Here is a 56,939-nt window from a genome sequence, read left to right on the forward strand (position 1 = left end):
CTGGCCTTGTCCTGGCGGCCCTTGCGGACCAGCTGGTTGATGGTAGGCAACCTGGTTACTCCATAACGTTGCTCGTTGTCAGTCGACCGGGAGGACGACTCCTTGGCTGTTCGGTCCGGCGACCCCCGAGGTCGGGCGTGTCGGGTCCGGTTCTCCCCCCTGCACTCCCCAGCCGTCTCGGTGCCGTGTGGCGTCCGGTCTGGTTGGGTTGCCCGGCGGGAGGTGTGCTCTGGACCGCAGTGATGTCGTGCCCGCCGGAGCGGGCTGACAGGGCACCGTGGCCGTCATCGCGCATGACTGAGGACGTGCCTCAGACACAGTGTTCAAGCGTACCGGGGCGCGGCACGCCCACCAAATCGGTTGAACGGGCCCCATCAGCCCAGACTCGCCAGTCTCACCCCGGCTGAGTCGGCGGTCAGCCGAGGCGCCAGTCGCCGGCGTACATGTGCAGCACCGGGACGCCCAGGGACTCACGCGCCCGGGAGGCCCAGTCCCGGTGGAAGGTGTCCTCGACCGCGTGCGGCTCGGTGACGACGACGACCTCACGCGCGCCGAGCCGCGAGACCTCGTCGACCAGCGCGGGCATGGGGTCATCGGCGGTGATCTCGCCCGTCGCGACCACCTCGTGGCGCTCGAACTGCGCGAGCGTCGTCGTCAAGGCGGTGTCCGCATCGCTGCGCGCGGTCACGCGGTCGACCGGGCGCAGCGACTCGAGGGCCTCGCGCATCTCGAAGAGGCTGAGGTGGTTGAGGAAGGAGCTGAGCAGGTTGCGCCGGGTGTCGGCCGGGACGAGCACGCGGTACGTCGGCTGCTCGTCCTCGTGCAGTCCGACGATCTTGTCGACGTCGACCGACCTGAGGGCCTCTTCGGTGAGGACGATGATCGTCGGCGTCGGACCGCCCTCGACCGCGCCGTCCTGCCCCGTGGCCGTGGTGGGGGAAGGCGTGCCGAACGTGGTGCCGGCCTGGGCGTGGTCGTCGGGGTCGGGCGCGTTCGGCACGTCGGCCGTGGGCTCGGTCATGCGACCACCCTATCGATCCGACGGCCTCGCGGGACTCAGCGGTTGGTCATGCGCCAGCCCGCGAGCAGCACCCCCAGCCGGTCCTCGACGGGTCGCGGCGACGTGCCGGTGAAGTTGCTCATGATGACGAAGACGTACCGCCGCCCGTCGGCCCCGGTGACGTAGCCGGCGAGGGACGTGACGCCCGTGAGGTTGCCGTTCTTCGCGCGCAGGTTGCCGGCCGCGGCGGTCCCGCGCATGCGCTTGGCGAGCGTGCCTCCCGTCCAGCGGACGGGGTCGGTGCCCGCGACCGGCAGCGCCCCGCGGAAGGTGGTCCACCAGGACGTGCGCTGCACCTTGTCGAGGAGGCCGGCGAGCTGGTTGGGCGTGAGCCGGTTGGCTCGGGCGAGGCCCGAGCCGTCGACGAAGCGCATGCCGGTCGTGGAGATCCCGACGCGGGCGGCATACGCCCGGAGCGCCGCCGTGCCGCTCGCCCATGTGCCCTTGCCGCTGGCTCGCGCGCCGAGTGTCTTCGTGATCGCCTCTGCGTGCGCGTTGTTGCTCAGCTTGAGGAACGGCACGAGCAGCTGGCCGAGCGTCATCGAGCTGTGCCGGGTGAGGAGCACCTGGCCCGACGGCGTCGTACCACGCACCACGGTGCCGTCCACCCGGATGCCGGCGGCGACGAGGCGCGCCCGCAGGGCCCGACCGGCGAGCAGGGCGGGGTCGTTGACGGTCACCCACTTCTTCGCAGCCGAATGCTTGACCGGCACCTGCCCGGTCACGGTGACGATGTTGGAGCCGGCCTTGCGGCTCACGGCGATCGTCGTCGCCGTGCCGACCGCCGACGTGCGGGCCCGGTTGACGATGGTCACGTGCGTCGACGCCGACTGCGGAGTCAGGGTGATCCGTGGCGCGACCGCTGTCGACGTGGACGGGGTCGCGGCCACGATGACCGTGCCGGCGTCGTAGTCCGTGTCCGGCGCCAGGGTCAGGGCCGAGACCTGTGCGGCGTAGTAGCTCGAGGCGTACGACGTGGACCAGTACGGGTTGTAGCGCACCTCGTCGAAGTACGACGCGTCGGCGACGACGTCGCCCGAGACCCGCGTGACACCCTTCGCGCGCAGCGCGCTGACCATCGCCGTGAGATCGCGCTCGAGCAGGGTCGGGTCACCGCGGCCCTTGAGGTAGAGCCGCCCCGGGACCACTCCCCCGGCCTGCAGCGGCGCCGCGTACAGATCGGTGCTCCAGCGGTAGCCGGTGCCCAGGTGGTACATCGCGGCCGCCGCCGTGAAGGTCTTCTGCGCCGACGCCGGCGCGAGCGGCGTGTTCGCGTAGCGCACGTAGACCTGCCTACGCGTCGAGGCATCGGCCACGACGGCCCCGACGCGCGCCGTCGACGCGGTGACGCTGGGGGCTGACATGACCTTGCCGACCTCCCGGCGCAGCGCCGCGTCGCGCGGGTCGTACACCGTCGCACCCGAGCCCGGCGGGGCGGCGGCGACGAGCGCGGCGACGGCGAGCATCGCGACTGCCACGACGAAGGGCCAGCGCAGCGGCCGGCTGCGCGGTCCGCGGGTCCCGCGGACGACCTTGAGCGGACGAGGGGCACCGACCATGACGACCTCCCGGAGGGGTGACGCCGGCGGGCCCTGACGCCGTCGGTCGGCCACCCTGCGGCGAGACTAGTCCGTTTTGTCCCTTTCAATGCGGGACGCCGGGCTGTTCTTTCTCGAGGCTCCGCCGTTGCGTACCGTCGCGGTTCCTGCACGGCTCACAGCCACGCAGAAGCGTGGCGTCGCACAGGAGACCGCCGTCAGGTCGCCTGCCGGATCGATGAGCATCGGTTTGGCCTGGACCACGCCATCGGCTTCTCGCCACGAAATAACCGACACGTCGCCGATCAGCCGGACCGTCCCCGACGACACGTTCGTCAGCGTCACGTTGCCGCCCGACCCCACCTTCGCCACCACCATGTTCGAGGCCGACCCACCAGCCGTGAAGCTCCCGTTCCTCGACACCGGACGCGAGCCACCCGCCGGGAACACCGACACGAACCCGTCCCGCGACGGCCGGAACGCCATCACCGACAACACCACCGCCGAGACCCCCGACACCCCACCGCGGCCCGTCACTCGCACCGACACCGAACCATCCGCCGGCACCAGCCCTACGGCGCACCCACCCCATAACCGGCTCGCGGTGCATGAGATCCCCAGTCGGATGCGCGACACGGCAGTCGCGGCAGCGAGAACCACAGGGCTCGCAGCCCGCCGGACCTGCGGGAAAGGCGTACAAACGGCCGAGGGCCGGCTCCCCTGTCGGGGAGCCGGCCCAGCGGCATACGGGGTGGTCACCGGCCCACCGCAAGAGCGGGCCGCGACCGGTCAGAACTTGTCGAGACCGAGAGCCTCGTCGTCGAGACGGATGGCCTCGCCGGTGCCCGAACCGAAGCCTGCGTAGTCGTAGGCGTCGTAGCTCGGCAGCGAGTACATCGCAGCCTTGGCCTCCTCGGTGGGCTCGACCTTGATGTTCCGGTAGCGGGGCAGGCCCGTGCCGGCAGGGATGAGCTTTCCGAGGATGACGTTCTCCTTGAGGCCGAGCAGCGGGTCGGACTTGGCCTCCATGGCGGCCTGCGTGAGCACGCGGGTCGTCTCCTGGAAGGACGCGGCCGACAGCCACGACTCGGTCGCGAGCGAGGCCTTGGTGATGCCCATGAGCTCGGGACGCCCGGCGGCCGGACGGCCCCCTTCGGACATGACCTTGCGGTTCTCCTCCTCGAAGCGACCACGCTCGGCGAGCTCGCCCGGGAGCAGGTCCGCGTCGCCGGCCTCGATGATCGTCACGCGCCTCAGCATCTGGCGCACGATGACCTCGATGTGCTTGTCGTGGATCGACACACCCTGCTGGCGGTAGACCCGCTGCACCTCGTCGACGAGGTGCTTCTGGGCCGCACGCGGGCCGAGGATGCGAAGGACCTGCTTGGGGTCGATCGCGCCCTGGACGAGCTTGTCACCCACGGTCACGTGGTCACCGTCGGCGACGAGCAGGCGCGAACGCTTGCTCACCGGGTACGCGTGCTGCTCGGAGCCGTCGTCGGGCGTGAGCAGGACGCGGCGCGCCTTGTCGGTGTCCTCGATCTCGACGCGGCCGGTGGCCTCGGCGATCGGGGCCACACCCTTGGGCGTACGCGCCTCGAAGAGCTCGACGACACGCGGCAGACCCTGGGTGATGTCGTCGGCCGCGGCCGCACCACCGGTGTGGAAGGTACGCATCGTCAGCTGCGTGCCGGGCTCACCGATCGACTGGGCCGCGATGATGCCGACGGCCTCGCCGATGTCGACGAGCTTGCCCGTCGCCAGCGAACGCCCGTAGCAGGCCGCACAGGTGCCGACCTTGCTGTCGCACGTGAGCACCGAACGGATCCGCACCTCGTCGACACCGGCCGCGTACAGCGCGTCGATGACGACGTCACCGAGGTCGATGCCGGCCACGGCGAGCGTCTCGCCGTCGACGACGACGTCCTCGGCCAGCGTGCGGGCGTAGACCGAGGCCTCGACGACCTCGCTCGGCGCACGCGTGCCCGTGGTCTCGTTGACCTGGGCGATCGGCAGCTTGAGGCCACGGTCGGTGCCGCAGTCGTCCTCACGGATGATGACGTCCTGCGACACGTCGACGAGACGACGCGTCAGGTAGCCCGAGTCGGCGGTACGAAGCGCCGTGTCGGCCAGACCCTTGCGGGCACCGTGCGTCGAGATGAAGAACTCGAGCACCGTGAGGCCCTCACGGAAGTTCGCCTTGATCGGGCGCGGGATGATCTCGCCCTTCGGGTTGGCCATGAGGCCACGCATACCGGCGATCTGACGGATCTGGAACCAGTTACCACCAGCACCCGAGGACACCATCCGGTAGATGGGGTTCGTGCGGGGGAAGTTGGTCTCCATCTCCTTGGCGACCTGGTTGGACGCCTGCGTCCAGATCTCGACGAGCTCCTGACGACGCTCGTCGTCGGTGATCAGACCACGCTCGTACTGGGTCTGGACCTTCGCGGCCTTCGTCTCGTAACCCTCGAGGATGGCCGTCTTGTTGTCCGGCGTCGTGACGTCGGAGATCGCGACGGTGCAGCCCGAGCGGGTCGACCAGTGGAAGCCGGCCTCCTTCAGGGCGTCGAGGGACGCGGCGACCTGGACCTTCGAGTAGCGCTCGGCGAGGTCGTTGACGATCGCCGAGAGCCGCTTGCGGTCGACCGGCCGGTTCTCGAACGGGTAGTCGAGCGGGAGCGTGTCGTTGAAGATCGCGCGGCCGAGCGTCGTCTCGAGCGTGAGGCTCGGGACGATGCCGTCCTCGCCGGCCTCGACACCCTCGGGCAGCTCGTATCCGGTCGGGGGCACCGCGTCGGTGAGGCGAAGCTTGATCGCCGAGCCGAGCTGGATCTCGCCGTGGTCGAAGGCCATCCGGGCCTCCGACGGCGACGTGAACGCACGACCCGCACCGAGACCGCCACCGTCGACCGCGTCGGTCAGGTGGTAGATGCCGGTGATCATGTCCTGCGTCGGCATGGTCACGGGGCGACCGTCAGCCGGCTTCAGGATGTTGTTGCTCGACAGCATGAGGATGCGGGCCTCGGCCTGCGCCTCCGCCGACAGCGGCACGTGGACGGCCATCTGGTCACCGTCGAAGTCGGCGTTGAACGCCGAGCAGACGAGCGGGTGGATCTGGATGGCCTTGCCCTCGACGAGCTGCGGCTCGAACGCCTGGATGCCGAGACGGTGCAGCGTGGGTGCGCGGTTGAGCAGCACCGGGTGCTCCGTGATGACCTCTTCGAGGACGTCCCACACGACCGGGCGGGCACGCTCGACCATGCGCTTGGCCGACTTGATGTTCTGCGCGTGGTCGAGGTCGACCAGGCGCTTCATCACGAACGGCTTGAACAGCTCGAGTGCCATCTGCTTGGGCAGACCGCACTGGTGCAGCTTCAGCTGCGGGCCGACGACGATGACCGAACGGCCGGAGTAGTCGACACGCTTGCCGAGGAGGTTCTGGCGGAACCGGCCCTGCTTGCCCTTGAGCATGTCGGACAGCGACTTGAGCGGACGGTTGCCGGGACCCGTGACCGGGCGACCACGACGGCCGTTGTCGAAGAGGCTGTCGACGGCCTCCTGGAGCATGCGCTTCTCGTTGTTGACGATGATCTCGGGCGCACCGAGGTCGAGCAGCCGCTTCAGGCGGTTGTTGCGGTTGATGACGCGACGGTAGAGGTCGTTGAGGTCCGAGGTCGCGAAGCGGCCACCGTCGAGCTGCACCATCGGGCGCAGGTCCGGCGGGATGACCGGGATCGCGTCGAGGACCATGCCCGACGGGTGGTTGGTCGTCGTCTGGAACGCGGTGACGACCTTGAGGCGCTTGATGGCGCGGGTCTTCTTCTGGCCCTTGCCGGTCGCGATGATCTCCTGCAGGAGCGCGGCCTCGGCCTCGAGGTCGAAGGACTCGAGGCGCTTCTGGATCGCCGCGGCGCCCATGCCGCCCTCGAAGTAGAGACCGAAGCGGTCACGCATCTCGCGGTAGAGGATCTCGTCGCCCTCGAGGTCCTGGACCTTGAGGTTCTTGAACCGGTCCCACACCTGCTCGAGGCGCTCGACCTGCTGGTCGGCCCGCTTGCGGATGTTGTTCATCTCGCGCTCGGCCTGGTCGCGGACCTTGCGCTTCGCGTCGGCCTTGGCACCCTCGGCCTCGAGCTCGGCGATGTTGCGCTCGAGCGTCTGGGCGCGGGCCTCGACGTCGGCGTCGCGGCGGTTCTCGATCTCCTTCTTCTCGACCTGGATCTGCGCCTCGAGCGACGGCAGGTCAGCGTGGCGCTGGTCCTCGTCGACGGACGTGATCATGTAGGCCGCGAAGTAGATGACCTTCTCGAGGTCCTTCGGGGCGAGGTCGAGAAGGTACCCGAGGCGTGACGGGACGCCCTTGAAGTACCAGATGTGGGTGACGGGCGCGGCGAGCTCGATGTGGCCCATCCGCTCACGGCGCACCTTGGCGCGCGTGACCTCGACGCCACAGCGCTCACAGATGATGCCCTTGAAGCGGACACGCTTGTACTTGCCGCAGTTGCACTCCCAGTCCCGGGTGGGGCCGAAGATGCGCTCGCAGAAGAGGCCCTCCTTCTCCGGCTTGAGGGTGCGGTAGTTGATGGTCTCGGGCTTCTTGACCTCGCCGTGGCTCCACTGGCGGATGGAGTCCGCGGTGGCGAGGCCGATGCGCAGCTCGTCGAAGAAGTTGACGTCGAGCACGTGGTTCCTTCTCTCGTAACTCTCGTTAAGTCTTTGGTCTGAGTGGGATTCGAAGACGCCGGTGGCGTATGCCGCTGAGCTGGCCCAGCGGCATACGCACCGCCTGTCGTGTGGTGGCCTTCTCAGACCTCTTCGACGCTGGACGGCTCACGCCGGCTCAGGTCGATGCCGAGCTCCTCCGCAGCGCGGAAGACCTCCTCGTCGGACTCCTTCATCTCGATCGTCGTGCCGTCGGAGCTCAGGACCTCGACGTTGAGACACAGGGACTGCATCTCCTTGAGGAGGACCTTGAACGACTCCGGGATGCCCGAGTCGGGGATGTTCTCGCCCTTGACGATCGCCTCGTACACCTTGACGCGTCCGGGGACGTCGTCCGACTTGATCGTCAGCAGCTCCTGGAGCGTGTAGGCGGCGCCGTACGCCTCGAGCGCCCAGACCTCCATCTCACCGAAGCGCTGGCCACCGAACTGGGCCTTACCGCCGAGCGGCTGCTGGGTGATCATGGAGTAGGGACCCGTCGAGCGAGCGTGGATCTTGTCGTCGACGAGGTGGTGCAGCTTGAGGATGTACATGTAGCCGACCGCGACGGGCTCCGGGAACGGCTCGCCGGAGCGGCCGTCGAAGAGGCGCGTCTTGCCCGAGGCGTCGATGAGGCGCACGTCGTCGCGCGTCTTCAGCGTCGAGTCGAGCAGACCGGTCACGACGTCCTCGGACGCACCGTCGAAGACGGGCGTCGCCACGCGCGAGCCGGGCGGGGCCTCGTGCGCGTCGGGTGCGATCTCGGCGGCCCACTCGGGGTTGCCCTCGATCTTCCAGCCGCGCGAGGCGGCCCAGCCGAGGTGCAGCTCGAGGATCTGGCCGAGGTTCATACGACGCGGCACACCGTGCGGGTTGAGCACGACGTCGACGGGCGTGCCGTCCTCGAGGAACGGCATGTCCTCGACCGGGAGGATCTTCGAGATGACGCCCTTGTTGCCGTGACGGCCGGCGAGCTTGTCACCGTCGGTGATCTTGCGCTTGTTGGCGACGTAGACCCGGACGAGCTGGTTGACGCCCGGCGGGAGGTCGTCGCCCATGTCGGCGCGGAACTCCTTGACTCCGATGACCGTGCCGGTCTCGCCGTGGGGCACCTTGAGCGACGTGTCGCGGACCTCGCGCGCCTTCTCACCGAAGATCGCGCGGAGCAGGCGCTCCTCCGGGGTCAGCTCGGTCTCGCCCTTGGGCGTGACCTTGCCGACGAGCAGGTCGCCGTCGCGGACCTCGGCGCCGACGCGGATGATGCCGCGCTCGTCGAGGTCGGCGAGGACCTCCTCGGAGACGTTCGGGATGTCCCGGGTGATCTCCTCGGGGCCGAGCTTCGTGTCGCGGGCGTCGACCTCGTGCTCCTCGATGTGGATCGAGGAGAGGACGTCGTCCTGGACGAGACGCTGGCTGAGGATGATCGCGTCCTCGTAGTTGTGGCCCTCCCACGACATGAACGCGACGAGCAGGTTGCGCCCGAGCGCCATCTCGCCGCCGTCGGTCGCGGGACCGTCGGCGATGACGCCGCCGGCCTCGAGACGGTCGCCCTCGTTGACGATGACGACCTGGTTGTAGCTCGTGCCCTGGTTGGAGCGCGCGAACTTGGCGATGCGGTACGTCTGGTAGGTGCCGTCGTCGTTGGCGACGGTGACCAGGTCGGCCGACACCTCCTGGACGACGCCGGCCTTCTCGGCGCGGACGACGTCACCGGAGTCGACGGCGGCGCGGTACTCCATGCCGGTGCCGACGAGCGGGGCCTCGCTCTTGACGAGCGGGACCGCCTGACGCTGCATGTTGGCGCCCATGAGGGCACGGTTGGCGTCGTCGTGCTCGAGGAACGGGATCATCGCCGTCGCGGCCGACACCATCTGGCGCGGCGAGACGTCCATGTAGTCGACCTCGTCGCCGGGCACGAGCTCGACCTCGCCACCCTTGGTGCGCACGAGGACGCGCTCGTCGACGAAGTCACCGGCCTTGTCGAGCGGGGCGTTGGCCTGCGCGACGACGTAGCGGTCCTCCTCGTCGGCCGAGAGGTAGTGGATCTCGTCGGTGACGTGGCCGTTCTCGACCTTGCGGTACGGCGTCTCGATGAAGCCGAACGCGTTGATGCGGCCGTAGGACGCGAGCGAGCCGATGAGGCCGATGTTCGGGCCTTCCGGCGTCTCGATCGGGCACATGCGGCCGTAGTGCGACGGGTGGACGTCACGGACCTCCATCTGCGCGCGGTCGCGGGAGATACCACCCGGGCCGAGCGCGGACAGGCGACGCTTGTGCGTCAGACCCGCGAGCGGGTTGTTCTGGTCCATGAACTGCGAGAGCTGCGAGGTGCCGAAGAACTCCTTGATCGACGCCACCACGGGGCGGATGTTGATCAGGGTCTGCGGCGTGATGGCCTCGACGTCCTGCGTCGTCATGCGCTCGCGGACGACGCGCTCCATGCGGGACAGACCGGTGCGGACCTGGTTCTGGATGAGCTCTCCGACGGAGCGCAGGCGGCGGTTGCCGAAGTGGTCGATGTCGTCGACCTCGACGCGGACGTCGATCTCCTCGCCGTTCTTGACGCCCTTCATCGAGTCCTGGCCGTCGTGCAGCGTGACGATGAACTTGATGGTCTTGACGATGTCGTCGATCGACAGCGTCGAGTCGTTGATCGAGGCGTCGAGGCCGAGCTTCTTGTTGACCTTGTAACGGCCCACCTTGGCGAGGTCGTAGCGCTTGCCGTTGAAGTAGAGGTTGTCGAGCAGCGTCTGCGCGGCCTCCTTCGTCGGCGGCTCGCCCGGGCGCAGCTTGCGGTAGATGTCGAGCAGCGCGTCGTCCTGGCCCTGCGTGTGGTCCTTCTCGAGGGTCAGGCGCATCGACTCGAACTCGCCGAACTCCTCGAGGATCTGGGCCTCGGTCCAGCCGAGGGCCTTGAGGAGCACCGTGACCGACTGCTTGCGCTTGCGGTCGACGCGGACGCCGACCATGTCGCGCTTGTCGATCTCGAACTCGAGCCAGGCGCCACGGCTCGGGATGATCTTGGCCGTGTAGATGTCCTTGTCGGACGTCTTGTCGGGGGTGCGCTCGAAGTAGACGCCCGGGCTGCGGACGAGCTGCGAGACGACGACACGCTCGGTGCCGTTGATGATGAAGGTGCCGCGCTCGGTCATGAGCGGGAAGTCGCCCATGAACACGGTCTGGCTCTTGATCTCGCCCGTCTGGGCGTTCATGAACTCAGCCGTGACGAAGAGCGGCGCGTCGTAGGTCTGGTCGCGCTCCTTGCACGACTCGATCGACTTTCGGGTCTCCTCGAAGCGGTGGTCGCGGAACGACAGCGACATCGAGCCGCTGAAGTCCTCGATCGGGGAGATCTCCTCGAAGATCTCCTCGAGCCCGGACCGGTCCGGGACGTCGGTGCGTCCCTCGGCCTTGGCCGCGGCGACGCGAGCTTGCCAGCGCTCGTTGCCGAGCAGCCAGTCGAAGCTCTCCGTCTGAAGGGCCAGGAGGTCAGGGACCTCGAGCGGTTCGCGAATCTTCGCGAAGGACAGACGTCCCGAAGGGGTCTGTGCGGTGGACATGTTCGTCGCAGTACGCGAGGCAGCCAAGGAGGGTCCTTCCACGGGCCTTTTTCGAATCTTCAGATCCGCGTTGCCGCATGGCTCCGCTCGCGGGTCCCGAGGTCGTGCCGGATGCCGGATGGCATGGTGAGTGGCCTGACCGAGGTCGCGAGGGGTGGGCATGGGCAGCGCAAAGGCCTAGCCTACCGTCAAAGGGCAGGAGTGTCCAGCCGGGTCAAGAGACGGAGATCGTCTGCCGAACGGCCACCGGTCGCTGACGACCTGTGGACCTCGGCGTGACCTGCCACGCCCCCCGGACCGGGAGCTCGCGATGCGAACGCGACGAATATGGCCCTCCGCGGGCCCGGCGTCAAGACCCCGGCTGTCCGAGGCGCGTCGGGAGGGGCTCCGAGGAGCGCCGCCACGCGGGTCGTGAGAGTGTCCCTCGACCGCCCGCGACACGCCGGGCGTCACGGCCGAGGACCTCGTTGACCTGCGACGACGCGTCGCGGCAAGGCCCCTCGGGATGTCCGTCCGGGCGCCCCAGCCCTAGCATGGGGGACCGTCAGAGATCAGCCGACGCGACCGTCCAGAAGGAAGCCATGTCCGACCCCAACCCACCCGAGCAGCCCTCCTTCAACCAGCCCGCCGGCACCCACCCGACGACGCCGATGCCGACCGGCCAGCCCGCCTCCTCCTCGCCTTCGGCCTCGTCCTCGCGCGGGGCCGGCACACCGCCGCCCGCTCCGACCGGAGGCGCGACCGGGATGTCGAGCATCCCCCACCCCGCCAAGGAGGGCGCCGGGTTCCTCAGCGCGCTCTTCGACTTCAGCTTCACCAACTTCGTCACACCGATCCTCGTGCGCTTCGTCTACCTGCTCGCGACGGTCGCACTCGTGGCCAGCTGGCTCATCTTCGTCTTCGTCGGCTTCGCACAGGGCTTCGGCAGCGGCCTCACGGCGCTCATCCTCGGCCCGATCATCCTCGTCATCTACCTCGCCGTGATTCGCATGACGCTGGAGTTCTACCTGTCGGTGGTCCGCATGAGCGAGGACATCCACCGGCGACTCCCCCAGGCCTGACCCTCGCCCTGTCAGAGGGAGGGCTGCTGCTGGGTGATGCAGTGGATGCCGCCGCCACGGTCGAAGAGCGGCCGGGCGTCGACGCCGACGACCGTGCGGCCGGGGTAGGCGTCGGCCAGCACCCCGAGCGACGCGTCGTCCTGCTCGTCGCCGAAGGTGCAGGCGATGACGGCGTCGTTGACGACGAGGTGGTTGATGTAGGACCAGTCGACGGGGCCCCCCGCGTCGGCGAGCGTGCGAGGAGCCGGCACGCCGACGACCTCGAGGCCCTGGCCACGCGCATCGCGGGCGTCCTCGAGCAGCTCTCGAAGCTCGCGGGTCACCGCGTGGTCGGGGTGCTTGGGGTCCTGCTGGTCGTGGAGCAGCACGACACCCGGGCTCGGCATCGTCGCGACGATGTCGACGTGGCCGCGCGTGCCGAACTCGTCGTAGTCGCGCGTGAGACCGCGCGGCAGCCAGACGAACGCCGTCGCGCCGATCGTGCGGGCGAGCTCCGCCTCGACGTCGGCGCGGGTCAGGCCCGGGTTGCGGCCGGGGTCGAGCTGGACGGTATCGGTGAGCAGCACCGTGCCGATCCCGTCGACGTGGATGCCGCCGCCCTCGTTGACCAGCGACGAGCCGATGACCTCCGCGCCGGAGAGCCCGCCGACGAAGGACCCGATGCGCGCGTCATGTTCCCAGCTCGCCCAGGCCTGCGCGCCCCAGCCGTTGAAGACCCAGTCGACGGCGCCGAGGCGCGAGCCGTCGGCGGAGTGCACGAACGTCGGGCCGATGTCGCGCATCCACGCGTCGTCGAGGACGGCCGGGACGAGCTCGACATCGGGGTGCAGCAGTGACCTGGCCACGCCGACGTCGTCGGGCACGACGACCATCCGCACCGGCTCGAACGGCGCGATCGCGTTGGCGACCGCCGCCCACGTGCCGCGTGCCGTCTCGACCGCGGCCGGGGTGTCGCCCAAGGTGTAGCCCTGGCTCGGCCACGCCATCCACGTGCAGTCGTGCGGGGCCGTCTCGGACGGCATCCGCCAGAGCGCCTCGCTCCCGGCGGTGTCCGCCGCAGCGCGAGAGGGCGCCGGGGCGGCCTCCGTCACTCGTCGACCTCGCGACGGTGCTCGTCGCGCACGGGGGCCGTCAGGGCGGCATACGAGTCGGGGCGCCGCGTCGCGAGGAACGGGAAGAGCTCGAGCCAGTCGCGGCGCTGAGCCACGTCGAGGTCGGCGACGAGGGCCACGGCCTCGTCGCGCGGCGCCTGCACGAGGATCCGGCCGTAGGGGTCGGAGATGAACGAGCTGCCGTAGAAGGTGATCAGGCCCTCGGTGCCGAACCGGTTGGGCACGACCATGAAGAGGCCGTTGGCGATGCCGTTGCCGACGATGACCTGCTGCCACAACGGCTGGGTGTCGAAGTGGGGGTGGTCGGGCTCGGAGCCGATGGCCGTGGGGTAGCAGAGCACCTCCGCGCCCCCGAGCGAGTACAGGCGCGCCACCTCGGGGAACCACTCGTCCCAGCACGTCGGGAGGCCGAGCCGCAGCGACGGGTCATCCAGTGTCACAACGGGATAGGCGTCCTCTGGCGGACCGGGACGGAAGTACCTGTCCTCGTAGTAGCCGGCCGTCACCGGGATGTGCGTCTTGCGGGTGCGCGCGACGACTTCTCCGCTCGGGGCGACGACGACCGCGGTGTTGAAGCCGAGGCCGTCGCCGGCGTCGGAGCGCTCGTAGAGGGACGCGTGGACGTGAACGCCGAAGTCGCGCGCGGCCTCGCGGGCGAAGGCGACCGTCGGACCCGTCTCCAGGTCCTCGGCGGTGGCGGACGGTGTCCCCTCCGGCAGCGCGTCGGCCGGGTAGCGCGACAGCGTCAGCTCCGGCAGGAAGACGATCCGCGCCCCGGCATCGGCGGCCGTGCGGATGCCGTCACGGAGCGTCTCGACGAGCGCACCGGGGTCATCGACCCACCGGTGCTGGACGAGGCCCACCCGAACCGGCGGGGCCTGTGGGTCGTCGACACGGGCGAGGGACTCAGGGACGCCGTTGGCCTGGATGAGCTTCACAGCGTGCAGTATGCCAACACACGGGGGCTCGCGGGCCTGGCGGCCCTGCGCCCCCGTGGACCCCCGAACAGGCCTACGCGCGGCTCACGACCGCGGACGGCCTGCGCCCCCGCGTGGACTCCCGAAGAGCCAGCCCGAAGCAGGGGCTCGCGGGCGCTGTCGGTCCCGGACGTCGTCGCCGACGCCCGGGACCTTCCCCCCGTCAGAAGGCCGACAGGTCGCTGACGAGCCAGCGGTCGCCGACCTTGCGCATGGTGGCGATGACCCGGTTCTGGTCGATCGCCGGAGCCTGCTGGGCCTTGGTCGTCGTGGCCTGGTTGACGAAGGCCATGACGCGCACGGTCGTGCCCTGGCCACCGTCGCCGGCCGCGTCCATGACACCCACGTCGTAGACCTTCGCCTGGACCGTGGCCTCGTTCTTGAGGGCCATCGGTCTGATGTCTGTGGCGGCGACCTTCGTGAACTGGTCCCTGAACGGCGAGGTGAGCTGCGGGGTGACCTCGCTGACGTGGCGGTCGAAGGTGGCACCGCTGTAGCTGAGCAGGCTCTCGAGCGTCGTGCGGGCCGACCCGGCCGCTGCCGTGCGGTCCGTGTCGGACACGCCCGGGCGCAGGGCGTAGACGAGCGAGGCGGCCAGCACGGCGAGCGCGAGTGCGGCGCCGATCGCGGAGGACCAGAGCCCTCCAGATCGGCGTCCAGCGTGCTCGGCGTGAGGCCCCGGTTCCTCGGTCTCGACGGACGTGACGGTGGCGACCGTCCGCGGGGGCTCGAGGTGCTCCGGGGCGATGGGCCGGCCGGCCTCGACGGCATCCGGTGACGCGGGCGGCGCGACGGCTCTGAGCGTCTGGTGGGTCGTGGGACGGCCTCTACGCCGGGCTCCGGCGACGCGCTTGCGCGGGCTGGCGGCAGCGACGGCGGGGCGCGGGGAGTCAGCTGACGAAGTCAAGGTTGCTCACCTTCCACGCGTCGCCGACCTTCACGAGGTCGAGGCGCAGCCGGTAGGTCTTCTTCTCGGCCTTGGGGGTCGAGGCGTTCGACGTCGGGGCGACCACCCCGACGATCACCTTGGCCGAGTCCTCGTCGCCCGACACGAGCGAGGCCTCGGCGCGCTCGACGGTGGAGACCGTCTTGTTGGCCGTGACGACCGGCTTGAGCTGCGCCAGGGTGGAGGCGTACTCCTTCTGGAACGAGCCGGTGGACTCGTCGAGGACGCGCTTGGTGTCGACGTCGAACGTCGCGGCGTTCATCGTCACGAAGTTCACCGCGATCTGGCGGCCGGCGGCCAGCGCCGCGGCACGGCTGTCGGCGTCCCGCTGTTGCTGATACGTCGCTCGGCCCAAGGTGGCCGTGACCGCGACCGCGGCTAGCAGGAAGAGGGCGGTCAGGATCCACAGAAGACGCGGGCCGGGACGCCACGTGCGGGCACCCCTGAGGTCCGCACGTGGCGCGCTGGGCGGACCGGATGTCGCGTCGGGGGGCGCTCCGACTGGATGAGCCGCGGCGCGCGCCGCGCGGTCGTCGTGGGTCTCGCGGGTCTCGGGCGACCGCGGGGGCCGCCCCGTGTCCGAGCGGGTGGTGACCATCGTCATCGAGGGGTGTCCTTCCGTCACCGGCTAGCGGAGCGCCTCCTGCATCATCCAGAGCCAGCTCGTGCCGTCGCCGGTCCGTGCGTCGCCACCGGCCGGGGCGACCGGGGACTGTACTGACAACGACGCAGGACTGCCGGAGGTCACGGCCCGGTTGCCGAGCGCCACCGGCACGGGCCCGAACGCCATGGGGAAGCTCTGTCCGCCCTGACCGCTCCGGCTGGGCTTGGGGGCGTTCTGGGCGCCTCGCACGTTGACGCCCGAGCCGGGCGCGGCGGCGCAGTGCGCATCGAGGTTCACGGGCGGCAGGTCCTGGGTGCGGTGGGGGTCGACCTTCTTGGTGCCCTCGTAGCCGACCTCGCACGCCTTGGGGTCGTCGGCGTTGAGCACGAGCCCGAAGTGCGCAGTGCCGTCTCCGGGGATCACGGTGTAGCCGCCCGTGACGACGTCGGGGTAGGTGACGAGCAGCTGCTCGATGCCGTCGAGCCGTGCCGTCGTCACGTTGCCGATCGTGATGAAGTTGGCGAGCAGCGCCGCGAGACTCTGCTTGTTCTCGGAGATGAGGGCGTCGAGCTGCTTGACGGCGACGGAGCCGCGGTCGAGCACGACCCGCAGGTCGGGGTCGGCCTCGCGGAGCGCGTCGGCGACGTCGGCGAAGCCCGAGACGCTCGTGCGGATGTCGTCGCCGGTGCTCACCTGGGTGTCGAGCACGATCCGACCGTCGTCGATGAGCTTCGTCGTCTCCGGCAGCGCCTCGGAGGCGGCGATCGTCAACGCGTCGCCGGAGTCGACGAGGCGCTGGAGGTCGGCGCCGCCGCCCCTGAAGGCCGAGGCCAGCTCGTCGACGGTCGTGACGAGAGCGTCGCGTGGCACCGAGGCGACGGTGTTGTCGACGTGCTGGAGCAGCTGGTCGATGCGGATCGGGAACGCCGTGCGCGTGCGTGGGATGACGTCGCCGGCAGCGAGGTAGGGCGCGCGGGCGGTGCGCGGCTGCAGGTCGAGGTACTGCTCCCCCACCGCGGAGCGGTTCTCGACGACGGCGGTCGTGTCCTTCGGGACCTCGGTGCCGCGGTCGAGACGGGCATCGACGATCACGCCGTCGCCCGAAAGACGCATGCCCTCGACCTTGCCGACAGTGACGCCGCGGTAGGTCACCTCGGCGCCGACGAAGATTCCCCCGGACTGGGCGAGGTCGGCCGACACGACGTAGGTGCCGCCCGCGATCTTGTCGGTCAGACCGACGTAGTTGGCGGAGAGGATCGCGACAAGGGTGACCGACAGCAGGGCGAAGGCGGCGAGCTGGAGCCGCACGGTACGGGTGATCATCGGGAGCCTCCCGTGGGGAACAGCGTGGACCAGGACGCCTCGTCGGCTTCTGCGGACCCCGACTGCGGCGCGCCGAGCACGCCACCCGGCAGGGTCGTGGGCAGGCCGGTGGGCACCGGGACGCCCGGCACGGACGGCAGCGGGACACGGGGCACCGGCACTGACGGCGCAGGAACCGAGGGCAGCGGAGCCGAGGGCAGCGGCAGGCTCGGCAGGTCCGGCAGGCGGCCCACGCCGAGGTTGTCGGCGATCGTGTCGACGTCGGTGTCGAGGGTCACCCAGAGGTTGGTGAAGTCGCCCCTGATCGTGTTCTGGGCGTTGTTCGGGAACGGGTAGGTCAACAGCAGCTGGTAGCTCTTGGGCAGGTCGTCCCCGGCCTTGTTGAGCTGGCGCAGGATCGGGCTGACGGCGCGCAGGTTGGCCTCGAGGTCGGCGCGCGACCCGCGGATGACCCGGGTGCCGACCTCCCCCAGGTCGCGCAGCGCTGTCAGCATCGCGGTCAGCTGTCGACGCTGGTCGGCGAGGATCGTCAGGCCCTTCGGCAGCTCGTCGAGGGCCTTGCCGATCTTCTGCTGGTTCTTCGCGAGGGTGCCCGAGAGCCGGTCGATGCTGTTGATCGCCCGGACGATCTCGGACTTCTGCGCGTCGAGCCCGCCGACGAACGTGTTCAGCTGCGTCACGAGGTCCTTGACATCGCTCGTGCGCCCGCGGAGCGCGTTGTTGAGCTCGGCCTCGATGGTCTTGAGCTGCGCCACGCCACCACCGTTGAGCAGCAAGGACATCGCGCCGAGGACCTCCTCCACCTCGGGGTTGCGGCTCGTGCGCGCGAGCGGGATGCGGTCGCCCTGGCCCAGGCGGCCCTGCGGCGCCTCGTCGGTCGGCGCGGCGAGCGCGACGTACTTCTCGCCGAGCAGCGACGTCTGCTTGAGCTCCGCCGTGGCGTTGTCCGGGAGTACGACGTCGCGCGGCAGGCGCAGGTGCACCGTCGCGGTCCATCCCGTGACCTGGATGTCCTCGACGGACCCGACGGTGACCTGGTTGACCTTGACCGACGACTGCGGCACGAGGTCGAGCACGTCGGCGAACTCCGCCGTGACCGTGTAGGAGTCGTCGCCGGTGCCGGCGCCGCCCGGCAGCGGCAGGTCGTAGGCGCTGCAGCCTGAGACGGCGAGGAGAGCCACCAGGCTCAGCGTGAGGGCCACCACGCGGGTCCTTCTCGGGGGGTGCACGGGGGGCGTGGTCCTCCGTGTGGCGGCATACGTCATCGGGAGCCTCCGAGAAGTCCGCCGAGGGTCGGGTCGGCACCGCGGAGGTTGACGAGCCCGTCGGGCTGCGGAGTGCCTTGCAGCGCCGAGCCGCTCGGCAAGGATGGAAGGGTCAGGAGCTTGGGCAGGATGGACTTCTTGAGGGAGTCGCAGAGCTTCGTGTTGCCGGTGCGGGTCGGTCCCGTGAGGATCGAGCAGACGAGCAGCAGCGGGTCGTCGAGGCCCTTGGCGTTGTTGCGGGTGTCGAGCGTGCCGGTCTGGGGGTGGTACGCGTTCTGGAGGTTCGACAACGCGACGGGCGCGTTCTCGAGCAGCTGTGCGAGAGCCTGTCGGTTCTTCGCGAAGGCGTCGGTGACGGTGACGGCCCGGTCCAGGTTGCTCTTGAGCAGCGCACGGTTGTCGGACACGAAGCCGGACACCTCGTCGACCGCCACGCCGAGGCTCTCGAGGGTGGCCTTGAGGTTGTCGCGCTCCTCGCTCAGCTGGACGGCGACGGTCGCGAGGTCGGAGTTGAGCCGGCGCACCTGGGCGTTGTTCGTGGCGAGCATCGAGGTGAAGGACTGGAGGTTCTTCACCGTGCCGAACAGGTCGTCGCGGCTGCCCGAGAGTGTCGAGAGCGCCGTCGACAGGTCACGCACGGTGCCGTACACCTTCTCGCCGTTGCCGTCGAGGTTGGCGGCCGAGGTGCGGAGCAGCCTGTTGAGGGCGCCGTCCTTGTTGGCGCCGTCAGGCCCCAGCGCGACCATGAGGTCGTCGAGGCTCTGCGACACGCGGTCGAGCTCGACCGGAACCGCGGTGCGCTGCATCGGGATCCGCGCGCCGGCCGAGAGCGTCGGGCCGCTCTCGTAGACCGGGAGCAGCTGCACGTAGCGGTCGGACACGAGCGACGGAGCGACGATCGCTGCCTTGGCCGAGGCCGGGACGCGGTACTTCGCGTCGTAGCTGAACGTCACGTGCACGTGGTCGCCCTCCGGCGTCACGGTGTCGACCTGGCCGACCTTGACGCCGAGGATCCGCACGTCGGAGCCCGGGTAGAGGCCGACCGCGCGGGAGAAGTCGGCGCCCACGGTCGTCTGGCCCTGACGCGGCCAGAAGACGATGCCCGCCGCGACGAGCGCGACGACGACGAGGCCGGTGACGAGCCTGCCGAGGACCGTCGCCGGACCGTGGAGCCGGCCGAACGGCATACGGGACGCCTGGGGCGCGGGCATCAGCGACCACCTCCGGAGGTGCCGGGAAGGAGCAGGTCGGGCAGCTGCGTCCCGGGCAGGGCGAGCCCCGGCGCACCGACCGGCACGACGAGGTTGGAGACCCAGGTGTCGAACCACCGGCCAGTGCCCAGCGTGTTGGCGTACACGCGGGTGAAGGGTGCCATCGCCCGGATCGTCTTCTGCAGGTCGGCGTCGTGCTTCTGGAGCAGCGCAAGGGTCTTGTCGAGCTCGGCCAGCGCGGGCTTCAGCTGCGCACGGTTGTCGCGCGCGAGGCCGGTCAGCTGCTTCGCGAGCGCCGAGGTGTTGCGGAAGAGCGTGCGGATGTCGTCACGGCGCTTCACGAGCTCGACCATGAGCAGGTCGGCGTCCTTGATGAGCGTGCTGACCTGCTGGTTGCGGCTGCGCACGAGGCCCGTGACGCTGTTGGCGCGCTGGAGCAGCGAGCCGAGCTCGGCGTCGCGGCCGGCGATCGTCCGCGACAGGCGCGAGAGGCCGTCGAGGGTGGCCCGGACGTAGTGCGGGCTGTCTCGGAACTCGGTGGCGATGACGGTCAGCGACGTCGCCAGCTGGTCGGTGTCGATGCGCTCGGTCGTGGTCGTCAGGTCCTGGAAGGCGTTGATGACGTCGTAGGAGCTCACCGTGCGCGAGACGGGGATCTGCGCGTCGGCAGCGAGCTGGCCGGTGCCCTTGGGATCGAGCGCGACGTACTTCTCGCCGAGGATCGTCTTCATCCGGACGGACGCACCGGTCTGCGGGCCGAAGCGCGCGTCCTCGGTGATGACGAAGTCGACGCGCGCGTGGTCGCCCTCGAGGTCGACGCCGGTGACCTTGCCGACCTTGACGCCGGCGATGCGCACGTCGTCGTCGGGACGGATGCCGCCGGCCTCGGAGAACGCCGCGCTGTATGCCGTGCCGCCGCCGATGAACGGCAGGCTCGCAGCGTTGAACGCCAGGTAGAGGAGCAGGGCGAGGACGGCCAGGCCGACCGCGCCGATGGGCACGGGGTTGCGCTCGCGGAAGGGCGTGCTCATGAGGGGCACCTCGCGGACGAGACGTCGTACGTCGGGCTGACGCCGGGCAGGATCGGGTTCTTGCTGTCGAAGCGGCAGAGGTAGAAGTTGAACCACGAACCGTAGGTGGCCGTGCGTGTCAGGGTGGTGATGCGCTTGGGGGCGTTGGTGATGAAGTCCTCGAACTCCTTGACGTTCGCGGGCTTGTTGACCGTCGTCGCGAGGGTGCGCAGCTGGGCGATGTCGTCCTTGACGAGCGGACGCGTCGAGACGAGCAGGTCGGCGGTCTCGGCCGACAGGGTGTTGATGCCCGACAGCGAGCGGCCGATGGTCTCCCGGTCGGCCGCGAGGCCGCTCGTGAAGCGTTGCAGCTGGTCGATGAGCGAGAGCAGCTGCTGGTCGTGCGCGTCGACGGTGCCGAGCACGGTGTTGAGGTTGTCGATCGTGCGCCCGATGACGGCATCGCGGTCGGCGATGGCGGACGTCAGGCTCGCCGTCTTGGCGAGCAGCGTGTTGATGTCGCCCCCCTCGCCCTGCAGGGTCTGGATGAGCAGGCCGGACAGCTCGTTGACGTCGCTCGGCGAGAGCGCCGCGAACAGCGGCTTGAAGCCGTTGAAGAGGACGGTCAGGTCGAGCGCCGGGTGGGTGCGTGAGAGCGGGATCGTCGCGCCGTCCGCGAGCGGCGCCGGGGCACCGGTGCCCTGGCTCAGCGCGAGGTATCGCTGACCGACGAGGTTGCGGTACTTGACCGTGACCTCCGTGCCCTGGGTGAGCACCGAGCTCTTGAGCACCGAGAACTCGATCTCGGCGTCGGCGCCGTCGGACGTGGCGTCGCGTGCGACGCGGACGTCGGTCACCTCACCGACGCGGACGCCGGCGATGCGGACGTCCTGGCCGGCGACGACACCCGTCGCGTCGCTCACCACGGCGGTGTACGTCGCCTTCGAGCCGAGCTGGATGTTGGCGATGGTGAGAGCGAGGATGCTCGTCGCGAACAGCGTGACGGCCGCGAACACGATGAGCTTGACCAGCGAACCCTTGACCTTCATCGGGTGCTCACCACCGTGCCGCGCATCATGGGCCCGGCGAGGAGGGTCTGGATGCCGCTCGCGCCGGCCGGGGACGGGTCACCGTCACCCGCCAGCAGGGCGCCGACCACACGCTGCTCCTCGACGGTGCCGGCCGTGCCGGAGTCAGCCGCGGACGCGTTGCCCAGCAGGGCCTGGGGCAGCGCCGAGAAGGGTGTGGCGTCGCTCGCCGGGCGGGTGCCGTCGTCGAAGTGGTTGCCGGCGAACGGGTTCGACTGCGACCCGTCGGGGCTCGGCAGGCCGAAGCAGTTGGGGCCGCGCTTCTCGTTCCACTGCGGCTCCTCACCCGGTCGGTAGGGCTGGCGCGGCGGCACGACCTCGAGGGTGATGTGGAAGGTGTTGCCGGAGAAGGCGGCGTTGACACGCGGGAGCCAGTTCACCAGACCCGACGCGACGCAGGGGTAGATCGGTGAGTACTCGGCGAGGAGCCCCAGCGTCGGCCTGCTGACCTGACCGACCTGGATGATCCGCTGCTCGTTGTCGCGCAGGAAGCCGGCGGCCTCGTTGGCGAACCCGGCCGTGCCGACCAGGAAGGCGGCGAGCTGCTGGTCCTTCTCGACGATCGTGCGGTTCGTGACCCGGGCCGACTCAGTGAGCCGGAAGAAGTCCGGGGCCACGCCGTCGTAGAGGTCGGCTGCGTCGGCGAGCAGCGAGATGTCCTTCTGGATCGTCGGCATCTTCGGGTTGAGGGCCTTGAGGTAGCGGTCGACGAGCACGAGGTTGCGGCCGATCTGCTCGCCACGGCCGTCGAGCGTCGTCGACAGGGCGTTCAGGGTCGTGGCGAGCTTGGCCGGCTGGACGGTGCGCAGCAGCGGGTACAGGTTGTCGAGCACCGTTTCGAGCTCGATCGAGACCTTGCTGCGGTCCTGCGGGATGACGTCGCCGGCCCGGATCGGCCGCGCGCTCCTCGCCGGCGTCACGAGGTCGACGTAGCGCTCCCCGAAGAGGGTCTTCGGTAGCAGCCGCGCACTGACGTTGGACGGGATCTTGGCGACGTCCTCGGGTCGCAGGGCCAGCTCGAGACGCGCGCCGTCGGCGGTCGCCTCGACCGTGCGCACCTCGCCGACGAGCAGCCCGCGCAGCTTGACGTCCGAGCTCTCCTGCAGCTGGCTGCCGAGGCGGTTCGTCTCGAGCGTGACCATGACGACAGGCGTGAACCGCTGCTGGAAGGACGCGACGGCGAGCCCGACGAGCAGGGCCACGACGGTGAGGAAGACGATGCCGTACGCCTTCGCGCCGATCCGCCAGCGCGTCAGCTGGGTGAGCGGCCCCGGGGTCGTGTCAGTGCTCGGGTCAGCGCTCGTGTCGCTCATCCGGCGATCCTCACGCTCGTCGTCGCACCCCAGATGGCGAGCGACAGGAAGAAGTCGACGATGTTGATCGCGACGATGGACGTGCGGACCGCCGTGCCGACGGCGACGCCGACACCGGCTGGTCCGCCCGACGCGGTGTAGCCGTAGTAGCAGTGGATGAGGATGATGACGACCGCGAACACCATCACCTTGACGAACGACCAGAACACGTCGCCGGGTGGCAGGAAGAGATGGAAGTAGTGGTCGTACGTGCCCTCCGACTGCCCGAAGTAGCTCGTCGAGATGAAGCGCGTCGCGGCGTACGAGCTGAGCAGGCCGAGGACGTACAGCGGGATGACGGCGACGAACCCGGCGATCATCCGGGTCGTGACGAGGAACGGCAGCGAGGGGATGCCCATCACCTCGAGCGCGTCGACCTCCTCGGAGATGCGCATGGCGCCGAGCTGCGCGGTGAAGCCGCAGCCGACGGTGGCCGCGAGCGCGAGGCCGGCGACGAGCGGCGCGATCTCGCGGGTGTTGAGGTAGGCCGAGAAGAACCCGGTGAAGGCGCCGGTGCCGAGCTGGTCGAGCGAGGAGTAGCCCTGAAGGCCGACCTCGGTGCCGGTGAAGAAGGCGAGGAAGGCGATGACCCCCACCGTGCCGCCGATGACGGACAGCGCGCCCGTGCCGAGGGAGACCTCGGCGAGGAGGCGCACGACCTCCTTCTTGTAGCGGCGCAGCGTGCGTCCGCTCCACGCCAGCGAGCGCACGTAGAAGCGCATCTGCTCCCCGAGCGAGTCGAGCGCGCGGGAGGGCCGGCTCGCGATGTGCAGCAGCCGCTCCGCCGCAGCGTTCTGGGTCCTCGTCGTCACTGTCGTCTCCTAGATCTTCTGGGGGACGACCTGGAAGTACACGGCCGTGATGACGAAGTTGACGACGAAGAGCAGCATGAACGTGATGACGACGCTCTGGTTCACGGCGTCGCCGACCCCCTTGGGACCGCCCCCGGCTCCCAGCCCCTTGTACGCCGCGACAACGGCCGCGATGGCGCCGAAGATGAGGGCCTTGATCTCGGCCGTCCAGAGGTCGGGAAGCTGCGCGAGCGCGGTGAAGCTCGCGATGTAGGCACCCGGCGTGCCCCCCTGGACGATGACGTTGAAGACGTAGCCGCCGACGACACCGACGACGGACACGAGGCCGTTGAGCAGGACCGCGACGAGCATCGAGGCGAGCACCCGCGGCACGACGAGGCGCTGGATCGGGCTGATGCCGAGCACCTCCATCGCGTCGATCTCCTCGCGGATCTTGCGTGAGCCGAGGTCGGCGCAGATGGCGGACCCGCCCGCGCCGGCGATGAGCAGTGCCGTGACGATCGGGCTCGCCTCGCGCAGCACGGCCAGGACGCTCGCGGCGCCCGTGTAGGACTGGGCCCCGAGCTGGCGGGTCAGCGTGCCGAGCTGCAGCGCGATCACGGCGCCGAACGGGATCGACACGAGGGCCGTCGGCAGGATCGTCACGCTCGCGATGAACCACGCCTGCTGGATGAACTCCTTGACCTGGAACGGCCGCCTGGGCAGGGCCCGGAAGACGTCGAGCGCGAGCGCGAAGAGCGAGCCCGACTGGCGCAGGACGCCGGTGAGGGGTGCGGCCACGTCAGCTCACCTCGCCCACGAGCTCGGACGGGACGGCATACGCGGTCGTGCTCCGCGTCGTGGACGCGATGGCGCCCGCCGCCACGGTCGAGGTCTCGAAGGAGCCCGGCGGAGGCGTCACGCCGTTGTCACGACACCAGGCACCCGCCGGGCGCGCGGTACGCCGCACCGAGCCGTCGCTCGTCGGCAGCTGCAGGGCGATCGGCGGCAGCGGCGGCAGCTCCTGACCCGACTCTGCCGCGAGCTCGTCGGCGTCCTTCTCCTCGGACATGCCGATCGGGCCGACACGCTGGGCGTTGAGGAACTGGCGGACTACGGGTTCCTCCGAGCTGAGCAGCATCTCGCGCGGGCCGAACATCGCCAGGTGCCGGTGGTAGAGCAGGCCGATGTTGTCGGGCACCGTGCGCGCCGTGTTGATGTCGTGGGTGACGATGAGGAAGGTCGCCTCGATCTGTGCGTTGAGGTCGACGATGAGCTGGTTGAGGTAGGCCGTGCGCACGGGGTCGAGGCCGGAGTCGGGCTCGTCGAAGAGGATGATCTCGGGGTCGAGCACGAGGGCGCGGGCGAGCCCGGCCCGCTTGCGCATGCCGCCGGAGATCTCGCCGGGCAGCTTGCCCTCGGCTCCCTGCAGCCCGACGAGCTCGATCTTCTCGCCCACGATGCGCCTGATCTCCGCCTCGGTCTTCTTCGTGTGCTCCCGCAGGGGGAACGCGATGTTGTCGTAGAGGTTCATCGACCCGAAGAGGGCGCCGTCCTGGAAGAGGACGCCGAAGAGCTTGCGCACCTCGTAGAGGTCCGACTCGCGCAGGCGGGTGAGGTCACGGCCGTTGATGACGATCGAGCCGGCGTCGGGCTTGAGCAGGCCGACGAGGGTCTTGAGGAAGACCGACTTGCCGGTGCCCGACGGGCCCAGCATGACGGAGATCTCCCCCGCGGGAAGCGTGAGGGTCACGTCCCGCCAGATCGTCTGCGACCCGAAGGTCTTGGTCAGCCCTGTGACCGCGATCTCCACACCCATGTGGCATCCACCTACATCTCTCGACCGTCTCGACTCGGCTATGGGGAAACGAGCGCGGGCGGCGCAAGTTACGCGCCAGTTCACTTCTGCGGACCCCGGCCTGCGGGTGTGGATACGCTGTGTGGACCGTGCGGACGAGGAGGGGTGCATGCGCGCAGAGCTCCGGCCGACGCAGGTGGCGCCGGGGGCCGTCCTCGAGGTCGCGGGCACGCAGCACCGGGTCATCGGCAGCCTGCGCTTCGACTGGGCCGGCACCCAGTGGGGCGAGCACTGCATCGAGAGCACCCCTGGACCCAACCAATGGCTCTCGATCCGCCCGCGCGGCGCGCCCACGGTCGTGCACTGGACGCCGCGGTACGACCTCTTCGGTGACCCGGACCCTGCCGGTATGACCATGGACGGGCGCCAGTGGACCCTGCTCGAGGCCGGCACCGCGGCATACGACGCGGAGGGCGACACGGGCACGGGCTCGCGCGGTTCGTGCGACTTCGTCGAGTTCTCCGACGCCGAGGGGCTGCTCGTCTTCGAGAGCTTCGACGGCGGGGTCTGGGAGATCAGCCTCGGCCGCCTCGTCGACCCGTCGCTCCTGCGCAGCTACCGCGAGGTCGTGGGCGACTGACCTGCCGGGTCAGTGGGTGGCGGTGACCTCGTGGCTCACCGTGTTGCCGTCCACGCGAAGAGTGACGGCCGCGACCCGTCCGGCCTCCCCGTGGTTCGCCAGGCGCGCGAGCAGCTCGCCGAGGCGGGTGAACGTCTCGGGCGTCGGCACGGGCGCCTGCCCGTCGGCGTTGCCCGACAGGCCGGTGAGCCGGTGCTCGGGGTCGAGGGTCAGCTCGGCAGTGAGCCGCTGGACGGGAGCCCCGCGCTGGGCCTCGACCCCCTGCCGGAGCGTCGCCGCGACCTCGTCGAGGACGTCCGAGACCGTGAGCTGCGTGCTCGCGCGCACGTCGGCCTCGCCCTCCGTCGGGGACGCAGTCGGGGCGGCCGCGGTGACGTCGGCGGGCTGGGCGTCCGGCGCCGGGCGCGGCTGGTGGCCCTCGTTGAGCGCGCCGATGGCCGCGAACTCGATCTTCGCGAAGTCGACCTCGGCGTCCCTCGCGAGCGAGTTGTCGATGACGTACGCCAGGTTGACGGCGAGGTCGGTCATGCCGGGGTGGAGCTGCTGGCCGACGTAGCGGGCACAGAGGAGCAGCGCGTGGACCCGCACCATCGTGCGGCCCTTGCGATCCTGGACGCGCTGCTCGGCGTCGACGCGCCGCAGGTCGAAGCCCTCGCGCGGGTAGAAGTGCAGCGGTCGGTCCAGCACGAGGAGCGAGTAGTCGGGGCGGTCCGATCCCGGCATGAGCCGGTACAGCTCGCCGTTGAGCGGCAGCTGCCACTCGAGCTCGGGCGGGGCCGCCTCGAAGCGGGTGATGCTGACGAGCGGACCGTAGCGACCCACGGGTCCCGACGGGTCCGGGCTGACAGGTACGGGCGGCACGGGGTGCTCGGGGGACCCCGGCTCGGTGGTCGCCGTCGTCTCACCGGCGGGCCTGAACGTGCGAGACAGCCATCCCATGCGGCAAACCTACCCGGAGCGGCCGCGCCGCCTCCTGGGGCGTCGGGCCGGTGCCGGGGCCCACGCCGGCGGGCGAGGGCGCAGTCCCGGGCGGGCGTGGTTACGGTGGTTCGGTGACGACACTGAGCAAGGACGCTCCGGACCTCGACCTGGCGGGGCTGACCGAGGCGCTGACGCCGGGCGCGCTCGTCACGGAACGCGAGAGCGTGGCCGCCTATCGCTTCGACTACACGGCTGACGCCGGCGCCGGTATGCCGCTCGCCGTGGTGCGCGCGTCGAGCGCCGCCGACGTGCAGGCCACGGTGCGGTGGGCCGCTCAGCACGGTGTGCCCGTCGTCCCCCGCGGTGCCGGCAGCGGGCTGTCGGGCGGCTCGAACGCGGTCGACGGATGCATCGTGCTGAGTCTCGAGCGGATGCGCGCGGTCGAGGTCGACACGGCGACGCGGACGGTGACCGTCGAGCCGGGAGCCCTCAACGTCGAGGTCAAGCAGGCCGCAGCCGAGCACGGGCTGTGGTATCCACCGGATCCGTCGTCGTTCGAGATCTGCTCGATCGGCGGCAACGTCGCGACCAACGCCGGCGGCCTCTGCTGCGTGAAGTACGGCGTCACGGCCGACTACGTGCTCGGCCTCGACGTCGTGCTCGCGGACGGCACCGTCGTGCGCCTCGGCGGCCAGCGGGTCAAGGACAGCGCCGGCCTCTCGCTCGTCAAGCTCTTCGTCGGCAGCGAGGGCACACTCGGGGTCGTCACGCGCGCCATCCTCCGGCTCGTGCCGACCCAGGCCCCGCCCGCGACGCTCGTCGCGACCTTCGACGACGTGGCCGACGCTGCCCGAGTCGTCGTCGCCATCGGTGGCAGGTTGCGAGCCTCGATGATGGAGCTCATGGACCAGGCCTCGATCAACGCCGTCGAGGACCACCGCAGCATGGGCCTCGACCGCACGGCCGGCGCCTTGCTCATCGCCCAGTCCGACGCCCCCGGCGCGGCCCGCGGCGAGGAGGTCGCCGAGATGGAGCGGCTGTGCACGGCCGGGGGCGCCCGCGAGTGCTTCACGACGACGGACGCTGCCGAGAGCGAGCTGTTCGTCGCCGCCCGCCGCGCGGCGATCATCGCGATCGAGCGGCGTGGCGCGATCATGCTCGAGGACGTCGGCGTGCCTGTGCCGCGGCTGCCCGACCTGCTGACCGGCATCGCCGAGATCGCCCGCAACCGCGGCGTCGAGATCCCCGTCGTCGCACACGCGGGCGACGGCAACACCCACCCGATCGTCGTGTACCCGCCCGGAGACGCCGACGCGAAGGAGCGTGCGGCGCTCGCCTTCTCCGAGGTCATGAGCCTCGCGATCGCCCTCGGTGGCACGATCACCGGCGAGCACGGCGTCGGCCGTCTCAAGCGGGCGGCGCTGCCCGAGCAGCTCGGACCGGACGTCATGGCCCTCACCCACCGCATCAAGAACGCCCTCGACCCGCTGGGCATCCTCAACCCTGGAGCCGGATTCTGATGACGACGACCCCCACGCCCCCCGTGCCCTCCGTGTCCTCCGTGTCCCCTGTGTCCTCCGTGTCCTCCGTGTCCTCATCGCGGCGGGCGCCCGCCACGTCCCCTCGCCCGATCGCCGAGCGGCACCTCTTCGGACCGGGTCCGTGCAACCCCTACCCGGAGGCGACGCTCGCTCTCGCCGCGCCGCTCCTCGGCCACCTCGACCCCGACTTCCTCGAGGTCATGGACGAGACCTGCGAGCTGCTGCGCCACATGTGGGGCACCGACAACCGGCGCACCCTGCCGCTCTCGGCCACCGGTTCCGCCGGCATGGAGGCAGCATTCGTCAACACCGTCTCCCCGGGCGACGTCGTCGTCGTCGCGGTCAACGGACTGTTCGGCGAACGCATGGTGGACGTCGCCGGCCGCCACGGGGCCACGGTCGTCCGCGTCGACCACGAGTGGGGCACGCCCGTCGACGCCGAGCGGGTCGCCGCGGCACATCCCGCGCCCTCGATCATCGCGGCCGTGCACGCCGAGACCTCGACCGGCGTCCGCTCCGACATCGCCGCGCTCGGCGCCGCGAAGGGGGATGCGCTGCTGCTCGTCGACGCCGTGACGAGCATCGGCGGCATCGAGCTGCGCGCCGACGAGTGGGGCATCGACATCGGCTACGCCGGCAGCCAGAAGTGCCTCGGCGTCGCCCCGGGGCTCGCGCCGTTCACGATCAGCGACCGCGCGTTCGAACGCCGCGTCGAGAAGCCGTCGTCGTGGTACCTCGACCTCGGCCTGCTCGGCGGCTACGTCGGCGAGGCCTCCGGGTCGGGCCGGACCTACCACCACACCGCGCCGACGGCGATGGTGGTGAGCCTGCACGCGGGGCTGCAGCGCATCGCGGCCGAGGGGCTCGAGAAGGTGTGGGACCGCCACGCCGAGGCCGGCCGCCTGCTCCAGGAGGGCCTGGTGGACATGGGCCTCGAGCTCTTCGCCGCCGAGGGGGCCCGGCTGCCCGAGCTGACGACCGTACGCGTCCCTGAGGGCGTCGACTCGGCAGCCGTCCGCGCGTACCTCCTCGGACGGCACAACCTCGAGATCGGTGCCGGTGTCGGCGAGTTCGCCGCCAGCGTCTGGCGCATCGGGCTGATGGGACACAACGCGCGGCCCGACCGCGTCGCCCTCGTCCTCGCCGCCCTGAAGGACGCCCTCGACCACGCCCGGTGACCGCCTGCCCCCGGGCCCGTCGCCCTGACAACCGTTTCGCGCGCTCGTCACAGGAGCGCGCGAAACATCGAGACAGCGAAAGGCGGGCCCGACCAGTGGTCGGACCCGCCTTTGCGGTGTTGCTGAGGAGCCCCGGCTGACTCGCGTCTAGCCGGGACGGCTCACTTGAGCTCGACGGTGGCGCCGGCGCCCTCGAGCTGCTCCTTGGCCTTCTCGGCCGCAGCCTTGTCGACGCTCTCGAGAACGGGCTTGGGGGCGCCGTCCACGAGGTCCTTGGCCTCCTTGAGGCCGAGGCTCGTGAGCGCGCGGACCTCCTTGATGACCTGGATCTTCTTCTCGCCGGCGGCAACGAGAACGACGTCGAACGAGTCCTTCTCCTCCTCCTCGACGGGGGCAGCGCCGCCGGCGCCGGCCGCGGGAGCGGCGGCAACGGGGGCAGCAGCGGTGACCTCGAAGGTCTCCTCGAACTGCTTCACGAACTCGGAGAGCTCGATGAGGGTCATCTCCTTGAAAGCGTCAAGGAGCTCGTCGGTGCTGAGCTTCGCCATGGTGGCTTCCTTCCTAGATATTGCCGTGAGTGGCGTGTTGTTGAATCGAGCTGGTGCGCGGGAGCGCGGTCAGCTCTCGTCGCCACCCTCGGCGACGTCGGTGGTTGCCTCGTCGGCCGCAACGGCCTCCGCGGCGGGAGCCTCGTCGGCGGCAGCCGGCGTGGCGGGACCCTGCGCCTCGACCTTCTGGCGCAGGGCGTCGACCACGCGGGCCGTCTGCGACAGAGGAGCGACGAAGAGGTATGCAGCCTTGGTGAGGGAGCCCTTCATGGCACCCGCAAGCTTGGCCAGCAGAACCTCGCGGGACTCGAGGTCCGCGAGCTTCGTGATCTCCTCGGGGCTCAAGGACTTGCCGTCGAGGACGCCAGCCTTGATCACGAGGAGGGGGTGAGCCTTGGCGAAGTCACGCAGACCCTTGGCCGCCTCGACCGGGTCACCGGTGATGAAGGCGATGGCCGACGGGCCCTGGAGGTGGCCGTCGAAGGCCGAGATACCGGCCTCCTTCGCGGCGCGCTCCGTGAGCGTGTTCTTGACCACGGCGTAGGTGGCGTGTTCCCGGATCGAGCTGCGCAGCTGGGAGAGCTGCGCCACGGTCAGACCGCGGTACTCGGTGAGAACGGCCGCACCGGACTCACGGAACTTGTCCGCGATCTCGGCAATGGCTGCGCTCTTCTCGGCGTTCGCCATCTGGGCCTCCTTCCCTTGCGTGGTGGCCGCCGGCGAAGGGGCCCGCAGGGCCTGCACGAAAAGAGCCCCGGCGCAGGGCGCTCGGGGCTCGCAGCGGCATACGCTCGGTATGCCGTGAGGCTGAGTGTCCTGCGCTGGCTGCCCGCATCGTGCGGGACCTTCGGGAGATCGTGGTTGCCCACGCCCTCCAACCGGCGGTCATTGGTCGTCGCCCAGAGTACGGGACTCTGCGGGCGCCGGCCAAATCGAGCGTGGCAGGCACCGCAGCACGGGTCGCGCCGACGGGATCGGTCCGCGAGAGCGCCCGCGCGTCACGCGCATGCTCCGTGCGTTCGCCGGGTAGGTGTCCTAGCGTGGCACCCATGGCGCGTGGCTCAGCAGTCCGCCCCCCGACCCGCTCGCAACGCCAGGCGATCCGCCGCCGGCGCACCTGGGCCGGTCTTGCCGTCGTGCTGTGTGTCGCGGCGGACGTGTGGTCCGTGTCCTGGGCCGGCGCCGAGCAGCCCCTGGCCGACGGCAGCGTCGTGCGCGCCTCACGCGTGGCCCTCGCCGCCGGCATCGCGCCGGCCGTGTCGGTCGACCAGGTCGAGCGCGTGCCGGAGACCTCGACCGACACGCAGGGGGGCGGCGGCAGTGCAGATGGCACGACGAGGGCCGCCGACGCAGACACCGCCGGTGACGGCCGCGACGCCGCGGGCGCCGTCATCGAGAAGGGGTCCGGCACCTTCACGGTCGTCGCGATGCCTGCCGCCGCGCTGAAGCCGTCACCGGCCACGGGCCGCGTCGTGCGCTACACCGTCGAGCTCGAGGGCGGCCTCGACGTCCGCGCCGCCGACCTCGCGACGAAGGTCGGCTCGGTGCTCACCGACGCGCGCGGCTGGCAGACCAAGGACGGCGTGCGCTTCGTCGACGTCGCACCCGCCGACGCCACCGCCGGGGCCCAGGTCGACCTGCACATCACCTTGGCCAGCCCGACCACGACCGACAAGCTGTGCGCTCCTCTGCAGACGCGTGGTCAGGTCAGCTGCCACAACACCGGACGCGTCGTGCTCAACCTGCGCCGCTGGGTGCTCGGCGCCGCGGCGTACGGCACCGACGTCGACAGCTACCGCACCTACCTCGTCAACCACGAGGTCGGACACGGCATCGGCCACGCACACGCCTACTGCGGCGGCGCCGGTCGGCCTGCTCCCGTCATGATGCAGCAGACCTACGGACTCAAGGGCTGCACCGCGTGGCCCTGGCCGACGGCCAAGCCCGCCTGAGCATCGCCTGGCTCCCGCCTGTTCTCGCCCTGACCGGCTGCCCGGACGCAGCGGTGGCCGCGGGTGGTGGGGACCCGCGGCCACCTGGCCGGATGCCGTGCGGCTCGAGTCAGGCGAGCTTGCTGTTCGAGTAGCCGATCCGCACCACCGAGCCGGTCGGCAGGCTGCCGACGGACTTGTTCAGCACGACCTCGATCATGACGACCTCTATCGAGGTCGAGCTCTTCGTCACCTTGTGGAAGGTCACCTTGCCGAGCTGCGGGATCGTGACGACGGTGTTGGGCCGCACGGTGTCATTGATGGCCGGGAAGCCTGCGACCTTGAGGGCGAGGAAGCGCGACGAGTCACGCACCACCGGGGCCAGCGACCCCGTCTGGGAGACCGAGGTCTCGGCGGTCACCGCGGACGCCGAGATGAGCCCGAGCAGCACCTTCGGTGATGCGATCGTGTTCTTGACGGTCACCGACCGCGAGGTCGACGTGGCCGTCGACTTCGAGGTCGTCTGCGTCGTGCCGGTGGACAGCAGGCCGGCCAGCGTCACGCCGGCGACGTTGCTCGCACCGTCTCCGGAGGTGCACCGCGCGTACACGAGAGCGGTCGGAGAGGACACCACGCGGCCCTCGAGCGTGCTGGCCGAGGTCGCGTACCCCTTGCCACCCACGAGGCCGGTCACCGGGGCCGAAAGGTTTGCGCGGGACTGGGCGACGTCGATGCGCGAGCCGATGGGCAGCCCCAGGCTGTTGCTGCCGTCGATGATGACCGTTACCGCGGCAGTGGCCACGCGGAACTCACCGTTCGAGTTGACGCGCTCCTGCTTGTTGACAACGGCGGTCGCGAAGGGTGTCTGACCTGCTGCCCCGACCCGGATGCGGGTGTTGGGGCCGGCTGTCGCGCTCACGGGCCGACCCGAGATGACGAGGTTGGTCAGCACCGCGCTGTTGCCCCCGGTGTACTGGCGTGCACCGTTCACGGACGCCGAGCTCGACGTCGAGAGCGCGTCCGCGCGGACGAGGCCACCGAGAAGGTTGACGCCCTTGACCTTGGCGCTGGAGAAGCTCGTCTTGCTCGAGAGCGACTGGCTCGTGCGCGCCGCCGTCGTGACGGCGCCGACCGAGCCGACGACGGGGAGGTTCGCCGACGTGATGGCCGCGGACGTCGACCGAGGGGCGGCCGTCGTGCACCCGATCGAGCTGAGGGCCGTGGGCCCGGACCTCACCACACCCCCGATGTTGACCTGGGTGCCGTAGGCCTGCGCCGTGAAGGCGACCTTCGGGAGCACCGCTGCCGAGGCGGGCGCAGCGGCGAGGGGCGCACCCAGCCCCGAGATGGCGGCCGCCGCCAGGACGGCGGCTAGTTTCCTCTGCCTGGTTCGCATGGTCCTGCTCCTGTCATCGATGCCCTGACATCGATCCCCTGACCGATGTACCCGGCTCAACGAGGCGACGACGGCATCCGTTATGCGGCACTTGTGCGGTTCGATGCGGCACGTCCGGTGCTGGCAATCAGCGCCGCGCCTGCCCGCCCGACCGGTGGGGCCAAATGCCACAATCGGGGCATGACAGCACGGGCAGGTCAGGGGAAGGTGCGTCACGTGGCGGCAGGGGTCGTCTTCGCCCTCGTCGGCCTGGCAGCGGCGGGCTGTTCGGACCGGCCGCTGGACGCCTCAGGTGCGGCGACGGCATACGGACCGGTGGTCGACGCGGTGACGAAGGCGACCGGCGACGCGCTCGGCGTCGAGTGGACGCGGGGCAGCGACGAGACGACTCAGCGCGGGGACCACGGGTGCAGGTGGTACTCCACGTCGTTCGAGACCGCGACCGACCTGTCCTCGAGGATGCCCGAGGTGCGCCAGGCGCTCGACTCGAGTCTGGGCGACCTCGGCTTCGCGGATGCGCAGGACGAGCAGCTGCCCGGCGGCTGGGTCGCCGTGACGGCGACCGACGACCAGGACGCCCGGGTCGCGGTCCAGGCCAAGGGACGCAGCACCGTCCGGCTCAGCGTCCCGGTCAGCGGCGACTGCTGAGCCGAACCTCGCCCTCGTCGCGCCACTCGAGGTCGACCGACTCGCGCCCCTCCGGCACGGGGCGGCGGTGCACCCCGGTGACGGTGAGCGACCCGTGGCCGGGCACGTCGACGGTCGACCCCTCGGCGACGTCGACGATGCGGGACTCGTCGGGCGTGCGCACGGCGAGCCGCGCGGTCCGCACGCCCTGTTTGACGCCGGCCCGCATGATGCCGACGCGCACCCGCCCGAAGCGCGGCTGGCTGCCCTGGTCTGCCGTGACCTGCCTCATCAGCCCTCCTTGCCCGGCACGCTGTACGTGCTGTCGAAGTTCTCCTTGTACTCGTCCTCCGTCAGCCAGACGTCGCCGACCTTCTGCTCACCGTCGAGCGTGCCACCGTCGGGGCCCCACGGGTTGATGAGGTGGATCATCCGTTGTCCGTCGCGCTCCTCGATGCGGTCCACCATGTATGCGTGGTTCGGCACGATCGTGCTGTCGTCGACCTCGTCCTCCCACCACCAGAACGCGTCGTCGTCCTCGGTGCCGACGGCCATGAGGTCGCCGTTGTCGAGGCGATCCTGGATGTCGTCGAAGCTCGACTCGCCGCCACTGTCGGCGTCGCGCCCCGTGATCGTCTCGAAGGCGTCGTCGGAGTGGCCGCCGTCGATGTCGTCGTAGCTGCCGCCGTGGAAGGAGGCCATCGCCTTCTCGTAGATCGAGGCGTAGTTGGGGTTGCCGTTCGGATCGCGGGCGCCGTTCTCGACGACGGACGCATCGACGACGACATCGACCGGCTCGCCGTCGTCGTAGAGGGTCACGGTGTAGGTGCCGGCCTTGGCGTCGTAGCGGACGTGCTCGCGGATGAAGTCGGGGTCGTCCTGCGCCACCGGGCCGAGGGCCGCCAGGACCCAGCAGTCACCGATCTGGCCCTGCTCGATGTCGTCCATGCCGAGCGAGGCGTCGTCCATGGGGATGTCCTGGATGTCCTCGTACGGGCCGGGACCGTCCTCGGGGTTGCTCGAGTTGCGGTCGCCGCCGTTGCCGATGCCGTGGTCGCCGGGGGGGTTGCCCGAGAAGGGCGAGCCGCCTGCCCCGTCGCCGCTCGCGGCGTCCTGCGCGCCGGCGTTGCGGCGCAGGGCTGCCGCCATCGAGTCGAGGGTCCCACGGCATGCGGTCAGCTCCTGCGAGGTGGCGGGCCAGCGCTGCACGAGGTGGTCGAGGTCGCCCCCGCCCCAGCTGCCCCGGAGCGAGCCGACGGCGCGGTTGCACTCGACACCGATGCCGTCGAGCTCGCGGCCCATGCCGGTCAGCCGGTCCGCCGACGCCCGCAACGCCACGGTGTCGGCGCCCTTGCGGTAGATCGCCACGACGCTCTCCCCTGTCAGCCGGTGCGGTTCGACCCGGTACGTCCCGCCACGCGCCCGAGCCTATGCAGGCGACCGTGGACCGGTCGATGGGCAGCACTCCCCATCGACCGGGCCACGTCATGACGCAGGGCCTGTCAGCGCCGCTCAGGGCGCCGGCGACACCACCATGGCCGAGCCCCCACCTCGGCGGGTGGTCTCGGCGGCAGCCTCGAAGCGGCCGTCACCGAGGCTCCGGATCGCCGTCACGGCGCCGATCTCGCCGCCGTCGGACAGCTGGTGCCCCAGCGCGCGGAGACCGGCTGCGACCGGGCTGGCCAGAAGCGCAGGCTCCGCTGGCTCCGAGCCGCCGTTGCGTGAGCTGAGGCGCGGGGACGCGATGGCGTCGACGAGGGCGAGGTCACGCTCGAGGTAACCGAGGATCGTCTGCGCCACCGAGGTGATGATCGTCGCGCCACCGGGTGAGCCCACCGCGAGGAACGGTGTGCCGTCGTCGAGGATGATCGTCGGGCTCATCGACGACCGAGGACGCTTGTCCGGTCCGGGCAGGTTCGGGTCGGGCGCCGTGCCCTGGGTCGGGGTGAAGTTGAAGTCGGTCAGCTCGTTGTTGAGCAGGAACCCGTAGCCGGGCACGGTGATGCCGGAGCCGCCGGTCTGCTCGATCGTCAGCGTGTAGGACGCCACGTTGCCCCTTCGGTCAGCGACGGTCAGGTGGGTCGTGGACTGGCCGTCGTTGGGTTGCCGCTGGGCGACCGACGCCAGCTCGCACGACGTGTAGCTGCCGTCGGGCGATCCGGGCGGGATCGGCCGCGTCTGCGCCACCGACGGGTCGAAAAGGCACGCCCGCTCGGCCGCGAAGTCCGGGTTGGTGAGTTCGCCCACCGGGACGCCTGGCACGTCGCCCACGTAGCGGTTGCGGTCGGCGAAGGCAGTGGCCGAGGCCTCGGAGAACCGGTGGTAGTAGTCGACGTCCGACAGCTCGCTCGTGTCGATGCCGGTGCGGTCCTCGTAGGCCGTCATGAGGTTGAGGATCTCGGCCACGGCGATGCCACCCGAGCTCGGGACCGGCATGCCGTAGACGTCGTAACCCTTGTACTGCGAGTGGATCGGGTCCTTGGTCAGTGCCCGGTACGCGCCGAGGTCGGCCATCGTGATCTGGCCGGCCAGCACACTGGTGCCGTCGGTGTGCGGCGCCTGGGCCTCTGCGACCACCGCTCGACCCAGCGGCCCGGCATACAGGGCCCGTACGCCCTGGGTGCGCAGTGTCCGGTAGGCCCTCGCCATGTCGGGGTTGGTGAACACCGAACCGACAGCCGGAGCGGCGCCGTTGCGCAGGAAGACACGTGCGGTCTCCGGGAACGTCTTGAAGCGGGCGGCGTTCGCCGCCGTCTGGTCGGAGAAGGTCTTGTCGACGACGAAACCCTTGGCTGCCAGTTTCTCCGCCGGCTTCAGAGCGTCGTTGAGCGACAGGGTGCCGTAGTCGCGCAAGGCCTTGTCCCACAGCGCGGGCGTGCCGGGGACGCCCACCGAGAGGCCGGAGTTCACCGCCGTGTTGAACGCGTACGGCTGCCCGGTGGCGGGGTCGATGAACGCGCGGTCGGTGAAGGTCGCGGGTGCTGTCTCGCGGCCGTCGATGGTCGAGACCTTCTTGCTCTTCGCGTCGTAGTAGACGAGGAAGCCACCGCCACCGATGCCGGCACTGTACGGCTCCGTCACGCCGAGGGCGGCCGCTGTCGCGACAGCCGCGTCGGCGGCGTTGCCCCCGTGGGCCAGCACGTCGATCCCGACCTGTGAGGCGTCACGGTCGACCGAGCTCACCGCCCCGCCCGAGCCGACCATGACCGGGACCTTGGGCAGGTCGGACGTCGTGCCGTGTCGAGCAGTGTCGACGGTCGGTGCCGCCGGGGCGGCCGAGGGCTGCGCGCCGGCCTGCGGCGCGAGCAGTGCGAGGGGTAGGCCTGCGGCCACGCCTGCGACGATCCAACGTCCGGTGCTGCGGGTGTGTCGGCTCATCCTCCGACCGTACCCGTGCGGCCACCGCGAATCGCCCTGAGAACCCCACCGATCCGAGCCCTCCGGCACGTCGAGAGCCCGCCACCCAGCAGGGTGACGGGCTCTCGAACGAGCGGCGACCTCAGGCGGTCGCGTCCTCGTCGACGAGGAGGTTGCGCGTCTTGGAGAAGTCGAGCGGGATGCCCGGGCCCATCGTCGTGGAGACGGTGGCCTTCTCGATGTAGCGGCCCTTGGAGCTGGCCGGCTTGAGACGCAGGATCTCCTCGAGGGCGGCGGCGTAGTTCTCGACGAGGGACTTCTCGTCGAAGGACGCCTTGCCGATGATGAAGTGGAGGTTCGCGTGCTTGTCGACGCGGAACTCGATCTTGCCGCCCTTGATGTCGGTGACGGCCTTGGCGACGTCCATCGTGACCGTGCCGGTCTTCGGGTTCGGCATGAGGCCGCGGGGGCCGAGGACCTTGCCGAGACGACCGACCTTGCCCATCATGTCGGGCGTCGCGACGACGGCGTCGAAGTCGAGCCAGCCGCCCTGGACCTTCTCGAGCAGGTCGTCGGACCCGACGTGGTCGGCGCCGGCCTCACGGGCGGCCTCGGCCTTGTCGCCGTTGGCGAAGACGAGGACGCGGGCGGTCTTGCCCGTGCCGTGCGGCAGGTTGACCGTGCCGCGGACGGCCTGGTCGGCCTTGCGGGGGTCGACGCCGAGGCGCATGGCGACCTCGACGGTCTCGTCGTACTTGGCCTTCGCGGTCTGCTTCGCGACGCGGACGGCCTCGAGGGGCGCGTAGACCTTGCCGGGCGTGATGAGCTCGGCGGCTGAGCGGTAGTTCTTGCTGCGCTTCATGGAACTGCTCCTTGCGTGGTGGTGGAGTCGTGGTGCGGACCAGCGCTGGCCCTCCCACGTGACCGACGGCATACGGTCCGTATGCCGTGCGGCCGGGGTGACGTCGAGCTCAGAGCTCGGTGTCGATGCCCATCGAGCGAGCGGTGCCGGCGATGATGCGGGCAGCCATCTCCTCGTCGTTGGCGTTGAGGTCTTCCATCTTCTGACGGGCGATCTCGAGGACCTGGTCGCGCGAGAGCTTGGCGACCTTGGTCTTGTGCGGCTCACCGGAGCCCTTGGCGACGCCGGCGGCCTTCTTGATGAGCTCGGCGGCCGGGGGCGTCTTCGTGACGAAGGTGAACGAGCGGTCCTCGTAGACCGTGATCTCGACCGGGATGACGTTGCCGCGCTGGGCCTCCGTCGCGGCGTTGTACGCCTTGACGAACTCCATGATGTTGACGCCGTGCTGGCCGAGGGCCGGGCCGACGGGCGGAGCGGGCGTGGCCTGACCGGCCTGGATCTGCAGCTTGATGAAGCCGGAGACCTTCTTCTTGGGGGGCATGGGTGCCTACCTTCTTCGTTGTGGGCCGACGCCGTGGGCGATGACCCGGTTGCATGCCGGCGCGGGTGCCGCGCCGAACGGGGGTGGGCCTTGCTCAGATCTTGGCGACCTGGGCGAAGGAGAGCTCGACCGGGGTCTCCCGGCCGAAGATCGAGACGAGCACCTTGAGCTTCTGCGTGTCGGTGTTGATCTCGGAGATCGTGGCGGGAAGGGTCTCGAACGGCCCCTCCATGACGGTGACGGACTCGCCGACCTCGAAGTCGATGACGCGGACGTCCTTCGGGGCAGCGGTCTTGGTCGCGCCGCCGCCCGACGCCGCCGAGGCGGCCTCGAAGCTCGGCGCGAGCATCGTGAAGACCTCGTCGATCGACAGCGGTACGGGCTGGTGCGCGTTGCCGACGAAGCCGGTCACACCGGGCGTGTGGCGCACCGCGCCCCAGCTCTCGTCGGTGAGGTCCATGCGGACGAGGACGTACCCGGGCATCCGGACGCGACGGACCTGCTTCTTCTGGCCGTTCTTGATCTCGGTGACCTCCTCCATGGGGACCTCGATCTCGAAGATGAAGTCCTCCATGTTGAGGGTCTGGATGCGCGTCTCGAGGTTGGCCTTCACGCGGTTCTCGTAGCCGGCGTAGGAGTGGATGACGAACCAGTCACCGAAACGCGAGCGCAGGTCGGCCTTGAAGTCGGCGACGGGGTCGCCGCTGCCCTCGACCGGGGCGGCGCCGTCGGCGTCGTCAGCGTCGGCGTCGGCGACCTCGGCCTCGTCGTCGGCCTCGTCGTCAGCGGCATCGAGGTCGTCGACGTCGTCGGTGGCGGCGATGTCGGCGTCGACCGCGGTGTCCTCAGCTCCCGCGACGTCGGACGCCGAGAGCTCGTCGGACTCGACCGTGGGGTCGACGACGTCGTTCTCGGTGCTCTCGCCGTTCGGGGCGCCCTCGTGGGCGAACTGCTCGGACACGCTCTGACCTACTTCCTTGCTCGTGGACCAGCCGGTCGCGGCTGGTGGTGACGTCCCATGACGCGGTGTGACCGCCGCTGTCTCAGATCGTGGTGCCCGTGAAGACCCACGAGATCAGCTTGCTCAGACCGAAGTCGAGCCCCGACACGACAGCCATCATGATCACGACGAACACGACGACGACCGTGGTGTAGCGAACGAGCTCCGGGCCCGTCGGCCGCACGACCTTGCGCAGCTCGTCGAGGATCTGGCGCACGAAGAGGCTGAGCGCGCCGAAGAACCGCGACACGGGGTTGCCGCCGCTGGCCCTGTCGGCCCGGCCGGACCCGCGCCTGGCGCTCGTCTCCGTCACGTTTCCTTCTTTCTGCCTGGGTACGAGGCCCGCGACAGCCGTCCGGACCCGTGGTGTCCCACGTCAGGGCAGAAGCCGCGTGCCGCCTTGCACGACGACCACATCACTGGGATGCGCAGGGCAAGAGGGACTCGAACCCCCAACCGCTGGTTTTGGAGACCAGTGCTCTACCAATTGAGCTATTGCCCTTCACCGGGACCGTTGGGTGGTTTCCGGCGGGACGGCATGCGTCAGCATGGCCAGCGAAGCCGTCCGAGCGACGATCATACGGGACGATCGGACCCCAGCGCGAACCGGCGGCGTACCCCCGGCGGCCCCACGGCGCGGGGCCCACGGCGCGGGCCCGCAGTCGGCGCCACCCGGCATACGGACCGGGCTCCCTCCGGTACACGCCGCAGTGGCAGGATCGAGACGTGACGAACCCGCGCACCCCCCTCGCGTCCCTGTCCGACGACGACCTGGCCGGCTTCCTCGCCGAGCAGCGGTCAGCCTACGCGGCCCTGCAGGCTCGCGGCCTCAAGCTCGACCTGACGCGCGGCAAGCCGTCCGCGGCCCAGCTCGACCTGTCCGACGACCTGCTGAGCCTGCCGTCCACGACGAAGGACGCCGCCGGGGTCGACGTGCGCAACTACGGCGGCCTCGAGGGCCTGGCCGAGCTGCGCGCCATCTTCGCCGAGCTGCTCTGGGTCGAGCCGTCGCAGGTCATCGCGGGAGGCAACTCGAGCCTCACGATGATGTACTCCACGATCGTCGACTTCCTGCTCTTCGGTGGCGTGGACTCCCCCCGACCGTGGTCGCAGGAGGAGCGGGTCCGCTTCATCTGCCCGGTGCCCGGCTACGACCGGCACTTCTCCATGCTCGCGTCGTTCGGCATCGAGATGATCACGGTCGAGATGCACGACGACGGTCCCGACATCGCGGCCGTCGAGGCACTCGTCAAGGACGACCCGAGCATCAAGGGCATCTGGATCGTCCCGACGTACGCGAACCCGAGCGGCGCCGTCGTGTCGCAGGAGATCGCGGCGCGGCTCGCGGCCATGCCGGCCGCGGCACCCGACTTCACGATCTTCTGGGACAACGCGTACGCGTTCCACCACCTCACCGAGGACGAGGCGAAGAGCGCGGACATCCTGACGCTCGCTGCGGCGTCGGGACACCCGAACCGGCCCATCATGTTCGCGTCGACGTCGAAGATCACCTTCGCCGGCGCGGGCGTGGCGGTGCTGGCCGCGAGCGAGGCCAACGTCAAGTGGTACCTGGCGCACCTGTCGATGGGATCCATCGGCCCCGACAAGGTCAACCACCTGCGCCACGTCGAGTTCTTCAAGAACGCCGACGGCGTACGCGCCCACATGCGCGGGCACCGCGAGATCATCGCGCCGAAGTTCGCGGCCGTCGACGAGGCGCTGAGCGAGGGCCTGGGCGGTCTTGAGGTCGCGGAGTGGAGCCACCCGAAGGGCGGCTACTTCGTCAACCTCGACGTGCTGGACGGCACCGCGTCGCGGGTCGTCGAGCTCGCCAAGGCCGCGGGCATCGCCCTCACGCCGGCCGGCGCGTCGTTCCCGCACGGCAAGGACCCCCGCGACCGCAACATCCGCCTCGCGCCGACGTTCCCGGCGCTCGACGAGGTGCGCACCGCGATGGCCGGCGTCGCCACGTGCGTCGCGCTCGCCGCCGCCGAGAAGGTGACCGCCGACCGGGCCGCCGGGGTAGGGGCAGGGGGCGACGTCCCGTCGCCCGAGACCGCAGAGCCCGCCACCGAAGGAGCCGCGCGATGAGTGCCACCGATCCACACGAGCCCAACGAGAACATCGACGACGACCTGACGAGCTACAGCGTCGACGACGAGGACCAGCTGCAGCCCGAGGACACCCTCGACGACGGCGACCTCGAGGACGTCCTCGACCGCGGCTACTCCCCCAACGACCGCCCCCAGGGAGTCGAGGCCCATGGCACGACGGCCTACGAGGAGTCGATCGACGAGACGATCGACCAGCGGATCCTCCAGGAGGAGACCGACCCCAGCTCGGCCTACGGCCGGCCCGACAACGAGAGCGGGCTCGACGGCGACCGGGTCGGCGGCGACGACCCCGACTCGATCGACGCCGAGGACGACTGGCTCGGCGACAACGAGGTCGGCGACGCGAGGGCGGGGCGCCTCGTCGCCGACGACGAGGGCGCGCACGACGACGACGAGAAGCAGGCCTGGGCCAGCGACGTGGGCGTCGACGGCGCAGGCGCCTCGGCCGAGGAGGCCGCGATGCACGTCGTCGACGAGATCGCCGACGAGCCCGACGACCGCTGACCCTCGAGCGCGCGAGACGTGCGAGCCCGGGTGACACACTGGCCCGCATGACGCGTGCGGTGCAGGACCTGCCGAAGGCCCACCTGCACCTGCACTTCACCGGCTCGATGCGGGTCGACACCGTCCGGGAACTCGCCGCGAACCATGGCATCCGGCTGCCCGAGGCCCTCGTGTCCGGGTGGCCGCCGAAGCTGGCGCGGGCCACCGACGAGCGCGGCTGGTTCCGCTTCCAGCGCCTCTACGACGCGGCCCGCTCGTGCGTGCGCGGTGAGGCCGACATGCGCCGGATCGTGCGCGAGGCGGCGCAGGACGATGCGACCGAGGGGTCGCGCTGGCTCGAGATCCAGGTCGATCCCACGTCGTACGCGCCGTTCGTCGGCGGCATCACGCCCGCCCTCGAGATCGTCCTCGACGAGGCGCGCGCCGTGTCGACGGAAGGTCGCATCGGCGTGGGGGTCGTCGTCGCGGCCAGCCGGATGCGCCACCCGCTCGAGGCCCGCACGCTCGCCCGGCTCGCGGCACACCACGCGGGCGAGGAGGCCGGCGCCGTCGTCGGCTTCGGCCTGTCCAACGACGAGCGCCGCGGACTCGTCGCCGACTTCGCGCCGGCGTTCGACATCGCGCGCCGCGCCGGGCTCGCGCTCGTCCCGCACGGCGGCGAGCTGCTCGGCGCCCAGTCGGTCATGGAGACTCTCGAGCACCTCGACCCCGACCGCATCGGCCACGGCGTGCGGTGCGTCGAGGACCCACAGGTGCTCGACGCGGTGGCCGAGGCCGGCGTGACCCTCGAGGTGTGCCCCGGCAGCAACGTGGCCCTCGGTGTCTACGCCGACCCCGCCGACGTGCCGCTGCGACGCATCGTCGAGTCCGGCGTGCCCGTCGCCCTCGGCGCCGATGACCCTCTGCTCTTCGGCTCCCGCCTCGCGGCGCAGTATGCCGCTGCCCGTGACCTCGGCTTCGACGACCCAGGCCTCGCCCGCCTCGCGCGGGCCTCCCTCGAGGGCAGTCGGATGCCGCCGCAGCTGCGCAAGGCGGCCCTCGCCGACGTCGACGCGTGGCTGGAGGCACCGGCCCCGACGTCGACCCCGTCGCAGGCCGCGGCGCGGGTCGCGCCCGCGTGACACCGGCCACACCGAGAACGCTCTGGTACCCGGCCAAAACGGGCGAGCCCGAGCAGCGTGACCCCCTCTTCGACGCTGGACCGGGTTTGCTCAGGGTCGGTCCGCCCGGTCATGCTGGTCAGGAGATGACAACTTCTGCCCCCGCTTCCGCACGCCCATCGACCGCCACCGGCCCCCGTCTGCGACGCCTCGCAGTCGTCGGCCTCGTCGCCCCCGTCGTCGCGCTCGCGGCGTGCAGCGGTGAGGCGCCCGTGACCGCCGACCCGACCGCTCCGGCCGGCACGACGCCCGCCACGAGCACGACCAGCACCACGACGACCGAGGCCACGACGACGACCGCGTCGCCCACGAGCACGCCCCCGGCCGAGTACTCGACGCGCACCATCAAGGCCGTCATCAAGGACCCCGACCTCGGCCACACCATCACCGCGCTCCGGGTCTCGCGCAACCTGCCGTTCCCGAAGAACCAGCCGATCGGCGCCGAGGCCTTCGAGATCGTAGGCGTCAAGGTCGAGTTCGACGCGGGTACGCGCTACTCGGCCGCGCTCGAGCCCTCGATGCTGACGCTCATCGCCGCGAGCCCCAAGCAGAACGTCCCGGTGACGACCGAGTTCGGCGCCGCCTTCAAGGCCGACCCCCTGAAGACGACGAAGCGCGACGACCGCGACCGAGGCTGGGTGTTCTTCAAGGTCGACAAGGGCACGACGAGCTCGCTGCGTCTGGCCTTCAACCGCCCTGCCTACGAGGTCAGCACCACGGACAAGAACATCAAGGCGAAGACCTTCTCCGTCGTCCTCACGAAGTAGCAGCAACGCCGCGAACGCCGAGCGGCCCTGGACCCTCACGGACCCGGGGTCGCTCGCTTCGAGGCTGCTACAGGCGCTCGCCGACGAGCACCGGCTCGTTGACGAGGGTGACGCCGAACGCGTCGCGGACGCCGTCGCGGACCTGCCTGGCCAGGGCGAGGACGTCGGACGTCGTCGCTCCGCCGCGGTTGGTCACGGCGAGAGTGTGCTTCGTCGACAGGGCGGCCGGGGCCGGCAGCCCGAAGCCCTTGCCGAAGCCGGCCTGGTCGATGAGCCAGGCAGCGCTCGTCTTGACGCGGCCGTCGGGCTCGGCGAACCTCGGCGGCGTGGGACCCTCCCAACCGAGCCGCTCGCCCACCCGCTCGACGAGGTCGTCGAACTCGCGGCGGCTGAGGATCGGGTTGGTGAAGAACGAGCCGCACGACCACGTGTCGGGGTCGGCGTCGTCGAGCACCATGCCCCGCGACCGGCGCTGCTCCAGGACGGCCGCTCGCGCGTCGCACAGCGGCACCCGGGCGCCCAGCTCGACCCCGAGACCCTTCGCCAGGGCGGCATACGCGACGGGCCGGCTGAGGGTGGCCACCTCGAACTGGAAGAGGACATCGAGCACGACGTAGCGAGAGTGGCCCTTGAACCGCGAGTGGCGGTAGGTGAAGGCGCAGTCGGCGTTCATGAAGGTGCGGACGGCCTGCTCCTGGCGGTCCCACGTGCGCACCTGGGCGACCGTCTGCGACACGTCCTGGCCGTAGGCGCCGACGTTCTGGATCGGGGTGGCCCCCGTCAGCCCGGGAATGCCGCTCAAGGCCTCGATGCCCGCCCAGCCCTCCTCGACGGCCCGGGCGACCACGTCGTCCCACACCTCACCGGCCGCGACGCGGACCACGGCCCCGCCGCAGAGGTCGGCCGACTCGGGGTGGATGCCGGAGGTGGCGATGCGCACGACGGTCCCGTCGAAGCCGTCGTCGGACACGACGAGGTTGGAGCCGCCCGACACGACCAGGAGAGGCTCGTCGGCGTCGTCGACCTCGCGGACCGCGTCGACGAGCTCATCGGTGGTCTCGACGGTGACGACCCGGGCAGCAGGGCCACCCACCCGCATCGTCGTGAAGGTCGACAGCGGGACGTCGTGTTGCTCGCGCACGCGGTGGACCGTCCCGGTCAGTCGAGCCGGGCGACGGCGAGTGCGCGGCCCAGCACCTTGGAGCCGTCGGCGGTCGCGGTGAGCTCGACGGTGACGCGCTTCGTCTCGGGGTCGGCCGCCTTGACGATGCCGGAGACCTCGATGTCGGCCCCCGTCTCGTAGGGGACGACGACGGGCTTGGTGAAGCGAACGCCGTACTCGACGACGCGGCCGGCGTCGCCGACCCAGTCCGTCACGAGGGTCACGGCCGAACCCATGGTGAACATGCCGTGCGCGATGACGTCGGGCAGCCCCACCTTCTTGGCGAACGGCTCGTCCCAGTGGATCCGGTTGCGGTCGAGCGACGCCCCGGCGTACTGCACGAGACGGGCGCGGTCGACGTGAACGGTGATGGAGGGCAGTGCGTCGCCGACCGAGACGTCGGAGAAGGCCCGGACCGTCGCAGGCGCGGAGGTCGTCGGCTGGGTGCTCATGACTCGTCTCCTCGGATGACGATGGTCGAGGTGGCCGTGCAGACGGCCTCTCCCGTCTCGGTGGCCAGCTCGGTGCGGGTGGTGACCATGGCGTGGCCGCCCGCCTCGCGCACGGCGTCGACGTGGAGCGTGCCGACGACGGCGTCGCCCGCCGTGAGCGGCCGGTGGTGGGTGAAGCGCTGCTCGCCGTGCACGACACGGGAGAAGTCGATACCGGCCTCGGGGTCGCTGATCAGCTGCGCATCGCACTGCTGGGCGATGAGGACCGCGAACGTCGGGGGCGCGATGACGTCGGCGTAGCCGCGCGCCCTGGCGACCTCGGCGTCGACGTGGACCGGGTCGGACGAGCCGACGGCCTCGGCGAACTCGCGGATCTTGGCGGCACTGACCCGGTAGGTCTCGGTGGGCGGGTAGACCCGGCCCTGGAAGTCTGCGTTCACCGGCATACGGGCACCCTATCGAGCGTCACCGACCCCCGGCCCGACGCGTCCGGGAACGACGACGCTCCCCCGGCCGGGTGGCCGAGGGAGCGGTCAGAGGATCGCGCTGGGTCAGCGGGTCTCGCGGTGCTCCGTGTGCTTGCCGCACTTGGGGCAGAACTTGTTCATCGCGAGACGGTCGGGGTTGTTCCGACGGTTCTTCTTCGTGATGTAGTTGCGGTCCTTGCAGTCCACGCACGCCATCGTGATCTTGGGACGGACGTCGGTGCTCTTGCTGGCCACGGCAACCTGCTCTTTCGGGAACGTTCTAGGTGATCGGTCGTCTTGCGACGGGTGTCGCGCGGAGCGTCACGCGTTCCGGGCGGCATCCCGGGGTGACACGCAGGCGCGACGTCCAAGGTTACGCGACACCTCGATGATTAGAGAAATCGTCGCGGGTGCGCGCGGAAGTGGTAGCGGGAGCGGGGCTCGATCCCGCGACCTCACGATTATGAGTCGTGCGCTCTAACCAGCTGAGCTACCCCGCCATGGGCTGCCGTTCCCCGACCTCGCCGCGACTGCGACGGACCGGGGCCCGACCGACCAGAGCCCCAATAGGGAATCGAACCCTAGACCTTTTCCTTACCATGGAAACGCTCTGCCGACTGAGCTATTGGGGCACGGCCGACGCTACGGACCGTCACGCGGACGGGCCCAGGTCGACCTGTTGTGCGACGGTGAGACTACACGCTCGACGGCGCGGATACGAAATCGGGACAGGGGCGGCCGTCTCTCTCAATCGGGGTCGCCGTGGGCGTCGAGCGCCTCCTGGGCCGCCGCCTCCTCCTGCTCGCGCCGATCACGGATGCCGGTCGCCTCCTCGAGCTCGCCCGTGACCTTCTCGAGCCGGCCGCGTGCCGTGGCGAGCCGCCGCTCGAGGTCGGCGATGCCCTCGGTGACCTCCTCGTGCCGGGCCGTGAGGACGGCGACCTGACGGTCGGCGGCGCGCAGCTCGCTGCGCGCGGCATCGAGGGCTGCCTGGAGCCTCGCGCGTTCGGCCGTGCGCTTGGCCCGGCGTCGCTCCTCGAGGTCGACGGTGTCGCCTCCCCCGCCGGCAAGGACCGACAGGGAAGGACGCGCCTCGTCCTCCTCCCCGACGTCGGCACCCGCGCCGAGCGCCACCACGTCCTCGACGTCGACCGAACCGAAGCCGGAGTAGCTCAGGGCCCGCACGAGCGAACCGGTGAGGACGGAGGCTTCCGCGTCCTCGTCGGCGATCAGCGCCGTCAGGGTGTCCCGCACCTCCTGGGCCACGCCTGCGCCCAGCCTCTGGCCCTCCGCCGCCGCCACCTCGGCGATGCGGTCCGCGAGGGCGTCGACGCGCTTGGAGCGCTCCCGCCCGAGCAGACGCAGCTGGTCGGCGTCGAGACTGCGCTGGGCCTCGCGGAGCAGCTCGGCGAAGGCCCGGAAGTCCTCGAGCTCGTCGCCGTGCCCGCGGACGAAGTGGTTGACCGCCCACGCGGCCACCGTCGGCTTGCGCAGCGCACCGATCGAGGCGGCGAGGTCCTTCTCGCCGGCCGACTTCGCCTGTGCCACCAGCTCGGAGCGCAGCGGGGTGAACTGCGCCGGCGGGGCGGCATACAGCTGCTCGACGGCGGCGCGCAGGTGCAGGATCACCCCTGCATCCTGCCCCAAACCAAGTGGTGCAGCCCGTTGCCGACGGGCAGGCTGGACCCGTGATCTGGATCTGTGCGACGTGTGCCGTCGAGACCGATGACCTGGTGGAGCCGCCGGCGCAGTGCGCCGTGTGCGAGGACGAGCGGCAGTGGGTGCCCGAGTCGGGCCAACGGTGGACCACCCTCACCGAGCTGCGTGAGGCGGGCACGCAGATCACGATCGACCCCGTCGAGGACGACCTCTGGGGGCTGCGGGCCGACCCGCACGTCGGCATCGGCCAGCAGACCATGGTCGTGCGCACGCCCGAGGGCGTGTTGCTCTTCGACTGCGTCGGCTACGTCGACGACGAGGCGCTCGCCTTCGTGCGGTCGCTCGGGCCGACGCTCGCGGTCGCCGCGAGCCACCCCCACATGTACGGCGTGCAGACGGAGTGGGCGCGCGCCCTCGGCGGCGCGCCGGTCCTGGTCGCCTCCCCCGACGCGGAGTGGGTGCGTCGCCGCGACACCCTGGTGGAGCTCTACGACGAGCAGCGGGAGGTGGCACCCGGGCTCACGCTTCACAGGGTGGGCGGGCACTTCCGCGGTCAGGCTGTCGTCGAGTGGCAGGCGGGGGCGGACGGTCGCGGCGTGCTGCTCGCGGGCGACGCCGTCTTCCCCAACCCGGACCGCCGGACGGTGAGCTTCCTGCGCAGCTACCCGAACCGGATCCCGCTCTCGGGCAACGTGGTCCAGCGCATCGCACACCAGCTCGAGGGGCTGCACTACGACCGCCTCTACAACAACTTCGGCGCCGTCGTGCCGAAGGACGCCAAGGCGGTGGTGCGCCGCTCGGCCGACCGTCACGCAGCGTGGACGCGCGGGGACTTCGACCACCTGACGTGACCGGGCGTGCACAAGGCGCGGGGACCGGGTAGGTCCACTGCGGCGGCGTCGCCCGGCGCCGCCTCACACCCTCTGGAGGAGAAGCCATGAGCGACAACCCGCTGGACCCGGTGGGCGACACCAGCGACGACCCGATGACCGAGGGCCCGGCCGACGGCGGAGCCGACGTGGGCAGCCACGACAGCGGAGCTGACGGCGGAGCCGACACCGAGGGGCCCGCCGACGGCGGAGCCGACGTGGAGAGCCACGACGGTGGTGCCGATGGCGGAGCCGACACCGAGGGACCCGCCGACGGCGGAGCCGACGTGGAGAGCCACGACGGCGGTGCCGACGGCGGAGCCTGATGACCGCTGGCACGACCGGCCGGGCGTCCACGCAGCGGCGTGGGCGCTCGGCGTTACGACGTCTGGTGCCGGTCGATGCCGAGACGTTCGCGCGCGACCACTGGGGACGCGCACCCCACCTCACGCGTGCCGACGACCTCCCCGGCGGCATCCTCGACCTGTTCGGAGAGGACTCCGTCGACGAGCTCGTGTCGCGGCGAGGGCTGCGCGCGCCGTTCGTGCGCGTGGCCAGGGACGGCCGCACCCTCGGCGACCGTGAGTTCACGCAGGGCGGCGGGGTCGGTGCGACGGTCGGCGACCAGGTCAGTGACGACAAGCTGCTTCGGCTCTTCGCCGACGGCTCCACCATCGTCCTGCAGGGTCTGCACCGCACGTGGGGTCCGCTCATCGACTTCACCCAGCAGCTCGCCGAGGAGCTGGGTCACCCCGTCCAGGCAAACGCGTACGTCACCCCCAGCCAGAGCACCGGTTTCAGCGACCACTACGACGTCCACGACGTCTTCGTGCTGCAGATGGGCGGCGAGAAGCGCTGGCGCCTGCACCCGCCGGTGCATACGGCCCCGTTGCGCGACGAGCCGTGGACCGACCACCGGGCCGAGGTCGAGGAGGCCGCGCGGCAGCCTCCTGAGCACGAGCTCACCCTGCATCCGGGCGACGTGCTCTACCTGCCGCGTGGCTGGGTGCACTCGGCGACCGCTCTCGGTGGGGTCAGCATCCACGTGACCCTCGGCATCCACGTCTGGACGCGGCGCCACGTCGCCGACGAGCTGGTCACCATCGCGCTCGCCACGGCGAGCCGGGACGAGCGGGTGCGCGCGTCCCTCGACGTGACCCCGTCCGGCTTCGACCGTAACGCCCTCGTCCCCGACGTCGAGATCGTCCGCGAGGCGCTCGTCCAGGCGATGCGAGAGGTCGAGCCCGACGACGTCGTCGACGCCCTCGAGATCCGGGCCCGTGGCGCGCAGCGGCCGTCCCCGATCAGCCCTCTCGCTCAGGTCGCCGCGGCCGAGGCGCTCACCCCCGACACGAGCCTGCGACTGCGGCCCCATGTCGCCGCCCGGCTCGTCCAGGACGCGGCCGGCTCGGTGACCCTGCACAGCCGGATCGCGGACCTCGCGGTCGAGCCCCACGACGTCGGCACGCTCGTCGCCCTCCTCGACGACGGCGTGCTCCGGGCCGACATGGTCGGGATGGAGCTCGCCCGGCGCCTCATGCTCGCGGGACTGCTCGTCGTCGCCGCGGACTGACCGCGCCAACCGGCCGCTCGACGGTTCGGCACGTCGAGCGGCCACCGAGCCCGGCGTGCCTCAGGCGCCGACGGCCTCGGCAAGGGCCCGTCTGGCACCGACGAGGGACGGGCCGTACCACGTGAGCAGGCGACCGCTGACGAGCGCCGTGCGGGCGTGCACGAATGCCTCCGGTCCGTCGTCGGCGGTGAACACGTAGGGCTCGTCGGGCAGCAGGACGACGAGACCTGGGCGGTCGAGGTCGGCCGGCTCCACGTGTGGATAGCGGTCGGCGTGGTGGGCGAGGACGTTGCGCCAGCCGAGCCGTGCCACGACGTCGCCCGTGAACGTGTCGCGGCCGACGGCCATCCACGGGTCCCGCCAGATCGCGACCGCGACGTCGCGGGACGGCTCGGGCACCGGCCCCGCCCACTCGTCACGAGCCTTCGCGAGCCACGCGGGCGTGCCCACCTCGAGCACCTCACCGAAGAGCCGTGCGAGCGAGTCGAGGGCGCTGGGCACCGTCTCGATGTCGGTGACCCACACCGCGAGCCCGGCCTCCCGCATCCGGCGCACGTCGAGCTCGCGGTTCTCCTCCTTGTTCGCGACGACGAGGTCCGGCTCGAGTGCCGCGACGGCCTTGAGGTCGGGGTTCTTCGTCCCGCGGACGCGTTGCACCTCCAGGCCCTCCGGGTGCGTGCACCAGTCGGTGGCACCGACCAGCCGCTCCGGGCAGCTCGTCGCGAGCGCCTCGGTGATCGACGGGACCAGCGAAACGACCCGGCGCGGCGGCATCGCCAGCGACACGGCATGCGCCAGGTCGTCGACCAGTGACACGGGTGGCATGCGTCGGCCTCTCGGCGGTGCGGCGGGTCAGACGTTGCGACGGTACTGGCCGCCGACCTCGAAGAAGGCCTCGGTGACCTGCTGGAGCGAGCAGACCCGAGCGGCACGCATGAGGACGTCGAAGACGTTGCCACCCTCGATCGCCACGGTGCGCAGCTCCTCCAGCGCGGTCTTCGCCTCGAGCTCGTGCTCCTTGCGGAAGGCGCGGACGCGGGAGAGCTGGCTCTGCTTCTCCTCCTCGGTGCCGCGCGCGAGGACGACCTTGCGCGGGGTCTCGCCCTCGTGCGGGTTGCGGAACGTGTTGACGCCGATGATCGGCAGGCTGCCGTCGTGCTTGCGGTGCTCGTAGAGCATCGACTCGTCCTGGATGCGGCCGCGCTGGTAGCCGGTCTCCATGGCGCCGAGCACGCCGCCGCGCTCGGTGATGCGGTCGAACTCCTTGAGGACGGCCGCCTCGACGAGGTCGGTGAGCTCGTCGATGACGAAGGAGCCCTGGAGCGGGTTCTCGTTCATCGCGAGACCCCACTCGCGGTTGATGATGAGCTGGATGGCGAGCGCGCGACGCACCGACTCCTCCGACGGAGTGGTCACGGCCTCGTCGTAGGCGTTGGTGTGCAACGAGTTGGCGTTGTCGTAGATGGCGATGAGTGCCTGCAGCGTGGTGCGGATGTCGTTGAAGTCCATCTCCTGCGCGTGCAGGGACCGGCCCGACGTCTGCACGTGGTACTTCAGCTTCTGGCTGCGGTCGTTGGCGCCGTACTTCTCCTTCATCGCGACCGCCCAGATGCGACGGGCGACGCGGCCCAGCACGGAGTACTCGGGATCCATGCCGTTGCTGAAGAAGAACGACAGGTTCGGCGCGAACTCGTCGACCTTCATGCCACGCGCGAGGTAGCTCTCGACGTAGGTGAACCCGTTGGCGAGGGTGAAGGCGAGCTGGCTGATGGGGTTGGCCCCGGCCTCGGCGATGTGGTAGCCGGAGATGCTCACCGAGTAGAAGTTGCGGACCTGGTGCTCGATGAACCACTGCTGGATGTCGGCCATCATCTTCAGGCTGAACTCGGTGCTGAAGATGCAGGTGTTCTGGCCCTGGTCCTCCTTGAGGATGTCGGCCTGCACCGTGCCCCGGACGTTGGCGAGGGCGTATGCCGTGAGCTCGGCGCGCTCGTCGTCGCTGGGCTCGCGGCCCTCCCGCGCGGTGAAGGCGTCGACCTGCTGGTCGATCGCGGTGTTGAGGAAGAAGGCGAGGATCGTCGGCGCGGGCCCGTTGATCGTCATCGAGACCGACGTGGTCGGCGAGACGAGGTCGAAGCCGTCGTAGAGCGCCTTCATGTCGTCGAGCGTCGCGATGGAGACCCCGGACGTGCCGACCTTGCCGTAGACGTCGGGGCGCGGGTCGGGGTCGCGGCCGTAGAGGGTCACGGAGTCGAAGGCCGTCGACAGGCGGGTCGCCGGCTGACCATGGGAGAGGAGCTTGAAGCGGCGGTTGGTGCGGAAGGGGTCGCCCTCGCCGGCGAACATGCGGGCTGGGTCCTCCCCCTCGCGCTTGAACGGGAAGACGCCGGCCGTGAAGGGGTAGTAGCCGGGGAGGTTCTCGCGGCGCAGGAAGCTGACCAGCTCGCCGTGGTCGCGGTAGCGCGGGAGGGCGACGCGCGGGATCTTGTTGCCCGACAGCGACTCTCGGGTCAGCGGGTTGCGGATCTCCTTGTCGCGGATGCGGACGACCTGCTCGTCGCCGGAGTAGGACTCGACGACCGACGGCCACGCGGCGACGGCCTCGCCGACCTCGGCCGGCACGTCCTTGCGCGCCGCCTCGAGGAGGGACTCGACGCCGTCCGAGGCCGCCCCGGAGTCGGTGAGCTCGCCCCGCACGGACTCGAGCCTCTGCACGCGGGCGGCCGCGGCGGCATACGCCTCCGTCTTCTCGTGGTAGCCGCGGACCGTCTCGCTGATCTCGGCGAGGTAGCGCACCCGGGCCGCGGGGACGATGGTCGCGATGCGGGTCGACTGCTTCGTCGCCACGGGCGGCAGGACGCCCTCCTCGACGGGCATGCCCTTGTCGGAGAGGAGCTTTCGCAGCTCCTGGTAGAGCGCGGTGACGCCGTCGTCGTTGAAGGTGGCGGCCGACGTGCCGTAGACGGGCATGTCGGCGGGACTCTTGCCGAACGCCTCGCGGTTGCGCACCATCTGCCGACCGACGTCACGCAGGGCGTCCTCGGCGCCGCGGCGCTCGAACTTGTTGATGGCCACGACGTCGGCCTGGTCGAGCATGTCGATCTTCTCGAGCTGGCTGCTTGCGCCGAACTCGGGCGTCATGACGTAGAGCGAGACGTCGGCGTAGTCGACGATGGCGGCGTCGCCCTGGCCGATGCCCGGCGTCTCGAGCACGACGAGGTCGAAACCGGCGGCCTTGACGACGGACAGGACGTCGTCGAGGTGCGTCGGCACCTGAGAGCCGCCGCGCGTCGCGAGGCTGCGGAAGAAGACGCGGTCGCCGTCGAGCGAGCTCATGCGGATGCGGTCGCCCAGGAGGGCGCCGCCGCCGCGGCTGCGGGTCGGGTCGACGGCGAGGACGGCGACGCGGAGCTTGTCCTGCTGGTCCAGGCGGAGCCTGCGGACGAGCTCGTCGGTGAGGCTCGACTTGCCGGAGCCGCCGGTGCCGGTGATGCCGAGGACGGGCATCCGGCGGCGGGAGGCTGCCTCGCGGATGGCCGCGAGGGTCGCCTCGTCGATGTCGCCCTCCTGCGCGCCCGTGATCGCGCGCGCCACCGCTGCACGCTCCCCGGCGAGGACAGCCTCGAGCGCCGGCGCACCGATCTCCCACGGGTCGAAGTCGCAGTCGGCGACGACCTGGTTGATCATGCCCGCGAGACCGAGGCGCTGGCCGTCCTCCGGGCTGAAGATGGTGACCCCCGAGTCGCGCAGCCGGGCGATCTCGTCGGGGACGATGACGCCCCCGCCCCCGCCGACGACCCGGACATGCCCGGCGCCGTTCTCCTTGAGCAGCTGCACGAGGTACTCGAAGTACTCGACGTGCCCACCCTGGTAGGAGCTGACGGCGACGCCCTGCACGTCCTCCTCGATCGCAGCGTCGACGACCTCCTGGACCGAGCGGTTGTGGCCGAGATGGACGACCTCGGCGCCCTGCGTCTGCATGATGCGCCGCATGATGTTGATCGACGCGTCGTGCCCGTCGAAGAGGCTGCTCGCGGTGACGAGCCGAACATGGTGCCTGGGCCGGTGCATGGCGGGCTTTGTGGGCTCGGTGGGCTCGGTGGGCTGGTGCTGCTGGGACGACTGCGCGGTCACGACTGGCCTCCGGGGTGCGACGTTGACGCCAAAATACTAGGACTTCCTACTAATGGACGTCAACGCGTCGTGGTCCTACCATGGCGCCATGAGTGCGGAGACGAACGCGGCCACTGGCGTCGCCGCAGGAGCGGGCCTCGGCTTCGACCCGATCGCGCGCGCCCGCGAGCAGTGGGTGGAGCAGGGTTGGGACGCCGCGGCCGACGGCATGGCCGCGATCACCTCGCTCATGCGCGCGCACCAGATCGTGCTGGCCCGCGTCGAAGCGACGCTCAGGCCGCTCGGCGTGACGTTCGCCCGCTACGAGGTGCTCATGCTGCTGTGGTTCAGCAAGCGGGGGTCGCTGCCCATGAAGGTCATCGGTTCACGCCTGCAGGTGCACCCGACGAGCGTCACGAACGCCGTCGACCGCCTCGAGGACGCCGGGCTCGTCACCCGCTCGACCCATCCCGAGGACCGGCGAGCGATGCTCGTCGCCCTGACCCCTGCCGGGCGCGAGCTCGCCGAGCGCGCGACGAAGGCCCTCAACACGGATGTCTTCGAGCAACCCGACCTCGGCCCCCGTGACGTGCGCTCGCTCGTCGACGTGCTGACCCGCCTGCGTGCTCGCGCCGGCGACTTCTGAGCCCGCTCGCCCGCGTCAGGCGTGGGCGGTGCGTGCCGGCTCGCTCGACGTCGCCGTCCGCGCGAGTCCCTCGAGCACGGCGAGAGCGCCGTCGACGTCGCCGATCTCGCTCCGGTGGGCCAGCGGCAGGCCGCTGAGGATGCTGCCGGGCTCGACGACTCCCCAGACGTCCGTGCCTGAGCCGATGTAGTCGGAGTACTTCGACGGCAGGTACGGGTTGCGCGAGTGGGTCTCGCTGGTGCTCGCGTCGTTGACGAGCAGGACGTCGAGGCGCGTGCAGAGGCTGAGGTACTCGAGGTAGTCGACGAAGGGCTTCGCGATGACGACACCCGTGAGCCCGGCATCGGCGACGTCGGCCGCGAGGTCGTCCGGTCTGCGGGAGAAGACGTGCAGCCGGAGGCGGTCCCGGAGCGAGGGGTCGACCCGCCGGAGGGCCTCGAGGACCTCGTCGAGGGTCCGCGTGCCGTAGAGGACGCCGAAGTAGCCGATGTGGACCCTGCCCGGCTCCAGGTCGTAGCTGCTGGGCACGAGGCGGTAGAGCTCGGCCGGCGGCACGGGGTGCGGCCGCACGGTGGCGACTTCCCGGGCCCGAGCCGCCACGGCGGGGTCGGGGAAGTCCTCCAGCATGTAGTCGCGCTGGTGCTCGTTGGTGAACAGGATCTCGTCGGCGAGGGCGAAGGCCAACGTGACGCTCCACAGGTAGAGGTTGTCCGACTCGGGCGGCACGACCCCGCGGGCTTCGAGCGCGGCTCGGAACTCGGCCAGGAGCGCAGCATCCGCAGGCCCCGAGCTCTCGCGCTCGGACCCGTCGATGTCGTGCAGCACCGGGTCGGAGAACTCCGCCACCCAGCGCGCCCCGGGGTGTCGCAGCGTGTAGAGGGCCGCGACGACGTGCGGCGCGACGGGCGCGCTGCGGCTGTAGACGGAGCGGTAGCGGCCGGCGAGGCCCTGCCGCTCGAGCAGCTCGACCCCGCGGCGTGCGAAGGCGGTCACGCCGGGCCACCAGAACCACACCGGCTTCGTGGGAACGGTCCGGACCTGGTCGACGTACTCGGACCACACGAGGTCCGACGACTGGTCGACGCGGTGCTCGTCGTCGCGCTGAGTGGTGAGCACGTCGACGACCGTGCCCGCGTCGCGGATCCGGCGGGCAGCCACGTTGGCCGAGGTGTCCACGACGGGGACCGCATACTGCAGGATCGCCAGGTCGCGGGCGACGCCGCGGTTGAGCCGGGTGGGCTGCACGGTCCACAGGCCACGCGCACGTCGCTCGGCCACGACGTCGCCGTGCGCCTCCGGGTGGGCTCGGAGGTGGCGGTTCAGCTGGTCGGTCTCCTCGACCACCATCCACGCCCGCGCGGCGAGCGCCGACCGGTCCGTGAGCGGCAGGCGGAGGAGCCGCGCGATGCCTGCGAGAAGGGCCCCGGGGGTCTCCTGGCGTATGCCGCGGGCGGCCACCGAGCGGTAGTGCACCGCGTCGTCGGCCGTCGAGCAGAACGCCACCTCGGGCT

The 56,939-nt window shown here is 70.7% G+C and carries 52 protein-coding genes and 3 tRNA genes (2 of these 55 cut by a window edge); 14 read left to right on the forward strand and 41 right to left on the reverse strand.

All coding sequences use genetic code 11. The features are described 5' to 3' along the window. From rpsL to rpoB, 6 genes are all read right to left on the reverse strand, one after another. Positions 1-50, reverse strand: partial view of a 30S ribosomal protein S12 gene (rpsL, locus tag H9I49_RS20815; RefSeq protein ID WP_020143255.1) — the 5' portion only. 325 nt of this gene lie to the left of the window's left edge; the window shows 50 of its 375 coding nt (coding positions 1-50); it begins with the start codon at positions 48-50; the stop codon falls past the left edge of the window. Positions 51-415: 365 nt separating this feature from the next. After that, the gene (locus tag H9I49_RS20820; protein WP_188032322.1) at positions 416-1,021 is read right to left on the reverse strand and encodes a hypothetical protein; all 606 of its coding nucleotides are present in this window, start codon (positions 1,019-1,021) and stop codon (positions 416-418) included. A gap of 35 nt (positions 1,022-1,056) precedes the next feature. Then, positions 1,057-2,619, reverse strand: a complete 1,563-nt coding sequence (gene dacB, locus H9I49_RS20825) for a D-alanyl-D-alanine carboxypeptidase/D-alanyl-D-alanine-endopeptidase (protein ID WP_188032323.1) — start codon at positions 2,617-2,619, stop codon at positions 1,057-1,059. A gap of 66 nt (positions 2,620-2,685) precedes the next feature. After that, positions 2,686-3,147: a hypothetical protein gene (locus H9I49_RS20830; RefSeq protein ID WP_188032324.1), complete on the reverse strand. Its 462-nt coding sequence runs from the start codon at positions 3,145-3,147 to the stop codon at positions 2,686-2,688. Between the two features lie 240 nt (positions 3,148-3,387). Next, on the reverse strand, positions 3,388-7,284 hold the full coding sequence (locus H9I49_RS20835) for a DNA-directed RNA polymerase subunit beta' (RefSeq protein ID WP_188032325.1): 3,897 nt from the start codon (positions 7,282-7,284) through the stop codon (positions 3,388-3,390). 122 nt (positions 7,285-7,406) lie between these two features. Continuing rightward, positions 7,407-10,889, reverse strand: coding sequence for a DNA-directed RNA polymerase subunit beta (gene rpoB / locus H9I49_RS20840; RefSeq protein WP_188032326.1), 3,483 nt, complete (start codon positions 10,887-10,889; stop codon positions 7,407-7,409). A gap of 554 nt (positions 10,890-11,443) precedes the next feature. Here rpoB and H9I49_RS20845 point away from each other — a divergent pair. Then, positions 11,444-11,923 (forward strand): DUF4282 domain-containing protein, encoded by a 480-nt coding sequence (locus tag H9I49_RS20845; protein WP_188032327.1) that lies wholly within the window; start codon positions 11,444-11,446, stop codon positions 11,921-11,923. Between the two features lie 11 nt (positions 11,924-11,934). Here the strand turns inward: H9I49_RS20845 and H9I49_RS20850 are convergent, their stop codons facing one another. The 13 genes from H9I49_RS20850 to H9I49_RS20910 form a co-directional block, all read right to left on the reverse strand. After that, a complete protein-coding gene (locus tag H9I49_RS20850) occupies positions 11,935-12,945 on the reverse strand; it encodes an agmatine/peptidylarginine deiminase (protein WP_188032409.1) in 1,011 nt (336 codons plus the stop codon). A gap of 65 nt (positions 12,946-13,010) precedes the next feature. Continuing rightward, positions 13,011-13,973 carry a nitrilase-related carbon-nitrogen hydrolase gene (locus tag H9I49_RS20855; protein ID WP_188032328.1) on the reverse strand — a complete coding sequence of 321 codons (963 nt, stop codon included), beginning with the start codon at positions 13,971-13,973 and terminating at the stop codon, positions 13,011-13,013. A gap of 202 nt (positions 13,974-14,175) precedes the next feature. Next, complete coding sequence (locus H9I49_RS20860) at positions 14,176-14,919, reverse strand: hypothetical protein (RefSeq protein WP_188032329.1); 744 nt, start codon at positions 14,917-14,919, stop codon at positions 14,176-14,178. After that, complete coding sequence (locus H9I49_RS20865; protein ID WP_188032330.1) at positions 14,903-15,562, reverse strand: hypothetical protein; 660 nt, start codon at positions 15,560-15,562, stop codon at positions 14,903-14,905. The genes H9I49_RS20860 and H9I49_RS20865 overlap by 17 nt, the downstream gene beginning before the upstream one ends. A 24-nt stretch (positions 15,563-15,586) precedes the next feature. Then, positions 15,587-16,885 (reverse strand): MCE family protein, encoded by a 1,299-nt coding sequence (locus tag H9I49_RS20870; protein ID WP_188032331.1) that lies wholly within the window; start codon positions 16,883-16,885, stop codon positions 15,587-15,589. After that, entirely contained in the window at positions 16,882-18,087 is a 1,206-nt protein-coding gene (locus H9I49_RS20875) for an MCE family protein (RefSeq protein WP_370587683.1), read from the reverse strand. Before H9I49_RS20875 ends, H9I49_RS20870 begins: the two co-directional genes overlap by 4 nt. A 59-nt stretch (positions 18,088-18,146) precedes the next feature. Continuing rightward, the gene (locus H9I49_RS20880; RefSeq protein ID WP_255524174.1) at positions 18,147-19,361 is read right to left on the reverse strand and encodes an MCE family protein; all 1,215 of its coding nucleotides are present in this window, start codon (positions 19,359-19,361) and stop codon (positions 18,147-18,149) included. After that, positions 19,361-20,392 (reverse strand): MCE family protein, encoded by a 1,032-nt coding sequence (locus H9I49_RS20885; RefSeq protein ID WP_188032333.1) that lies wholly within the window; start codon positions 20,390-20,392, stop codon positions 19,361-19,363. The genes H9I49_RS20880 and H9I49_RS20885 overlap by 1 nt, the downstream gene beginning before the upstream one ends. Continuing rightward, positions 20,389-21,420 carry an MCE family protein gene (locus H9I49_RS20890; protein ID WP_188032334.1) on the reverse strand — a complete coding sequence of 344 codons (1,032 nt, stop codon included), beginning with the start codon at positions 21,418-21,420 and terminating at the stop codon, positions 20,389-20,391. The genes H9I49_RS20885 and H9I49_RS20890 overlap by 4 nt, the downstream gene beginning before the upstream one ends. Continuing rightward, entirely contained in the window at positions 21,417-22,772 is a 1,356-nt protein-coding gene (locus H9I49_RS20895) for an MCE family protein (RefSeq protein WP_188032335.1), read from the reverse strand. The genes H9I49_RS20890 and H9I49_RS20895 overlap by 4 nt, the downstream gene beginning before the upstream one ends. Further along, a complete protein-coding gene (locus tag H9I49_RS20900; RefSeq protein WP_304650680.1) occupies positions 22,769-23,533 on the reverse strand; it encodes an ABC transporter permease in 765 nt (254 codons plus the stop codon). Before H9I49_RS20900 ends, H9I49_RS20895 begins: the two co-directional genes overlap by 4 nt. 99 nt (positions 23,534-23,632) lie before the next feature. After that, the gene (locus H9I49_RS20905; protein WP_188032336.1) at positions 23,633-24,403 is read right to left on the reverse strand and encodes an ABC transporter permease; all 771 of its coding nucleotides are present in this window, start codon (positions 24,401-24,403) and stop codon (positions 23,633-23,635) included. 1 nt (position 24,404) lies between these two features. Next, entirely contained in the window at positions 24,405-25,421 is a 1,017-nt protein-coding gene (locus H9I49_RS20910) for an ABC transporter ATP-binding protein (protein ID WP_188032337.1), read from the reverse strand. 148 nt (positions 25,422-25,569) lie between these two features. Here H9I49_RS20910 and H9I49_RS20915 point away from each other — a divergent pair, with 148 nt between their 5' ends. Beyond that, positions 25,570-26,040 carry a DUF4178 domain-containing protein gene (locus tag H9I49_RS20915; RefSeq protein ID WP_188032338.1) on the forward strand — a complete coding sequence of 157 codons (471 nt, stop codon included), beginning with the start codon at positions 25,570-25,572 and terminating at the stop codon, positions 26,038-26,040. A 9-nt stretch (positions 26,041-26,049) separates the two neighbouring features. On the opposite strand, the gene H9I49_RS20920 is transcribed toward H9I49_RS20915, so the two are convergent. After that, positions 26,050-26,979: a hypothetical protein gene (locus H9I49_RS20920; RefSeq protein WP_188032339.1), complete on the reverse strand. Its 930-nt coding sequence runs from the start codon at positions 26,977-26,979 to the stop codon at positions 26,050-26,052. A 113-nt stretch (positions 26,980-27,092) separates the two neighbouring features. On the opposite strand from H9I49_RS20920, the gene H9I49_RS20925 reads away from it, so the two are divergent. Next, a complete protein-coding gene (locus H9I49_RS20925; RefSeq protein WP_370587684.1) occupies positions 27,093-28,481 on the forward strand; it encodes an FAD-binding oxidoreductase in 1,389 nt (462 codons plus the stop codon). 68 nt (positions 28,482-28,549) lie between these two features. Next, positions 28,550-29,680, forward strand: coding sequence for an alanine--glyoxylate aminotransferase family protein (locus tag H9I49_RS20930; protein WP_188032340.1), 1,131 nt, complete (start codon positions 28,550-28,552; stop codon positions 29,678-29,680). 161 nt (positions 29,681-29,841) lie between these two features. Here the strand turns inward: H9I49_RS20930 and rplL are convergent, their stop codons facing one another. Then, positions 29,842-30,228 (reverse strand): 50S ribosomal protein L7/L12, encoded by a 387-nt coding sequence (gene rplL, locus H9I49_RS20935; RefSeq protein WP_188032341.1) that lies wholly within the window; start codon positions 30,226-30,228, stop codon positions 29,842-29,844. A 69-nt stretch (positions 30,229-30,297) separates the two neighbouring features. Beyond that, complete coding sequence (gene rplJ / locus H9I49_RS20940) at positions 30,298-30,915, reverse strand: 50S ribosomal protein L10 (RefSeq protein WP_188032342.1); 618 nt, start codon at positions 30,913-30,915, stop codon at positions 30,298-30,300. A gap of 362 nt (positions 30,916-31,277) precedes the next feature. Here rplJ and H9I49_RS20945 point away from each other — a divergent pair, with 362 nt between their 5' ends. After that, entirely contained in the window at positions 31,278-32,180 is a 903-nt protein-coding gene (locus H9I49_RS20945; RefSeq protein ID WP_188032343.1) for a DUF3152 domain-containing protein, read from the forward strand. A 109-nt stretch (positions 32,181-32,289) separates the two neighbouring features. Here the strand turns inward: H9I49_RS20945 and H9I49_RS20950 are convergent, their stop codons facing one another. Next, positions 32,290-33,555, reverse strand: coding sequence for a choice-of-anchor P family protein (locus tag H9I49_RS20950; RefSeq protein ID WP_188032344.1), 1,266 nt, complete (start codon positions 33,553-33,555; stop codon positions 32,290-32,292). Between the two features lie 180 nt (positions 33,556-33,735). Here H9I49_RS20950 and H9I49_RS20955 point away from each other — a divergent pair, with 180 nt between their 5' ends. After that, a complete protein-coding gene (locus H9I49_RS20955) occupies positions 33,736-34,203 on the forward strand; it encodes a hypothetical protein (RefSeq protein WP_188032345.1) in 468 nt (155 codons plus the stop codon). Here the strand turns inward: H9I49_RS20955 and H9I49_RS20960 are convergent. The 8 genes from H9I49_RS20960 to H9I49_RS20995 all read right to left on the reverse strand — a co-directional run bounded on the left by H9I49_RS20960 (position 34,187) and on the right by H9I49_RS20995 (position 40,444). Then, positions 34,187-34,474, reverse strand: coding sequence for a hypothetical protein (locus tag H9I49_RS20960; RefSeq protein ID WP_188032346.1), 288 nt, complete (start codon positions 34,472-34,474; stop codon positions 34,187-34,189). The two genes, H9I49_RS20955 and H9I49_RS20960, sit on opposite strands and share 17 nt — an antisense overlap. Further along, positions 34,474-35,550: a C2 family cysteine protease gene (locus tag H9I49_RS24620; protein WP_188032347.1), complete on the reverse strand. Its 1,077-nt coding sequence runs from the start codon at positions 35,548-35,550 to the stop codon at positions 34,474-34,476. The genes H9I49_RS20960 and H9I49_RS24620 overlap by 1 nt, the downstream gene beginning before the upstream one ends. A 144-nt stretch (positions 35,551-35,694) precedes the next feature. Continuing rightward, complete coding sequence (gene ggt, locus H9I49_RS20970; RefSeq protein ID WP_370587685.1) at positions 35,695-37,560, reverse strand: gamma-glutamyltransferase; 1,866 nt, start codon at positions 37,558-37,560, stop codon at positions 35,695-35,697. A gap of 121 nt (positions 37,561-37,681) precedes the next feature. Then, the gene (rplA, locus tag H9I49_RS20975) at positions 37,682-38,401 is read right to left on the reverse strand and encodes a 50S ribosomal protein L1 (RefSeq protein ID WP_188032348.1); all 720 of its coding nucleotides are present in this window, start codon (positions 38,399-38,401) and stop codon (positions 37,682-37,684) included. A gap of 109 nt (positions 38,402-38,510) precedes the next feature. After that, positions 38,511-38,942, reverse strand: a complete 432-nt coding sequence (gene rplK / locus H9I49_RS20980) for a 50S ribosomal protein L11 (RefSeq protein ID WP_188032349.1) — start codon at positions 38,940-38,942, stop codon at positions 38,511-38,513. 94 nt (positions 38,943-39,036) lie between these two features. Next, positions 39,037-39,903, reverse strand: a complete 867-nt coding sequence (gene nusG / locus H9I49_RS20985; RefSeq protein WP_188032350.1) for a transcription termination/antitermination protein NusG — start codon at positions 39,901-39,903, stop codon at positions 39,037-39,039. An 82-nt stretch (positions 39,904-39,985) separates the two neighbouring features. Further along, the gene (gene secE / locus H9I49_RS20990) at positions 39,986-40,255 is read right to left on the reverse strand and encodes a preprotein translocase subunit SecE (RefSeq protein ID WP_188032351.1); all 270 of its coding nucleotides are present in this window, start codon (positions 40,253-40,255) and stop codon (positions 39,986-39,988) included. Between the two features lie 116 nt (positions 40,256-40,371). After that, positions 40,372-40,444 (reverse strand) — tRNA-Trp (locus H9I49_RS20995). Positions 40,445-40,668: 224 nt separating this feature from the next. On the opposite strand from H9I49_RS20995, the gene H9I49_RS21000 reads away from it, so the two are divergent. From H9I49_RS21000 to H9I49_RS21015, 4 genes are all read left to right on the forward strand, one after another. Beyond that, a complete protein-coding gene (locus H9I49_RS21000) occupies positions 40,669-42,033 on the forward strand; it encodes an aminotransferase (RefSeq protein WP_188032352.1) in 1,365 nt (454 codons plus the stop codon). After that, positions 42,030-42,560, forward strand: coding sequence for a DUF5709 domain-containing protein (locus H9I49_RS21005; protein ID WP_188032353.1), 531 nt, complete (start codon positions 42,030-42,032; stop codon positions 42,558-42,560). Before H9I49_RS21000 ends, H9I49_RS21005 begins: the two co-directional genes overlap by 4 nt. A 47-nt stretch (positions 42,561-42,607) precedes the next feature. After that, positions 42,608-43,681 carry an adenosine deaminase gene (locus H9I49_RS21010; protein WP_188032354.1) on the forward strand — a complete coding sequence of 358 codons (1,074 nt, stop codon included), beginning with the start codon at positions 42,608-42,610 and terminating at the stop codon, positions 43,679-43,681. A gap of 125 nt (positions 43,682-43,806) precedes the next feature. Next, the gene (locus tag H9I49_RS21015) at positions 43,807-44,487 is read left to right on the forward strand and encodes a hypothetical protein (RefSeq protein WP_188032355.1); all 681 of its coding nucleotides are present in this window, start codon (positions 43,807-43,809) and stop codon (positions 44,485-44,487) included. Positions 44,488-44,554: 67 nt separating this feature from the next. On the opposite strand, the gene H9I49_RS21020 is transcribed toward H9I49_RS21015, so the two are convergent. The 7 genes from H9I49_RS21020 to H9I49_RS21050 all read right to left on the reverse strand — a co-directional run bounded on the left by H9I49_RS21020 (position 44,555) and on the right by H9I49_RS21050 (position 48,197). Beyond that, positions 44,555-45,628: a UDP-N-acetylmuramate dehydrogenase gene (locus H9I49_RS21020; protein ID WP_188032356.1), complete on the reverse strand. Its 1,074-nt coding sequence runs from the start codon at positions 45,626-45,628 to the stop codon at positions 44,555-44,557. 17 nt (positions 45,629-45,645) lie between these two features. Beyond that, entirely contained in the window at positions 45,646-46,101 is a 456-nt protein-coding gene (locus tag H9I49_RS21025; protein WP_188032357.1) for a MaoC family dehydratase, read from the reverse strand. After that, positions 46,098-46,547, reverse strand: coding sequence for a MaoC family dehydratase N-terminal domain-containing protein (locus H9I49_RS21030; protein ID WP_188032358.1), 450 nt, complete (start codon positions 46,545-46,547; stop codon positions 46,098-46,100). Before H9I49_RS21030 ends, H9I49_RS21025 begins: the two co-directional genes overlap by 4 nt. 105 nt (positions 46,548-46,652) lie before the next feature. Beyond that, complete coding sequence (rpmG, locus tag H9I49_RS21035; RefSeq protein ID WP_034801502.1) at positions 46,653-46,823, reverse strand: 50S ribosomal protein L33; 171 nt, start codon at positions 46,821-46,823, stop codon at positions 46,653-46,655. A gap of 168 nt (positions 46,824-46,991) precedes the next feature. Continuing rightward, a tRNA-Met gene (locus H9I49_RS21040) sits at positions 46,992-47,068 on the reverse strand. A gap of 59 nt (positions 47,069-47,127) precedes the next feature. After that, positions 47,128-47,200: transfer RNA gene (locus H9I49_RS21045), tRNA-Thr, on the reverse strand. 115 nt (positions 47,201-47,315) lie between these two features. Further along, complete coding sequence (locus tag H9I49_RS21050) at positions 47,316-48,197, reverse strand: hypothetical protein (RefSeq protein WP_188032359.1); 882 nt, start codon at positions 48,195-48,197, stop codon at positions 47,316-47,318. Positions 48,198-48,256: 59 nt separating this feature from the next. On the opposite strand from H9I49_RS21050, the gene H9I49_RS21055 reads away from it, so the two are divergent. From H9I49_RS21055 to H9I49_RS21065, 3 genes are all read left to right on the forward strand, one after another. Further along, positions 48,257-49,078 carry a hydrolase gene (locus H9I49_RS21055; RefSeq protein WP_188032360.1) on the forward strand — a complete coding sequence of 274 codons (822 nt, stop codon included), beginning with the start codon at positions 48,257-48,259 and terminating at the stop codon, positions 49,076-49,078. A gap of 86 nt (positions 49,079-49,164) precedes the next feature. After that, on the forward strand, positions 49,165-49,422 hold the full coding sequence (locus H9I49_RS21060) for a BatC protein (protein WP_188032361.1): 258 nt from the start codon (positions 49,165-49,167) through the stop codon (positions 49,420-49,422). Next, positions 49,422-50,669: a cupin domain-containing protein gene (locus H9I49_RS21065; RefSeq protein WP_188032362.1), complete on the forward strand. Its 1,248-nt coding sequence runs from the start codon at positions 49,422-49,424 to the stop codon at positions 50,667-50,669. Before H9I49_RS21060 ends, H9I49_RS21065 begins: the two co-directional genes overlap by 1 nt. 60 nt (positions 50,670-50,729) lie before the next feature. On the opposite strand, the gene H9I49_RS21070 is transcribed toward H9I49_RS21065, so the two are convergent. Both H9I49_RS21070 and icmF read right to left on the reverse strand, forming a co-directional pair. Next, positions 50,730-51,494 carry a helical backbone metal receptor gene (locus H9I49_RS21070; RefSeq protein WP_188032363.1) on the reverse strand — a complete coding sequence of 255 codons (765 nt, stop codon included), beginning with the start codon at positions 51,492-51,494 and terminating at the stop codon, positions 50,730-50,732. A gap of 27 nt (positions 51,495-51,521) precedes the next feature. Continuing rightward, the gene (icmF, locus tag H9I49_RS21075) at positions 51,522-54,740 is read right to left on the reverse strand and encodes a fused isobutyryl-CoA mutase/GTPase IcmF (RefSeq protein WP_188032414.1); all 3,219 of its coding nucleotides are present in this window, start codon (positions 54,738-54,740) and stop codon (positions 51,522-51,524) included. Positions 54,741-54,891: 151 nt separating this feature from the next. On the opposite strand from icmF, the gene H9I49_RS21080 reads away from it, so the two are divergent. After that, complete coding sequence (locus H9I49_RS21080; RefSeq protein WP_188032364.1) at positions 54,892-55,428, forward strand: MarR family winged helix-turn-helix transcriptional regulator; 537 nt, start codon at positions 54,892-54,894, stop codon at positions 55,426-55,428. 15 nt (positions 55,429-55,443) lie between these two features. Here the strand turns inward: H9I49_RS21080 and H9I49_RS21085 are convergent, their stop codons facing one another. Beyond that, positions 55,444-56,939 carry the 3' portion of a glycosyltransferase gene (locus tag H9I49_RS21085; protein ID WP_188032365.1) on the reverse strand. It continues 604 nt past the right edge of the window, so 1,496 of the gene's 2,100 nt are visible here — the last part of the coding sequence; its start codon lies off the right edge, out of view; the stop codon is at positions 55,444-55,446.

Origin of the sequence: Terrabacter sp. MAHUQ-38, assembly GCF_014518425.1 — a bacterium.
Lineage (GTDB): Bacteria > Actinomycetota > Actinomycetes > Actinomycetales > Dermatophilaceae > Terrabacter.

Bases quoted from the DNA above. Each gene is read 5' to 3' on its own strand.
- icmF (WP_188032414.1), bottom strand. From the start codon at position 54,740: ATGCACCGGCCCAGGCACCATGTTCGGCTCGTCACCGCGAGCAGCCTC.
- rplL (WP_188032341.1), bottom strand. From the start codon at position 30,228: ATGGCGAAGCTCAGCACCGACGAGCTCCTTGACGCTTTCAAGGAGATG.
- H9I49_RS20885 (WP_188032333.1), bottom strand. From the start codon at position 20,392: ATGAGCACGCCCTTCCGCGAGCGCAACCCCGTGCCCATCGGCGCGGTC.
- H9I49_RS20890 (WP_188032334.1), bottom strand. From the start codon at position 21,420: ATGAAGGTCAAGGGTTCGCTGGTCAAGCTCATCGTGTTCGCGGCCGTC.
- H9I49_RS21030 (WP_188032358.1), bottom strand. From the start codon at position 46,547: ATGCCGGTGAACGCAGACTTCCAGGGCCGGGTCTACCCGCCCACCGAG.
- H9I49_RS20960 (WP_188032346.1), bottom strand. From the start codon at position 34,474: ATGAGGCAGGTCACGGCAGACCAGGGCAGCCAGCCGCGCTTCGGGCGG.
- H9I49_RS21080 (WP_188032364.1), top strand. From the start codon at position 54,892: ATGAGTGCGGAGACGAACGCGGCCACTGGCGTCGCCGCAGGAGCGGGC.
- H9I49_RS21010 (WP_188032354.1), top strand. From the start codon at position 42,608: ATGACGCGTGCGGTGCAGGACCTGCCGAAGGCCCACCTGCACCTGCAC.
- H9I49_RS20900 (WP_304650680.1), bottom strand. From the start codon at position 23,533: ATGCGCTTCTACGTGCGCTCGCTGGCGTGGAGCGGACGCACGCTGCGC.
- H9I49_RS21005 (WP_188032353.1), top strand. From the start codon at position 42,030: ATGAGTGCCACCGATCCACACGAGCCCAACGAGAACATCGACGACGAC.
- H9I49_RS21065 (WP_188032362.1), top strand. From the start codon at position 49,422: ATGACCGCTGGCACGACCGGCCGGGCGTCCACGCAGCGGCGTGGGCGC.
- H9I49_RS21015 (WP_188032355.1), top strand. From the start codon at position 43,807: ATGACAACTTCTGCCCCCGCTTCCGCACGCCCATCGACCGCCACCGGC.
- H9I49_RS20865 (WP_188032330.1), bottom strand. From the start codon at position 15,562: ATGACGATGGTCACCACCCGCTCGGACACGGGGCGGCCCCCGCGGTCG.
- H9I49_RS20820 (WP_188032322.1), bottom strand. From the start codon at position 1,021: ATGACCGAGCCCACGGCCGACGTGCCGAACGCGCCCGACCCCGACGAC.
- H9I49_RS20845 (WP_188032327.1), top strand. From the start codon at position 11,444: ATGTCCGACCCCAACCCACCCGAGCAGCCCTCCTTCAACCAGCCCGCC.
- H9I49_RS20920 (WP_188032339.1), bottom strand. From the start codon at position 26,979: ATGGGATGGCTGTCTCGCACGTTCAGGCCCGCCGGTGAGACGACGGCG.
- H9I49_RS21025 (WP_188032357.1), bottom strand. From the start codon at position 46,101: ATGAGCACCCAGCCGACGACCTCCGCGCCTGCGACGGTCCGGGCCTTC.
- H9I49_RS20955 (WP_188032345.1), top strand. From the start codon at position 33,736: ATGACAGCACGGGCAGGTCAGGGGAAGGTGCGTCACGTGGCGGCAGGG.
- ggt (WP_370587685.1), bottom strand. From the start codon at position 37,560: ATGAGCCGACACACCCGCAGCACCGGACGTTGGATCGTCGCAGGCGTG.
- rplK (WP_188032349.1), bottom strand. From the start codon at position 38,942: ATGCCCCCCAAGAAGAAGGTCTCCGGCTTCATCAAGCTGCAGATCCAG.
- H9I49_RS20880 (WP_255524174.1), bottom strand. From the start codon at position 19,361: ATGCCCGCGCCCCAGGCGTCCCGTATGCCGTTCGGCCGGCTCCACGGT.
- dacB (WP_188032323.1), bottom strand. From the start codon at position 2,619: ATGGTCGGTGCCCCTCGTCCGCTCAAGGTCGTCCGCGGGACCCGCGGA.
- H9I49_RS20915 (WP_188032338.1), top strand. From the start codon at position 25,570: ATGCGCGCAGAGCTCCGGCCGACGCAGGTGGCGCCGGGGGCCGTCCTC.
- H9I49_RS21070 (WP_188032363.1), bottom strand. From the start codon at position 51,494: ATGCCACCCGTGTCACTGGTCGACGACCTGGCGCATGCCGTGTCGCTG.
- H9I49_RS20870 (WP_188032331.1), bottom strand. From the start codon at position 16,885: ATGATCACCCGTACCGTGCGGCTCCAGCTCGCCGCCTTCGCCCTGCTG.
- H9I49_RS20950 (WP_188032344.1), bottom strand. From the start codon at position 33,555: ATGCGAACCAGGCAGAGGAAACTAGCCGCCGTCCTGGCGGCGGCCGCC.
- rplJ (WP_188032342.1), bottom strand. From the start codon at position 30,915: ATGGCGAACGCCGAGAAGAGCGCAGCCATTGCCGAGATCGCGGACAAG.
- rplA (WP_188032348.1), bottom strand. From the start codon at position 38,401: ATGAAGCGCAGCAAGAACTACCGCTCAGCCGCCGAGCTCATCACGCCC.
- H9I49_RS20850 (WP_188032409.1), bottom strand. From the start codon at position 12,945: ATGCCGTCCGAGACGGCCCCGCACGACTGCACGTGGATGGCGTGGCCG.
- H9I49_RS20945 (WP_188032343.1), top strand. From the start codon at position 31,278: ATGGCGCGTGGCTCAGCAGTCCGCCCCCCGACCCGCTCGCAACGCCAG.
- H9I49_RS21060 (WP_188032361.1), top strand. From the start codon at position 49,165: ATGAGCGACAACCCGCTGGACCCGGTGGGCGACACCAGCGACGACCCG.
- H9I49_RS20910 (WP_188032337.1), bottom strand. From the start codon at position 25,421: ATGGGTGTGGAGATCGCGGTCACAGGGCTGACCAAGACCTTCGGGTCG.
- H9I49_RS20895 (WP_188032335.1), bottom strand. From the start codon at position 22,772: ATGAGCGACACGAGCGCTGACCCGAGCACTGACACGACCCCGGGGCCG.